Here is a 56,879-nt window from a genome sequence, read left to right as displayed (position 1 = left end):
AAGTTTGAGCGTATCGTTTATTATATGAGTGTCGTCAGTGTGTCCATGCCGGAGGAACTGCTCGAACGTCTCGACCAGTTCGCCGACGACCACGGGTACACGGGTCGAAGCGAGGTCGTCCGCGAGGCGAGTCGGAACCTCCTGGGCGAGTTCGAAGACAAGAAACTCGAAGGCCGGGACCTGATGGGCGTCGTCACTGTCGTCTTCGATTACGAGACGACGAACGTCGAAGAGAAGATGATGCACCTTCGCCACGAACACGAGGACATCGTCGCCTCGAACTTCCACAGCCACGTCGGTGGTCACCACTGCATGGAACTGTTCGTCCTCGAGGGGTCGCTCGAGAATATCTCGACGTTCGTCGGGAAGATCCGTGCCACCAAGGATACGCTCACCGTCGACTATTCCGTGCTACCCGTCGACGACTTCGGTCCGTTGGCCGACATGAAGTAACTCGCTTCTGCGACCGATTCGTGCCGTAGCCGACCAACGTGTGAGCGACCGCTTACACGGCGAACTGCTCGATATCTGGGCACGGACCGCCCAAACCGTCGTGTTCGTCACGCACGACATCGACGAGGCGGTGACGCTCGCCGACCGGGTCATCGTAATGGACGCAGACCCCGGCACCGTCCAGGCCACGCTCTCCGTCGATGATAGATCGCCCGCGCGAACGGACAGCTCACGAATTCGTCGAGTATGTCGCACAGATCAGAGACGAACTCGGAGAGCCTGGCGATATTAGCTTCTGATAGCTCGTTCCTCTGTTCTTAATAACAGTAGAACCGTTACACCAGTATATCTATTATCTTTGAGTCGGAAGTTATTATATGCCCATCGTGAGCTCCTCGATGACGAAGCAGCTCCGAGACGATCTCGATCGGTTCGCCGAGGACCACGGCTACAGCGGTCGGAGCGAGGTGATTCGTGAGGCTTGCCAGTCGTTGCTTGATGAGTACCAGGAGACCGAATACGAGGGTCGGCTGGTGTTGGGAACGATCACTGCCGTCTTTGGATACGACGCACCGGAGATCGAACGGCGGATGATGGACCTTCGCCACGAGTTTGAAGCCGCGATCCGGTCGAACTCGCACAACTGTCTCGCTGACAACGCAGGCTGTGTCGAGACGTTCGTAATCGAAGCCGAGTACGATGTCGTCCTGGATTTCATCGCAACCGTGCGAGGCGTGGACGAGTCCGTGTCCGTCGAGTACACTGTTGTTCCGGTCGACGTGATGAATATCGAAGCCGGGGAGTCACTCGAAGAAAGCACGGGCTAGCCGCTGGAGGACAGGTCGCAGAGACGAGTTGTTATCAACGATGACCGTCTTATCCCCAAAGAGTTGTTATCCGCGCACTCTGGAGAAGGCAAGTTTATTATATCTGAGTTCAAAATTGGCAAGATAGCTATGGCACATATTCACCTCGGCGAAGGCTCGTTCCCGCTGTGGGCACTGGTCCTGTGGACGACACTCGGCGTCGCGCTCGTCGGCGCCGTCGTCTACCGGATCCGGAAGGGTGGAATCAAGACCCACCAGATCGCACTCGCCGGAATAGGTGCGGCGGCGAGTTTCGCGATCTTCCAGCTAAACATCCCCGTCTGGGGTGGGATTCACATGAATCTCACCGGCCTCGTCGGTATCCTGGCCGGGCCACTGCTGGGCGCGCTCATCGCGCTCGTCGTGAACATCTTTTCGGCGGCACTCGGCCACGGTGCGGTCGGCCTCCTGGGTGCGAACACGCTCGTTAACGCGAGCGAAGCCATCGTGGCCTACTACGCGTTCAGGACGCTGCTCCGGATGGACTGGGACATCTTCCCCGCGGGCGCGAGCGCCGCGACCCTCGGCCTCTCTGCCGGGGCGATTCTGATGGGCGCGATCATCGTCATCAGCGGTGTCAACGGCAGTGCCCTGCCCCGCGGTGATCTGACGATTGCCGTCGCCGGGCTCGTGGGGCTCAACCTCGGTGTCGCCGTCATCGAGGGCATCCTGACCGGCTTCGTCGTCCAGTTCCTCGCGTCGGTCCGGCCCGACCTCGTCGGTCTCGTTGACCGCACCACCAGTGAGGAGTCCGCCGGGGTGACGGCCTGATGGATCGCTGGAAGCAGTACGGCGGTCTCGCCGGGCTGTTCGCGGTCTGTCTCGCCGCCGGCCTCTGGGGGTTCACCTCGACCGGCGGCGCGCTTCCGTGGGCCAAACGGTCCGCACAGGCGCTCCAGCGCGGCGCACGCGAGGGCGGCGGCGCGCTCGTCGACCTCGGTCGCGGGATCGTGGTCGCCGGCCCGATCCGCCAGGGCGGACTGGTGCTGGAGTTCCTCGGCGTCGTCGTCCTGCTTGCCGTCGTCGGGATCGGCCTGTACGTGTACACCACCCGCTCCAGCGATCTCGACGACTCCGAACGCGCGGCCCCGTAACCGTGACGACGCTCTCGAATCACGTCCCCGACCCGCGGCTGATCACGGCCTACTCCGAGCACCGCGAGGGGCCGCTCCACCGGGTCAACCCATGGACGAAGGTCGGCGTCGTCGGCGCGCTTGTGCTGGCGGTGACGGTCGTCGAGAGTCTCCCCGTCCTCGCGGGGCTGTACGCCGCGACACTCGTGGTCTACGGCATCGCTGGACTCCCGTACCGACGACTGGGCTACTGGTACACGCTCCCTCTGCTGTTCGTCGTCTCGGTGGCGGGGCCGCTGGCCTTCCTCGAACCCGGGGTACCAATCGGCGGGGCGCTCACCACCCCGATCGGCGAGCTCTCGGTCACGTGGGCGGGCGCCTCGCTGTTCGGCGAACTCACCTGTCGGTCACTGACCGTCGTGACGTTCGCGCTAACGGCGACGATGACCACCCGGTACGCCGACATCGCCTACCTGCTCGGGCGTCTACTCCCCCGACCGATCGACCAGGTCGCCCTGCTCACCTACCGGTTCACGTTCGTCATGATCGAGACGCTCGAAGACCTAGTGAAAGGCGTGCTCGCTCGCGGCGCGTCGCTCTCCGAGTTCTGGGCGAACCGTCGGATCTACGCCCGCATCCTCGGGATGACGCTGTTGACGGCCATCGAGCGCTCCGAGCGGCTGGTCAAGTCGATGGAGGCCCGCGGCTACGACGGCGACATCACGCTGTACGGTGACGTCCCGCGACCGCCCGCTCGTGAGGTCGTCGCCGTCGTCGCCTGCTACGCCGGCATCGTCGCGTACACGTTGGTCGTTGCCTACCAGGTGATCCCGGTATGAGTACCGATCGCTCGGAGGAACGGACGCCGCTGGTCGACCTCCAATGTAAGGCGCACACCTACCCTGACGGCACCGTCGGGATGCACGAGGTCGACTTCTCGGTCTATCCCGACGAGGTGGTCGCGCTCGTCGGCGGCAACGGGGCGGGCAAGTCGACGCTGCTCGAACACCTGAACGCCACCCTCGTCCCCGACAAGGGCGAACTGGTCGTCGACGGCACCGCGATCACCGAGGACAACAAGGCCCACGCGCGGAAGGCAGTCGGCTTCGTCTTCCAGGACGCCGATACACAACTGGTGGCGCCCACGGTGCTGGACGACGTGCTGTTCGGCCTCCAGAACTACGGGATGGCTGGCGAGGAGGCAGAGCGTCGTGCCCGCGAGGCGCTCGCGACGGTCGATGCCGCTCACCTCGAAGACCGGGTGCCCCACTACCTCAGCGGCGGCGAGAAGCGCCTCGTCGGTCTCGCCGGCGTGCTCGTGTTAGAACCCAGTGTGGTCGTCCTCGACGAGCCGCTGGCGGGCCTCGACCCCGAACGGTCGCGGCTGGTCGCCGACCGGATTCGACAGATCCACGAGGAGGGGATCAGCGTCGTACTGTCGACCCACGACCTCGAGTTCGCGGCCGAGGTCGCCGACCGTGTCTGCGTGATGGCCGACGGCAACGTCGTCGGGAACGGCACGCCCCGCGAGGTGTTCTACGACGACGAGCTGCTGGAGCGGGCGAACCTCCACCCGCCGGCGGCGATCCGCGTCGCCCGTGACGCGGGACTCGATACCGGCGCCCGGCCCGTCACAGAAGCCGACCTCGTCGCGCTCCTCTCCGACCGCGGGGCTCCGTCCGAAACGATCCGCGCAGAGTCGCTCGATGGTAGCAGCGGAGACTGAGCGTCTCCCCCAGTACCTCGCGCCACTTCCCACCCGAGTCGAATCTGTGGCTCTCCGGTACGCGTGGGGAATCGTCGCGATCAATCTCGCGGGCACCGCGTTCGGCTTCTGGTATTACCTCCCGCAGTTCCGACTCGAACCGGTCGTCATGTGGCCAGTCGTCCCAGACAGCCCGACAGCGACGCTGTTCATCGCCTGCTCGCTGGCGCTATACAAACTCGGCCGGTCGAACGAGTACCTGAACATGCTGGCGTTTTTCGGCTGTATCAAACTCGGCCTCTGGACGCCGTACGTCCTGACAGTGTTCGCAGACGCGTTTCTCGCGACGGTCACGCCACCACCACAGGTAGTTCCACTACTGGGACGAGAGCTCGCGTCGAACGCGATGTACGCCTTCCTGTTCGCCTCGCACCTCGGGATGATCCTGCAAGCGTTCCTCATCCATCGTTACAGTGACTTTCCCGTTCGAGCGATTCTCGCTGCCGTGCTCTGGTACGGGTTCAACGACCTCGTCGACTACTTCGTCCCGATTGTCGGGACACCGCATCACACCCTCTTGCCAGTCGAACCGATTGTGAACGGCACTGTCCAGCACGTCTCCCCAGCACACGAGATCGCAGCTGCGGGCGCTATTGCGCTCACGATACTGGCGACAGTGCTCGCCGTCGCGACTCGACGAGTGAAAACAAAACGAGTTCACAGATCTGTCTCCCCCTGATAGCGACCATTGGCTGCCGTATCGTAACAGCACGGGTATCTCGAACATCGGGAAACTGGTTCGCCCACCGCAGCCCACTATGATAATATGGTGTCTAAATTTGCTAATGATTCATAAGTGTGGAGTATAGATTAGCATACGATGCGCACTAGCTTCAACATCCCCGACGACCTTCTTTCCGAGTTCGATGAAACGTGGCAGGCAGAGGGGTTAGAGTCCCGCTCGCGTGGCGTCCGCGAGGCGATGCAGGAGTACATAGAGGGACACACCAAACTGGAGGATATCGAAGGTGACGTCGTCGTCATCATCGCGTTCGATTACGAACACGAATCGGTCATCGAAGACATCCACGACGTACAACACCAATTTCAGGACGTCATCACGACCACGAATCATATTCACGAAGGAGAGTGGTGTCTCGAGACGCTCTTCTGCGGTGGACCCGCCTCACGTGTCCGAGAACTCACGTACCGCTTACGCGATTTCGAGGCGGTGAGCCGGGTCAAACTGATGCTCCTCGCTGAGCACTAGACTACATTTACGACTTGATGTGTTGTTCAATGGAATCGGTACCCAGTGAGGTGATCGAGTAATCCACTGCCCGGACATCCGGCACTGCCCGGACGGTGTTGACGAATCCGGATAGTGCCTCCGTGGGTCCCTCCAGGACGTACAATTCCATACAGTACTGGTCCTGAACGTGAGCATGGGTAGTCGCGGAGACGATTGTATCGTACTCGTGACGGACTCCTGTGAGCCGTTGTTGGACTGCGGGTTGACAGTACTCGAAGACCACCGTTACTGTACACATATGCTTCTGCCCGTCGATATTTCGCCCCTGAAACTCTTCGAGCAGTGTGCGTGTGCCTTCGCGTACGACCTCGCTCCGGCCACTGTAGCCGTGTTCGTCGGCGAACCCGTCGATGCGTTCGAGTAATGCTTCGGGCATCGAGATGCTAACGACACTCATATGCTAAAATACTATTCTATTTTATTAGTTTCTATTATGACTTCTACCATTAAGACGTAATAATTAGTATTTTAGTAGAGTAGATTCATAACTCGCGTATGCCGTTCAACAACGACCCGATCCCGGTGACGATCCTCAGCGGAAGCCTCGGTGCTGGCAAGACGACGACTCTTAACCACATTCTCAGTAGCGAGCGAGAACTGAACGCCGCCGTCGTCGTCAACGACATGGGCGAAGTGAACGTCGACGCCGACCTCGTCGAACGCGAGTCGGAACTCACCCAGAGCGACGAGGAGATCATCGAAATGTCGAACGGCTGTATCTGCTGCCGTCTTCGTGGCGACATGCTCGACGAAGTGGGGCGATTGGCCGAGGAGCGAGACTTCGAATACCTCCTCGTGGAATCGTCTGGAATCAGCGAACCGATTCCAGTCGCCCAGACGTTCGCACGCGGGTTCGAGGACGCGGACTTCGACCCCACAGGGGTGTACGAACTCGACACGATGGTCAGCGTCGTCGACGCACACAGCTTCTGGCAGGGGTTCGACTCCGGGCAGGCACTCACCGACGACTCGGTCGACCCCCAGGACAATCGCGTCCCGGAAGAAGCGCTCATGGACCAGATCGAGTTCTGCGATGTCCTCCTGTTGAACAAGTGTGACCTCGTCCCGGACGGCGAACTGGACGAGATGGAGGCCGTCCTGAAGACACTCCAACCGCGCGCGGAGATCATCCGAACGGAACACGGCGCAGTCGACCCCCGTGAAATCCTGAACACTGGGCGGTTCGACTTCGACGCGGCAAGTCAGTCCGCCGGGTGGATGCGCGAACTACAGGACGGACACCATCACGAGGCAGCCGCCGAGGAACACGGCGTCACCTCGTTCGTCTTCGACGCCGACCGGCCGTTCCACCCCGAGCGCATCGCTCGTCTCTTTGCCGACCTCCCTGACGGAATTATCCGCGCGAAGGGCTTTTTCTGGTCCGCCGGTCGCGAGGACGTCGCGATGGGACTCGACAAAGCAGGCCAGTCGGTCCGAGCAGGTCCGAAAGGGACGTGGATCGCCACGCTCCCGAAGGCCGAACAGGAGCGCTACTTCGCTGCGCGGCCCGGAATCAAAGAGGACTGGGACGACCAGTGGGGCGACCGTGGATCGGAGCTCGTGTTCATCGGCCGCGAATTCGACCAGGAGACACTGGTCGAGCGACTGGAAGACTGTGTCCTCTCGGACGCAGAGATGGAGGAGGACTGGAGTGTGTACCCGGACCCGTTCGGTTTCGAGGATCAGCGCGAACTGGCACTGGCCGACGACTAATGAGCTTCGACGACCAACCCCCGGTCACGATCCTGAGCGGGGGACTCGGGGCGGGCAAGACGACCCTGCTCAATCACCTCCTCACCGTCGGCGGCGAACAGTACGACGTCGCCGTTCTCGTCAACGACGTAGGCGAGGTGAACGTCGACGCCGACCTCATCGAGAACGGCTCCGAACTTTCGATGGAGGACGGCGGTGTCACGGAGCTGTCGAACGGCTGTATCTGCTGTGGGCTGCAGAACGAACTCGATCAGGAACTGAGACGCCTCGCCTTCGACGAGGAGTTCGACCATCTGGTCATCGAGGCCTCGGGTATCAGTGACCCGGTCCCCATCGCCCAGCGGTTCGTCTCACCAGCGCGTGCGTCGGCACTGTACGATCTCGATACGACCGTCACAGTAGTTGACGCTGCACAGTTCCATCAGGCGTTCGTCGATGGCCGCCCACTCAAGTCGACAGACGACGACGCCCGACCGCTGTCGGATCTCCTCGCCGAGCAGGTCGAGTTCTGTGACGTGCTCGTCCTGAACAAATGCGATCTCGTCTCAGAGGCGGAGCGTGAGGCCGTCGAACGCGTCGTCCGAACACTTCATCCGGGGGTCGAGATTATCCGAACGACCGAAAGCGCCGTCGACCCGGAACGTGTTCTCGGAACGGGTCGGTTCGATCAAGACGAGGCGAGTAACTCTGCACAGTGGAAACAGGCACTCTCGCCTAGTCACGGAGACGGCACAGACGTCGACCCAGACGGTCACCACGAGGGCCAGACGGAGACGGACGACCACAGTCACGAACAGGGGCGTGACGACGATCACGACCATAGTCACGACGAAGAACACGACCATCTCCACCCGCCCGAGGAATTCGGTGTCGACTCGTTCGTCTACGAGCGCCACCGACCGTTCCATCCCGAACGGTTCAGCGAGTGGCTCCGTTCGTTCCCTGGGTCCGTCGTCCGAGCGAAAGGACACCTGTGGATCGCTGGCCGAGAGCGCTACGCGCTCGACCTGAGTCAGGCGGGAACACAGACCCACGTCGAGGTAAACGGTCGGTGGGCGGTCACACTTCCCGAGTTCCAGCGCGAGTCCTACCGCGAATCATGGTCGGATCTCCACTGTGACGAACAGTGGGGAGACCGTGAAGTGAGACTCGTCTTCATCGGCGCTGGAATGGACGAATCCAGTATCGCCGACGCCCTCGACGATTGTCTCGTTTCAGAGGCGGAAATGGACGAGAACTGGGACGGGTTCGAGAATCCGTTCCCAGGAACGATGGAGTGGTCGCAGCCCCCGATGGAACAACGCCTCGTGGTAGGTGGCCTATCGTGATCCAGAATGACCGCGAACTTCCTCCAGCAGAGGACCGACGGACGACGGATGCCGACGGCCACGACTGTATCGACCCGCTGGGCGTGGCCATCGTAACGGTGTCCTCGTCTCGCGGAGATAGCGTCGAAAAAACCCCGCCAGACCCGGGTGGCGACGCCATTGCGAGCATCCTCGTCGAAGCGGGACACGTCGTCACGTCACGCCGGATGGTCCCAGACGACTACGTCCGGATCAAGACCACGGTGAGCGAGTGCCTGAATCGCCCGGACGTCGACCTCGTCGTGACCACAGGCGGGACTGGGGTTACCGTCGACGACGTCACTCCGGACGCGGTGACCGAGCTCTTCGACCGCGAACTGCCGGGCTTCGGCGAGGCGTTCCGATGGCTCTCGTGGGAGGAGGTGCGAACGCGTATCGTCTCGACCCGTGCAACAGCGGGCATCGCCCGCGGCGTGCCAGTGTTCGTGCTCCCGGGAAGTGTGAACGCCGTCGAGCTCGCCACGGCAGAGATTATCAGCGAGGAAGCCCCGCATCTCGCTGGACTCGCAACCCGACACAAGGTGGAGTAGATGCAGGGTTCTAAAATGTATCAGGAGGTAATCCTGGATCACTACCGTAACCCTCGAAGGTGGGGCCGCCTCTCGCCGGTTACTTTCTCGCACACTGGCGAGAACGCCTCCTGTGGCGACGAACTCACGTTCGACCTCAGGCTCGCCGGGGACGGTGAGACGATCGAAGAGGTCGCGTTTACTGGAGAAGGCTGTGCGATCAGCATTGCGAGTGCGAGCCTGCTCGCCGAAGAACTCCCGGGAATGACGCTCTCGGAGGTTCGTGACCTCGACCGCGAGGACGCCCTCGAGCTCCTGGGAATCGAGCTGACGCCGATGCGCGTCCCGTGTGCTGTGCTCGCGGAGAAAGTGGTTCAGGACGGCGTCGAAAGCTACGACGATGGCTAACAACCCTGTGCGTGTCCAATTCGGATGATACGACGCCTCTTAACCGGTAATACCAAATTGACGCTGTCAAGCCAGCCACGGCAGAGATTATCGTTGAGGAAGCCCCGCATCTCGCCGGGCTCGCAACCCGACACACGAACGAGAAGTCCGGCGGTGAGGTGGACTGATGACCACCGAGGGACAAGAATTTACTTTCCGATGAAATTGGTGAGACACAATTAATGACCACGATAGAAGCAGACGAACTACTTCCGGGCGAAAAGATCAGACAAGCTGTCATTGCCGGAGATGTCACACAGCTGCATCGCGGCGACAAACACGCCTCCGAGGGTGACCGCTTCGAAATCGACGACGTCATCTTTGAGGTGACGACGGTACGAGAAGAGCGACTGGGTGATATGACGGACGAGGACGCCCGAGCCGAGGGCTCGCCGAACCTCGAAGCCTACAAGAAGCGAATCGAACGCACCCACGATACAACCTGGGACGACGACGATACCGCCGTCCTCCATCGGTTCGAAAAAGTAGGATAACAACCCATTCGCTCTCGTGTAGACTGGCGGAATAGTGTGTTAACAGACCACTTATCCCCTTAATCTCGGCTGCAGTGCCTGAATACGTCGAAAATTCGATCAGAACGTCGGCCGTGAGAGCCAGTTTCGCTACACTATAAGAGAGTGACCCCATTTTGACTCCGTTGAAACCCTCGGAAGTTGATACAAACGGCTCGTTGCATACGGAGGGCCCGTCACAGCACGCCTGAATATTTAGGATAACCAAAAATAGAGTTCGAGCTTGAGAAAGTTTCTTTTGTTTAGAGAGGCGAATACTTGGTATAGTGATTCTGAGCCACATCGTGCTGGTGTTCGTCGCCGGTTTGGTAACTGCGTTAGCCACCGGACTGGGGGCGATCCCGTTCTTTTTTATCGAGGAGTTCAGCGATCGTTGGAATGTCGCCCTCTGGGGAATTGCCTCCGGCATTATGGTAGCCGCGTCACTGTTCGGTCTCATCAACGAGGGGTGGCAGTACGCCACTGGCGGGTTTCCAACCCTGATGGCCGGTGGCCTCCTGACGGGTGCCATCCTGGTCGAGGCTTCCGACCGGTTGCTCGATCGAATTGATATCGGTACGGACGATCACGCCGAGACCAATCACAGACACGGTAACGACAGCGTCGGTGGGGAACATACTGGCACCACGACAGAGATTAATACCGACGGTGGATCAAGACCCGCCACAGATATTGGGACGCAGGGACCGGACGACCACCGACTGGAAGCGAAGGCGTTTGCCGACGGTGATGTGAAAACGCTGGTGTTGATCCTCGGTATACTCACTGTGCACAGTTTCCCCGAGGGGGTTGCTGTGGGCGTCTCCTTTGCAGAACTTGGATTCGAGGGGGGCATGAACGTCTTCGGCGTCGCGATCCCTGTTCTGGCCGTCTTCATGACGGTCGCGATTTCGATCCACAACGTCCCCGAAGGAACCGCGATCGCAATCCCGATGCGTGCGATGGGGCTTTCGAAGTGGCGGATGGTCGGTGCAGCGGTGTTTTCCAGCCTCCCACAACCCATCGGGGCCGTTATTGCGTTTGCCTTCGTGACGTGGGCCGAGTCTTTCCTTCCGTTCGGGTTTGGCTTTGCCGCCGGTGCAATGATCTATCTGGTCGTCACAGAGTTCATTCCTGAAGCCCTTGAGACCGGTAGTGACCTTCCGTACGGCGGTTACCGTGCACTTGCCGGTGGGATCTTTGCCGGGGTTGCGGTGATGGTGCCGCTGTTGTACGTCTGAACCGGCCGTCCACTTCGAATCTTGACCGGCTATGGCGCTATGTGAGATACACGCTCCGACTCGCACGGTATCGGAGAATCATGCTTCTGCTGTCCGTTCTTGTGTGTCGGGGTGAGAGCGTAGGACGAACCCTGTCAAAGGAAACGCCTATCGGCTCGCTTTGATTCAATCGTCGACTCCGAGGCGGTGAGCCAGCCTGTATCCGGATCGGATGGAACGTCGAAGTCGGGAACGAACGGCTTGATATCCAGCAACGGTGTCCGATCGACGACATCGATACCGTTGACGATCACCGTGTCATCCGTGACGGATTCGATCTCGACGACGGAGAGACCGATCCGATTCGGCCGCTGCGGAGCTCGCGTCGCAAAGACTCCCCGCCGTCCGTCATCGAGAAACGGTTCGACCTCCAGCGGAGTAGCGTCACCCGATTCATGAAAGTGATACAGCAGGATACAATGCGTAAATCCGTTGAGGTCCTTTAGTCCATCCACGTACGCCTCCCTGAGACCGATGGTTCCCTCTGCAGCGGCGTCCCCTACCGGTTGGATCGGCATTCCATCTGGTGATTCGAACGGTGTCCGGATTACTCCGATGGGCTCGTACACGAACTGATTTTCAGACACAGCTATCGTTGAGCGTTCGACTGACAAATCAGTTCGTGACCGGTACGCGTTTTGTAGTCAGCACCGTCTCAACGGGCTATCAGGCGGTGACGCCGAGGGTTTCTAGTTCTTCGGTGGAGTACTCCGCACGGAGTTCCCCCGTCGAATGTTCTTCGAGAACCGCCGCTCGCTCTTCGTCACTCATCTCGGTCAGGTCGCTGAAACAGTGGCACATTACAGTCGCACCTGAGCGCCACAGCTATAAAATGCCTGTTAGCATGCTTCTCTGGCTTGTGTAATACGGGATCTGAGGTAGCAACGATTAGCAATTCTAGGGGCCACATTAGTTATCTCAGCGCAAGTTAGTAAGAAGAGCCTCTATTTAGTGAATTCTTGCTAACTTAGTATCTCTAAATCATAGCATTTATTATCTAGTCTACTATTGTTAACAACAGATGCCTCGATACACCCGACGACGACTCCTCGCAGCTGGACTCGGTACGGTAACTATCGGCTCACTCGCGGGCTGTACGTCGAGCAACGACGACTCCGGTGCGGCGGAAAGTGACGGCTCGACGGCAACAGAGAGTGCCGGGCCGATCGCACAGTCCTCGTTCTTCGTATTCGGGGACTGGGCCAGTCAGGTTGCGGGCGACACCGCGACCGCAGAAACGCTCGTCCCGGTCGGTCAGCACGGCCACGGCTGGGAACCGGGGCCACAGATTCAGGGGACGATTCGCGAATCCGACCTGTTCATTTACGGGATGGACGGGTTCCAGCCGTGGGCGGACGACATCGTGACGACCCTCCGGGACGACGACGCTGACGTTTCCCTCCTCGCGGCAGGCTCCAGCATCGACCGCCTCGAAGGCGGCCACGACCACGGGACCGAGCACGAAGAGAGCCACGACGGGGAACACGAATCCGAAGGCGAACACGGTGGTGAGGCGCCCTGGGAATGGGCCGGCCTCTATCACCTGGACGCGGGCTCGTACACGTACACGTTCCAACCGGGGCCGGACCCCGAAATGCAACTGGCCGTCCTCGAAACCGACGAAAGCGGAGACCACGGCATCCAGCACGTCGAAGAGACGGCTCACACGCTCTACGAGTCGGACCACGACGCCCACTCGGAGGTCCAGACCGGCGGCACGCTCACCCCCTCCTCGGAGAGTCTCTACCATCTCCAGTTCGCCGACTCGGGCGAGTCGACGTACACGCTCGATATCCCGTCGTCGGGCCACTACGTCCTGTTCAGCCAGCACGTTCCCTCGGAGTTCGACGCGGCGCTCACCGACGAGAGTGGATCGATGGTCGACCCCGAACTGACCGAGAGCGCTGGCAGCCACGACCACGAGGAAGAACACGAGAGTGAACACGAAAGCGAACACGAGGGTGAGCACGACCACGAGGAAGAACACGAAACGGGAACTCAGGAGAGCGAAGGCGGCGACGGCCACGACCACAGCGGTGAGGACCCGCACTTCTGGCTGGACCCGATGCGGGCGAAGCAGGCCGTGAGTAACATCCGGAGCGGGTTCGTGGACATCGACGGCGACAACGCCGGTGCCTACGCCGACAACGCCGAGTCGTATCGATCCCGCCTTGACGAGCTCGATAGCTCCTTCCAGTCGACTCTCGAGAGCGCATCGAAGGACGTCATCTTCGTCGCCGGCCACAACGCATACCAGTATCTCAGCCAGCGCTACGGTTTCGAGGTGGAGACGCTGACGGGACTCTCCCCGGACGACCAACCCACACCACGGGACATCGAGCGCGCACAGGAGATCATCGCCGAACACGACCTCCAGAACGTCTGTTCCGACCCGCTGGAGTCCCAGGAGGCGGCGAACCAGCTCGTCGCCGAGACCGACGCCACCGAGGTCCTCCCGCTGACCGCTATCCCTGGCCAGACACAGGAGTGGGCCGACCAGGACTGGGGCTACGTCGAGGTCATGGAGAACATCAATCTGGAGACGCTGAAGCAGGCGCTCGACGCAGAATGAGCGACACCACGTCTGGCGACACGGATCCGGAGTGGGACGGGAATGCCGAACCCGGTCCTTCCGAAGACCCCCGCTCGGGATTGATGGCACTGGTCACCGACGCGACGGAACGGCCCGTCTGTACGATCTATCCGCCGGACGTGGCCGTTCCGTATCGGACGACGACCTGGATCACGGCGTACGGGGATTCGTTCGTCGACCTCGCCGACTACCGATGACGACAGCAACGACGGAGACGGATCGGTCGGCGGAGCCACTCATCAGCGTCGACGACGTCACGTTCGGCTACGGAGATATCCCGGTTCTCGAGTCGGTGTCGATCGACGTCGAACCCGGGTCCTTCCTCGGGTTGGTCGGGCCGAACGGGAGCGGCAAGAGCACGCTGCTCGATCTGATGCTCGGACTTCGTCGACCGGACGAGGGCACGGTTTCGCTGTTCGGCGAGCCCGCCCACGAGTTTGACGCCGGCGAGCGAATCGGATACGTCGCACAGAACGCGACGAAGGCGGCGCGCAACATGCCGATCACGGTTCAAGAAGTGGTCGAGATGGGGCGGTACCCGCGGCGGCTCTTCGGTCGGTTCTCGGCGGCGGACCGGCGAGCGGTCGAGGGGGCGCTGGAAGAGGTCGGCATCACTGATCTCGCTTCTCGGCGGGTCGGCCGACTGTCCGGTGGCCAACGACAACGAGTGTTCATCGCCCGTGCGCTCGCCTCGGAGGCCGACCTGCTTGCGCTCGACGAACCGACGGTCGGCGTCGATGCCGAATCCAGAGAGGAGTTCTACAGCCTCCTGCACGACCTGAATGCGACCGGGTTGACCGTCATCCTCATCGAGCACGACATCGGCGTCGTCACCACCTACGCGACGGACATCGCCTGTATCAACCGCCAGCTGTACTTCGACGGCAATCCCGACGAATTCGTCGAGACGGATGCCCTCGCGCAAGCGTACGGGACCGACCAGCACGTCCTCCAACACGACCACTAATCATGTTTCTCACATACCAACGCCTCGCCGGAACGCTACTCGCCGAATTGCCTGCCCTATGGTTCGGCCTCACGGGCCCTATCGAGTGGTTCCTCGACACCGTGGTTGGCCCCACCATGGACCTCCTGGCGGAGGTTCTCGAGGCGCCGATGCTTACCTATCCGTTCATGCAGCGGGCGTACCTCGCCGCGGTCTGTATCGCCGTCATCGGCCCACTGGTCGGAACCTTCCTCGTCCATCGGGAGATGTCGATGCTCAGTGATACGCTCGCCCACACCGCCTTCGCCGGCGTCGCCGTCGGTCTGTTCCTCAATTCGGCCCTCTCCCTTTCGTTGTCGCCACTGCTGACTGCGTTCGTCGTTGCGATCGTTACCGCGCTGCTCGTCGAGTTACTCGTCGAACACGCCGGCGCGTACACCGACACGTCGCTAGCGATGGTGCTTACGGGCGGGTTCGCCGTCGGGAGTATCCTCATCACCGCGACTGACGGCGGCATCGCGGTCGGTATCGACGCCTACCTCTTCGGGAGTCTCGCGACCGTCTCGACGGCGAACGTCGGTATCCTCGTCCTGATGAGTCTCATCGTCGGCGGCCTCGTCACGCTGACGTACCGGCCGCTGCTGTACGTCACGTTCGACGCCACCGCCGCGCAGGCGGCCCGACTGAACGTCCGCCTCTACAAACGCCTCATGGTCGTGCTCACGGCACTGGTCGTCGTCAGCGCGATGCAGATCATGGGCGTCATCCTGGTCGCCGCGATGCTCGTCGTTCCGGTCGCCGCCGCGGCGAAAGTCGCCGGGAGTTTCAAGCAATCCATCTCCCTAGCGATCCTCGCTGCTGAGTTCGCGGCGATAGCCGGGGTCACACTATCGTACGTCTATGGGATCGCGGCCGGTGGCTCGATCGTCGTTGCGGCGATTGCCGTGTACGCCGCCGTCCTCGGTGTCCAGAAACTGGCGCACCGTCTCCCGACCCTGCAACGGCTCAGCAGCCTATGGACCAGACAGCCCCGAGACGGACTTGAAGCCGACGGAGGCGAGCGAGAATGACCCCTGATGGACCGGACGCCGCCCACACGTCAAGCGGGCCACAGTCCTACGAGTACGTGATTATCGGTGGTGGTCTCCATGGGACTTGCCTGGCGAACTATCTCCTCACGGAGGGCGGACACGCTCACCAGGACCTCTGTCTCGTCGACCCTCGCGAGCAGTTACTCGCGTCGTTCGCGACGAAGGCTCGTCAATGCGGGATGCGAACGCTCCGGTCGACGTTCGTCCACCACATCGGCACAGAGCCGTTCTCGCTCGAATCGTTCGCGGAAGCCGCGGGTCGGGAGGCCGAACTCGTCTCGACGGAGGACTATCCGAATCGACCGACGCTCGAACTCTTCCTCGACCACGCTCGATACGTCATTGACCGACGTGGCATCGACGAGTGCCACCTCCAGTCGAAGGTGACTGGAGTTACCAGAAATGGAGCCGGTTACCGACTCGACGTGCAGACGGAGGCGGGGATGCTCGAAGCTCGCCGTGTCGTGCTGGCCATCGGGCTCGGTGGCCCGCGGACGGTCCCGACGTGGGGGGCGTCACTCCCGGACGACGCCCCGCTCGTTCACGTCTGGGACGACGAGTTCGACCCGACGACAGCAGCGAATTTTGCGGGGCCGACGTTCGTCGTTGGGGGCGGCATCACCGCTGCGCAACTTGCCTGTAGCCTCTCGGAACACACGGACGTGACACTCCTTTCGCGTCACGACCTCGAGATCGAACTGAGCGAAGCCGACCCGTACTGGATCAACTGGCGCCACATCGAACAAGAGGTTCACACGCTCCCGCCGGGGTCAGAAGCGCGTCTCGACCGGATTCGAGCTGCCCGCAACGACGCGACGATCCCGCCGTACGTCGAGCGTCGACTGGATGAGGCTCGCGACTGTGACGAGCTCGAAGTCCGCCGCGGCGAGATCACGTGTGCATACGCCACAGACGACGGCTTGCTCGTGCGGTTCGACGACGGCACGACGGCAGCGAATGCGCAGGTCGTCCTCGCGACCGGACTCGATCCGGTCCCGGAGCACCCATTGGTCGACTCGGTCGCTGACTCCTTGTCACTCGAACGTGGTGCAGAGGGATTTCCCCTCCTCGACGATGAGACGCTCGCGTGGCGAGGGACCGATGGTACCCGTTCGTCGGTGTACGTTTCTGGAGCGCTCGCAGAACCCAGCGTCGGCCCCTTCGCCCGGAACATCGTCGGCGCTCGTCGAGTCGCAGAACGGCTGCTCACGTCACGACATAGAGCCGGTTCAGACCGAGCACCGTCGGCCAATAAAGGAGAATCCTGAGATACCCGGAGCTGTGAGGCAATAGAAATATTAGAATAGAACCAATCCAACTGTTCCACGCTGGTCAATTAATGATATCAATTTTATATTAAATTATGACTGTTTATATTTCTGAATCATAAATCAAGAAGCAAAGTTGTTGAGTGAGAGCAGACGTATTGAATTACCGTCGGTGGCAGGGTTCACCTCCGCTGCTTGCATAGCACATCTCCGTCGGGCAGGCGACACACAGTACTGACGGACGCACCACCGACCGACACGACAGCTCTCAGAGCCTCGTCTACCGAACCCAGATTTGTATCAGTTTCGGGCGGCGTGCGACGAACGCCCCGCCGCCGACGCCCCCATCACTCCCGAGGGCTGTCTACTGCACAACACGGAATAGCAGTGGTGCCTGTGGAGTCATCAAATCGTTCCGTAGCGGCTGACCGCCTCAGAGGAACCGCTTGTCGGCCAGTTCTGATCGGATCGTCGATTCCGACGCATTGAGCCAGCCCGTCTGCACCTCGGACGGGACATCGAACTCGAGAACGAAAGGTTTGATATCCAGCACTGGCGTCCCGTCGACGACGTCGATACCGCTCACGGTCAGTTCCTGTTCTGTGACGGACTCGATTGCCACAACGGAGAGGCCGATCGAATTCGGACGTTGTGGCGCCCGTGTCGAGAAGACTCCTCGTCGTTCGTCATCGAGAAACGGTTCGACCCGTAGGGGAGCGTTATCGCCAGATGCGTGAAAATGGTACAACAGGATACAGTGCGAAAACTCGGCAAGATCCGCTAATCCATCCGCATACGACGCCTCGATCTCGACAGTTCCCGTGACTGAATCAGCCCCGATCGGTTGAATCGGCATCCCCTCTGGTGATTCGAACGGCGTCCGTATCACCCCAATCGATTCGTAGCTGAACGTGTCTTTGGGCACGTTCGTGGCTTCGTCTTGCAGAGAAAAATAGCCTTGTTGAAACCCTTTGCTGACAATAATTTCCAATAATATGTCATATATACAGCGCGTGTTCAGCGCGTCACTCACGGGGAGCAGGAGATCTCTAATTCAGTCAGTACACCGGGTCTGTCCGTCGAGATTCGGGCGAATTCCACGGACTAAAATGTTTTGGCGAAAATAGGTTTTCAAGAAAGAAGATGTATTTATTCTTTCTATAACTCTCATTTGCTAATGCAATGGTAGTAGAAACAGCAGACCTACAATCAGAGCTCGAAGCGAAGGGTGAATTGATGCTCGCAGTCTCAGAATTCGACGAACCACTGGAGATGCACCTCCATGATACGGAGATTGAGGACGGTGTCATAACTGTCCAATTGACTGATGGTGTCCTCACGTTCGATGTCGATGAAGTAGTGGCTGTCTGGCATCATACGCATTCGCTCGCAGATTTCGGACTGGAAGACTAACATCAACGGGCGGTGGGTCGTAGTCCGCCAGATAACGGCATGGAGTCAAACCAATTGGCATACTACGAATCCATATTTACCTGGCCGTTTGATGACGAATAGCCGAAAAAACCGAACTGAGTGTGCTGACCGCGTCCTCTGTCTCTCGCACGCCAATCACACTAGTTGCTGACGGTTTCAACGGGTCTCGAAAAATTGATACCGTGACTAAGACGGGTGTTTCCCTCGTGTCACCGTGGCCAGTCAGTGATTCTCGTGGATGTGGTTGCGCAGCGCGTCGGTCTCCTCGAACTGCTCGTCGCACTCGGCACACGTGTTGTGGTGAAGCGCAACGTGCTGGCTCACGCCGGCAGCGCTCTGGAACAGTGCATCGCAACTGGAGCAGGTGTACGACATTACATTAACAACTCAGGCGGCGAGACTCTAAAAGGGTTATTAAAAACGAAGTCAGGGAGATTGATACGGACTAATAAATCGAGGCACCAGCTAACTAAGACCGGCCGGCTTGGGCGGAGTGAAATCCGCCCCGACCGGGGCTAAGTCAGCTCTTCCGCCCGTTCACGGAGCGGCTGTGCGAGGCTTCTGTCGTCGACTAGCGTCTCAAGTTCGTTCATCGCACGGCACTGACCGAGTGCGTTCAGTGCCGTGCGGCGATACCGCCCGTCGAGACCACTCGTAACGGCAACGACGCGGAGTTGCGTGGTTGCTCCTGCCGCCGCGAGTGCGTCGATGGCGTCTTCTCGAGCGTGACGCGGCGCGCTCTTGTCGACAACCGTCTGGAAGAGTGAGCGTGGCGAAGACATACTCAGTCGGCGAGACCGACCTCTTCGGCACTGTCCTCACTCGCTTCGGCGCCGTCTCTCTCCGCCGCCTCCGCGGGTTCGAACGTCGGGAAGCGGTCCTCGAAGGCGCTCCAGTCGGCAGCCATCTCCTCGTCGGTCAGCGTGGCTGCATCGAGGTCCGAGCGGAGCGCGTCGTGGTCCATGTCAGTGCCGATAAGGACAAGTCGGGGTCCTCGATCACCCCACTCCTCGGCCCACACCTCCTCCAACTCGGGGTTCGCCTCGAAGTAGGCCTCGCGCTCTTCTGCGGAGAGCGTCGCAATCCACCCGCCCGCGGGGGCGATTCGAATCGACTGGCCGGCGGCGTCGATTCCGAGTGCCACCTCCTTGCCTCCCGCGAGCCAGAAGTGGCCCTTTGAGCGCACGACGTTCGACGGGAATTCGTCCAGCAGCTCGGCGAATCGTTCGGGGTGGAACGGCCGCCTCGCTTCGAAGACAAACGAGGTGACGCCGTGTTCCTCCTCGGCCGACTGGTGGGGTTCCTGCAGTTCCTGCATCCAGCCCGCGGACTGGCTCGCTGCCTTGAAGTCGAAGCGGCTGGTGTCCAGAAGCTCTTCGGGGTCGACCGTACCGTGTTCCGTCCGGATGATTTCCGCGCGCGGTTGCAGCACCTCGACCATCTCTTCGATCTCGTCGAGCGTCTCCTTGTCCACGAGGTCGCACTTGTTCAACAGGAGGACATCACAGAACTCGATCTGTTCGATCAAGAGGCTTCCAAGGTCTTTCTCGGTGTCCCCGTCCATCAGCGATTCCTTCGAATCGAACGTCGTCCAGAACTGATGGGCGTCGACGACAGTGACCGTGGTGTCGAGCTCGTAGTAATCCATCACCTCGATACCGGTCTCCTCGTAGAACTCCGTGGGATCGAGGTCACCCTGATCGAATCCCATGGTGAGCGTCTGGGCGACGGGCAACGGTTCGGCGACGCCCCTCGACTCGATGATCAGATAGTCGAACTCGCGGGCTTGTGCGAGCTTCGCCAGTGCATCCAACAGGTCACCGCGTAGCTCACAGCAGATGCAGCCGTTCGAGAGTTCGATCAGATCCTCGTCGTCTTCCGAGATGTCCGAGTGTTCGGCGACGCGCTCGGCGTCGACGTTCACTTCGCCCATGTCGTTGACGAGGACCGCGACGTCGAGGTCCATTCGCGTGTTCAGGAGGTTGTTCAGCACGGTCGTCTTGCCCGCGCCGAGGTTGCCGCTCAGCACGGTGACAGGAATCGTCTCTCGACTCATCTATTATTAAGACTAGAGTATATATTATTTATAATTGGCTATCTACTATTCTATATTGTTAACAGTGGCACCCGAAGAAGCCCGAAAACACGAGTCGCTCGACGTCGCAATTGTCGGCGCAGGTGCCGCTGGCGTCGGTGTTGGGGCCGTCCTCACGGATCTTGGTCTCGACTCCTACGCCATCCTCGAGCGAGACGAAGTCGGGGCGTCGTTGCAACAGTGGCCAGAAGAGATGCGTCTCATCACGCCATCGTTTCCCAGCAACAGCTTCGGCTGCCGGGACCTGAATGCCGTCACCACCGACACTTCACCCGCACTCGCGCTCGACCGTGAACACCCGACAGCAGTAGTTGAGACTACTCTTCTCGATCCATACGCCACTCTGGCGCAGTTCATAAATAGTATGAAAACGTAGGCTCGGATAGACAAATGGCTCGAATCACTGGCTCCTATCCGGATGACCTCGATCTACTCATCGAGGGTGCTGTCGAGGCTGGCGTGTTCGGAGGCAAGAGCGATGCGTTACGTGAATTCGTCCGCGAATACTTCGAAGACCACGAGAATGAGCGCATTGCGGCTGCGGTTGCGCTCTACGAACGCGAACGAATCACACTCGGTGATGCTGCGCGGCTTGCCGATGTCGATCGCTGGACGATGCGTGATCTCCTCCGTGAGCACGGCGTCGAACCCCGCCTCGGACTCGTTGACGAAGACGACGCAGCCTACGAAGTAGAGGCAGCGAGCGGACTCGAATTTGAGGATGAGGACTCGGAGACTGAGGAATCGCCTGCGAAATGACAGGCGATGATATTCCGGCGAATCCGAGTGTCCTGAACACGACTGTCCTCTCGAATTTTGCGTACATCGACCAGTTGTGGGTGGTTGCAGGACTCTCTGGGATCTGTACAGTGCCGGTCGTTCGCGAGGAACTCGAACACGGCGTTGCTGATCATTCGTATCTCCAGACAGCACTCGATACACTCGACGACGGGATTCCAGTCGCGACCATTTCGGGCACAGTCGCAAACAGAGAGGCGGTCGTCGGTGACCATCTCGATCCGGGTGAAGCACAGGCGTTCGCCCTCGCAGACGCACACGACGGCCGATTGCTGACCGACGATGGCGATGCCCGATCATTTGCGAAAGAACAGGGCGTGACAGTTGTCGGGTCGGTCGGCGTGCTCCTCGCCGCGATCAATGCTGGGAAGATTACTGAACAGACTGCTGACGGATGGCTCTCGACGTGGATCGATGAGATTGGCTACTACGTGCCCTATCGAGATATCGCAGCGTATCGATGATTGATCCACTGTGTGGACCCATCCATCACAGGTATTGAGAACCGATGATTTCAGGCTTTTTGGCATGGGAATGGAGAGGCAAGGATGACCGCGTATCGCTTCCGGGTCAAATTCGCTCCCGATCCGACATCGCTGTGGCGGGACATCGTCGTCGGTGCTGACAGAAGGATTGCTGAATTCCAGTCAGCGATCAATCCTGCAGTCGGTCTCGACCAGACCCATCTCTGGTTCATGGGGAACGACGAGGAGTACTGGGATAGTGAAGTCAAGTATCAGTGCCCACAGGAATACGAGCAATCGAGTGGCGGTGATCCGGTTTTTCGCACCGAACGCCTTGAGAATGCGGGTGAGGTGACGATTGGTGAGATGGCGAGACAGTTGGACCTCGAACAGTACGACCGCATCTGTTACCTCTACGACTACGGTGACGAGTGGCGCTTCTACGCTATCCTGAAGGAAGTCCTCGACGACGAACCAAGCGATACGGAACCAGCAGTTGTGAATACCGAGGGAGAATCGATCGATCAGTATGGCTCATCAAGAGAGCGGCGTTTTTGAGCGAGTCGTGTTCAGCGTCTCGTAGTGGCACCAACTCGTGAGTCTCGCCGGAGTGTCTTTCGACGGATTGCCCACCGACCACACGCTGATTGGCCAGTGTACGATGCGACGCCGCTGTACGGGCAAAGCTCGCTCGACGGGCTGGAGTCAGATGTTCGGATCGTCTCGCAGACTTGGTTCAGGCACGACCGCCACGAGTCGGTCGAAAAGTTCGTCCACTCACTCCCGTTGACGTATTTCGACTTCGACGCGCACGACCGCTACGCGGGCCCAACTCGATACGGGATGGAAATCCTCTTTCGCGTGTTCGTCCTGAAAGAGTGCCACGGCTGGGCCCATGAGACAGCACTCGTCGAGTATCTCGATCGGCGTCCAGAACTCTGCGAGCAATTGGGTCTGGAGACAGTGCCGAATCAATCGACGCTGTGGCGCAGTTGGCACAAGCGGTTCACTGCCGAGTTTCGCAGTACAATCGAGACAGCTGCGCGAACCATCCTCATCAAAGCCCAGAATGCGGGTGTCAACGTTCCGCGCAAACCAAAGCGACACCGTCCGTCTCACGGTGACGAAGAGTTCGAATCGGACCCAGACGATCAAGCTGTCCTCGACGAAGCAGCAACGATTACGGAGCATGTCAGCCGCGTTGTCTTCCCGGCATTCTCGCTGGACCGAGGGAAGGGCTGTGAGATCCACGAGAACGCCTACTGGGACTTACAGACGTATCTCGGACTTCGCGAAAATCTGGCTGCCAACGAAGGCGCTCGCAGCTTCACCTACGAGTCAACTCGAGAGCGGACACCTTTGGGCCACGCTCACCGCGAGCATATTCGTGATCTCTCGGTATTAGAGATTCGTGAGATGTACCGGCAGGCCGTTAATAGGCTTCTGAACCAGGTCGCGGAGACGGAGCAGTTCTTTCGGGCTGGGATTGTTGCAATCGACATCACTGAAGCCGATCCTTTCACCGGCGACAGGACCGGCCACGAGAACGAGATCATCGGGACGAAGGAGAAGACCGACGAGTACGCTTATCAGTGGGCCACCGTCCAATTAGTAGGGAATGCCGTGCCGATTGTGCTGGACGCACGGCCAGTTCGGAAGGGTGAGTCCCGCTTAGAAATCGTCAAGAACCTCTTGGATTCAGCCGAGGGGATCGTTCACGTCGATAACGTACTGATGGACCGGGAGTTCGACAGCCAGCACGTCCTGGAGATGCTCAGCCAGCGCGGGCTCTCCTATGTCGTTCCCAAGCGGATGCAGACCAGCGAGAAAGCCCAGGCCAAGCGGCTGCTCCAACGAGACCGGGATCGATATGAGACCGACCGGAAGCTCCACCTCGGGAAGAACGAATGGCACGAGACGACGCTGATCTACCGCCGGAAAGAGAACACTGAGCACGAGGATCACCGGCAGTACTCGGTGTTTATGACGAATCGCAGTAGTGGGTTCCTTACCGAGTACGGCTATCGCTGGGAGATCGAAAGTGGCTACAAATCGATCAAGCGGTTCATGGCTGCAACGACGTCGAAAGACTTCGGTCTCCGATTCTTTTACTTCGCGTTCGCGTGTCTGCTGTACTCGATCTGGCGAGCGGTGGACCTGCTTGTGCAGGTCGAATTGACTGGTGAGTATGAACACTCGCCAATCGTGACAGCGGACAATACGCTAACGCTGTTGAACAAGGAAACTGGAATCGGTTAGTAACGGGACTCACCCCGTGATAGCCCGGCGTTTGAGTGGCAACGCTGCCGGAAGTCGTCGAAATTCGTGTGTATGGTCGGTGGTTCAACAAGATGGGCCATTTGGAGAGCAATCTGAATCAGTTTCCGCTCACTTGACCGGCCGAAACCACGCATTACAGCCCCGCTATACCCGCTGTAGTCTCAACTTCCAAGGTCGCATTTTTGGTATAGCGTTATATGATTTATGGCACTAACCAAGTCTCCATTTCCGTGGATAGAACCTCTGTATCATGGTAAAACTAGACATGAGGCTCCTGTCAACGTTGGTTATGATTACTCCGATAATCACGACCACTTTGAAGTACCCCGACGCCGTCGGTAAAGTACGAATGCTGCAACCGGTTCAGAAAGACGCTTCCCCAAGTAGCGCCGCCAATAACGGAGTCTGAGATCTCTCTGGGTCTCTTCAGCCGAGCCGACGTCGCCGGCGTGGCGGCCCTCGTGATCGACCAGAGCCTTTGACGGAACGTAGTGAGGCCCGGAGCTGACGAATCTCTTTCTCTGCACGTCCGTTGCTGTCAGGGTAGATATTTAGGACAACTCCAGATCACGTATAATATTTTTATAGTAGTGGTCCGTGATACGGCATATGAACCGTGAGGCGGATACCAAGGATTCGTCTGGAGTCGGCATTTCTCTTTCAATACCACCTTCAGATCCAGATTTATTCAAACACAAAGCGACGAGCGATGTTCTTCTCTTTTTAACGAACCACCGATTCAGTGATTTCTCACTGCGAGAGCTCGCGACACAGATCGGCCACTCACACCAGTCTGTCCGACGGGCAGTGAACGTTCTCAGCGCGAACGACTTGGTGGTGGAATCTTCCGAAAGCAACCAGCGACTCGTCCAGATCAACAGACAGCGCCTGTCCATCCCGGACGATCCAATCCTCCGCATACCCCAATCAGAGTATCACCAACCGGTCAAAGCTGCGGTCACAGAACTTCGTGAGAATATCGACGACATCGTCGGTATCATCCTCTATGGGAGTGTGGCTCGGGGCGAGGCTGACCGACGGAGCGATATCGATCTCTGGGTACTAACTCGGTCTGGGCGGGCTGAAAGCCAACGCGAAGCGAATGCAGTTGCTCGTGACCTCGAAGACACGGAGTTCGACGGCGACCGATACGCCTACGATATCGACATCGAGGCCGTCCGGGCGATCCCGTCGTACACCGAGGATATCCGGGGAATCGTCGTTTCCGGGATCCCGGTGTACAAGACGAATGACTTTGACACCGTCGAAAACCTCCTTTTGGAGGAAGGGGCCACCAATGAGTAACGGCTCGGATCCGACCGTTGTGCTCGAAGCACTCGACCGCGCACAGGATGCCTTCGAGATGGTGGGACGCGGTCGGACAGCGTTCGAGGACGGGATCAGTGCTGATGAAGACTGGAAGACACAGTTGACGAAAGCGTGTCGCCTCCTCGAAGTCGTTGACACTCTCCAAGCACAGGACGGGTACTACACGGCCGTCATCGAGGTCTGTTTCGGCGCTATCGAACGGTCGATTGAGGCGTACGCGCTCGCGATGACGAACGATACGCTTCAGGACTTTCAGGACCACCAGTTCAGCTACGACCGAGCCCACCAGATTGGGCTATTTGAGCGAGAGACCACAGAGGCGATAAAGGACCTCTACAGCGAGAACCGGACAGAGAGTTATTACGGCGGTGGGCGTCCAACTGAAGAACAAGCAGAAGCAATGACTGACCTCGCCAACGCCGTCCATCAGTTCGCAGTGAGCCAGATCCGGGAAGGCGGCGTCTGTCTGTGTGACTGACACGTTCTCCCACTTCACAAGACTATGGACCGGAATTCATCGACGGAACGGACGCTGACCTCACTCTCGGAGTCCTTCGAGCGCTACCTTCAGGACAAGGGGAAAGGCCGCGCTGGTGACGGCGGGAATTATCGACGCAACGCCGCCCGCGAACTCGAACGATTCGCCGGGTGGACCGCCGGCGACCGCGGCGCCGACGACTGGACCGGAATCGTCCCCGACGACGCCGACCGCGCCCCCACCTTCGAGGACCTCGACGAGCGTATCTTCCGCGAATATGCCCGGCACCTCGCTGGTGACCGGGGACTCAAGCAGAACACGGTACAAACCTATTATCGCTATATCTCCGCGTGGTGTGGCTGGTGTGTCAACGAGGGCTATCTCGAAGCTCACTACGCCCAGCGGGCGAGTGCGATGGCGCCGCTGCCGGAGGACAGCGGCCGCAAGCCCGGCGACCAGCAGGCTTGGACGTCCGAACAGCGCCACGCCCTCACCCAGCACGTCGACGCGCGGGCCCGCGCCGCCGTCGAGACGTACACGACACTTGCAGAGGACACTAACCTCGTTGACAAGCAGCGAGCGCGCTACGAGGCGCTGAAGGCGGCTCGTGACCGGGCGCTCGTAGTTGTCCTCGCCTACACCGCCGTTCGCGTCGGGGAACTCCTCCGAGACCCGAACGACCCGCGACGCCGTGGCGTCCGCTGGGAGGACCTTTCCCTCGAGGACGGGAGTATGGACGTCTACCGGAAGAAACAGCAGTGGGACGCTGCGAGTCTCCCCGACCCGGTGATCTCGCCGCTACGGAGCTACCGTCGGCTGATGGACCCACCGACAGAGCGCTGGCCGGTGTTTCCGACGTTCGACCAACGGACGCTGGCGACGCTCGTACAAGACGAGCTGGCCGACCGAGGGGAACAGCCGGCTGCCATCGACGAGCGACGTAACGAGTACGCTCGGGACCTGCTGTTGACGCTTGACGAGGATATTCGGCCACCGTCGATCACGACGGACGGCGCCCGGTCAATTCTCCAGCGGCTCTCGGACACTGCAGATATCGACATCGACCATCCGAAACACGACTATCTCGCGCCTCACGGCGGTCGGCGAGGGATGGGTGAGGTGCTCGTCCGGGCGTTCGGATATACGGTCGCGGCCCGGTATCTCGACAATTCGGAGGAGATGGTCCGTCAGCGGTACTCGCATATCGAGGCTGGCGAACTGGGTGATGTCGCAACGGATGCCCTCGAGGCGGTCGACGACGTCGATCGGTCCTGAGACGACGAGTCATCGTCCGAACTCTCTGGAATCGTCGATGCGACGCAAGCCATCGAGGTCCGCCACCAGCATCGCCACGACGTTCAATACCGGGTACGTCCACGACTGGTCGCGATAGAGATGCTCGTACAACCCGTCCGGCGCCGAACGAAACTGGGTTCGGAGGACATCCTGACGCTCGCGGCCGACATCGTCACATCGTCGCCATAACTCATCGACTGTCTGGGAGGGCGTACTGCCGTTCCGTGGGATGGTGTCGACGATATCGCCGAGCGTCTCTCTGGCATCGGTCAGCGACGCCGTCTCCGTCCGTAGACGTTCCAGGAACCACTTGCGTTCCGCCCGAGCATCCATGACCGTCTCGTGGAGTTTCGACTTAAACGCGGGTGAGAAGGGGACACCGCCACGGAGCGCCGTCGCGAGGTCGGCACCGAGTTCGGTCGCGGCGTTTTCGAACAGGGACTCGCCGTAGACGGCGTCGTAGTGGTCGACGCTCATGACCGTCTCCCGGTAGGCCCGTCGCAGGCGCTCGGACGGATCGCCGTCGGAGGCGGAGCCAACGGACGAGACACCGACGCCAGTCACGGTGGCGCCAGTATCGTGACGGGGTGCCGTCGGCGGCGATTGGGCTGGACACGCCGCGATCCGATCGGCCAGCGCCGCGAACGCGTCGCGTTCGGCGGTGACTTCCGATCGCTCGTCGTGGACGACATCCATCGCCGTATCGAGAGGCGCGAGCGTGTGGGCGTGCATCCCTGGGTCGGTGAGATTACAGGACGATACTTTTGCTGGTGACGAACTCCTCGGCGGTGTGACCGAGGCCTTCACGGCCGACCCCGGAGTCACCGACACCGCCGAATGGGATGTCGCCGAGGCCGTGGCTCGGTGCCCCGTTGATGCGGACTGCCCCGGCCTCGACAGTCTCGGCGACTCGCATGGCCCTATCGTGGTCGCCGGTGAACACCGCGGCGTCGAGACCGAGGTCGTCCGCGTTCGCGAGGGCAAGCGCCTCGGCCTCCGACGCTACCTCGGCGATGGCGGCGACGGGTCCGAACTGCTCTTCGTGCAGGATGCGGGCGTCGTTCGGGACGTTCGACAGGACGGTCGGATCGAACCACCGGCCGTCGCGATCACCGCCGGCGACGAGGGTTGCGCCCCGGTCGACCGCGTCGTCGACGAGTTCCGCGACCCACTCGGCTTGCGACTCCGAGATGAGCGGACCGACGGCGGTGGACTCGTCGAACAGCGGGCCAGGTTGCCACTCCTCGAGGCGACCGACGAGACGGTCGACCAAGTCGTCGTGGACCGCCTCGTGAGCGAGTATCCGCCCGACGGCGGAGCAACGCTGGCCAGCAAAGCTGAACGCCCCCTTCGCACAGGCGTCCGCGGTGGCACCCAGGTCGGCGTCCGGGAAGACGATGGCCGGGGCGTTCCCCCCGAGTTCCATGTGGAGTCTCGCGAGGCCGCTCTCGCGCGCGATGTGCTTTCCGGCGTCCGACGACCCTGTCATGGCGATGGCGTCGACCCTGTCGTCGCCCGCGATGTAGTCCCCGATGGTCGACGACCGGCCGAGGACGACGTTGAAGCCGCCGTCCGGCACGTCCGTCACCTCGTCGACGAGGCGAGCCAGTATCGCCGCGCAGACCGGCGTCTTCGAGGAGGGCTTGAGGACGACGCTGTTGCCCGCGGCAATCGCCGGCGCAACCTGGAGCGCCGTCGTCGCTAGAGGGTAGTTGTAGGGAGCAATACACGCGACGGTGCCGACGGGACGTGGCTGGATGACGGCGTTCCATCCCTCGTGGCCGGCTGTCGTCCCCTCCAGATACTCGCCTTGGAGGGACCGGGCCTCGCCGACGGCCCGTCGGAACCGCTCGGCGGCGGCCGCCACCTCGCTCCGGGCGCTGGCAACGGGTTTGCCGGCCTCGCGGACGATCGTTCGTGTCAACGTCTCCGACTCCGCTTCGATGGCCTCCGCGATTGCATCGAGCCAACGGGTCCGTTCGACGACGGTGGCGTCGGCCATCGGCTCTTGGGCCCGGTCAGCGGCGGTCAAGGCCCGTTCCGCGTCCCGTTCGGTGGCGGCGGCCACCCGAGCGAGCGTCCCGCCGTCGGCCAAGTCGTCGACCGAGAGGGTGGCTCCCCCGTCGACCCAGTCGCCGTCGATGTAGAGTGCGTGGTCATAGCTCGTCGTCGTGGCTGTCATGCTACCGCCTACCAGACCCGAGAAAATAAAATTTACTCTAATGTGAAAACCAATTTCTTGTCGTCTGAACGCGGACGGCCGGCGTGCGGGACATCGTCCCTCGAGGGAATCGAACCGGGTGGGTGTGCTATCGGACGAACGCCGGTCGTCGCTGTCCGGGAGTCGGTCGGCGCGCCGACGGAGGCAGACTTTTGCGCTCGCGCTCGTACGGCCGCCATGACCGATCCCGGACTCCTCGTCGCTGGAGAAACGCTCGTCGATTTCCTGCCTCGTGCAGGTGGGTCGCTGGCGGACGCCGCAACGCTCGACAGACGGGCTGGCGGGGCCCCGGCCAACGTCGCCGTCGGGCTAGCACAGCTCGATCACGCGCCGTGGTTCTGGACCCGCGTCGGTACCGACCCGTTCGGCGACTTCCTCGTCGAGACGCTCGACGACCACGGTGTCCCGCTCCGATTCGTCGAGCGGGATCCGACGGCGAAGACGACGCTCGCGTTCGTCGACGACGGGGCGGGAGAGACGGACTTTTCGTTCTATCGAGACGGAACCGCAGACACCCGCCTCGATCCCGACAGCGTCCCCGAGGAGACCGTACGGGCTGTCGACGCCGTCTACGTCGGGAGCGTCACGCTGGCGAGCGAGCCCGCTCGGACCGCGACGGTGGACTTGGTCGAACGGGCGCACGCGGCCGGGCGGACCGTCATTCTCGACCTCAACTTCCGGCCGGAACTGTGGACTGACGGTGCGTTCGAGCGGGTCGTGACCAATCTCCTCGCGGACGTCGACGTGGTGACGGCGGCGCGGGAGGATCTACGGACGCTCTCGTTCGTCGACGCGACGGCTGCTCCCGAGACACTGGCCGCCGCACTCTGTGAGCGAGGGCCGTCGACCGCCTTCCTCACCCTGGGTGAGGCGGGGGCGGCCGCGCTGGCACGGTCGGGCGGCCCCTTCGCGGCGGGGACCGCGACCCACAACGGATACGCCGTCGACGCCGTGGACACGACCGGGGCGGGCGACGCCTTCACCGCCGGGATGCTCGCGTCGCTGGCGGAGGGGACACGCGACCTGTCCGCGACGCTGTCCTTTGCCAACGCCGTCGCGGCAGCGTCGACGACGGCGACGGGGGCGATGACTGCCCTTCCGACGCGGACCGACGCTCAAGCAATTGTGGACGCTGAGACGTGACCGATCAGTTGTCGCTCGTCTGCCCGTAGTTCCGGAACCGGCGGGTGAGGGTGTCGATTTCTTCGTCGGGGAGCAGCGTCGGTTCGCCGATGTTCCGTGCTTGGTAGTGGATTCGCGCACAGTACTCCACCATCAGCGACGTCTCGAAGGCCGCCTCCGGCGACTCGCCGACGGCGATGGTCCCGTGGTTTCGCAACAGGCAGGCGTCGTACTCGTCGCCGAGTGTCTCAACCGCGAGGCGGCCGAGTTCCGCGGTTCCCGGACGGTCATAGCCCGCGACGGGGATCTCGTCACCCGCGAAGGCGATGAGATAATGCGACGCGGGGATGGGTTCGTCGAGACTGGCGAAGGTCGTCGCGTACGGCGAGTGGGTGTGGACGATTCCGCCGACATCGTCGCGCTCGCGGTAGATCATCGTATGCATCGGCGTCTCGCTCGATGCCGCGAGTTCGCCCGCGACCTGTTCGCCCTCCAAGTCGACCAGCGGGACCGTCTCGGGGGTGACCTCGCCGTAGGGGACTCCCGAGGGGTTGATCGCGACTCTGTCGCCGTCGCGCGCGCTGACGTTGCCGCCGGTCCCCTTCGTAAGCCCCTGTTCGAGCATCTCGACACCGAGGGTGGCGACCGCGTCCCGCCCGTCGGCCAACTCGTCGGCGTCGGGAGCGGGGGCGACCGGGTCGACCTCGTCTTGGCTGCTCTGGCCGTAGCTCTCGAACATCTCACGGAGGCGACCGATCTCCTCGTCGGGGAGCAGCGTCGGTTCGCCGATGTTCCGTGCCTGGTAGTGGATTCGCGCACAGTACTCCACCATCAGTGCGCGCTCGAACGCCGCCTCGACGGTGTCGCCGACGGCGATAGTCCCGTGGTTTCGCAACAGGCAGGCGTCGTACTCGTCGCCGAGGGCATCGATGGCCAACTCGGCGAGGTCGGCGGTCCCGTAGGTGGCGTACCCCGAGACGGGAATCTCGTCGCCGACGAAGGCGATGAGGTAATGTGACGGGCGAACGGACTCGTCGAGACTGGCGAAGGTCGTCGCGTACGGCGAGTGGGTGTGAACGACGGCCCCCACGTCCTCGCGTTCGCGGAGGATCGTCGCGTGCATCCGGCGTTCGCTGGAGGGGACGCGATCACCCGAGACGTGATCGCCCTGTAGATCGATTGTCGGAACGTCTTCGGGATCGATCTCGTCGTACGGCATCCCGGAGGGGCTGATGGCGATCGTATCTCCCTCGCGGGCGCTGATGTTCCCGCCGGTACCTTTCGTGAGACCCTGTTCGAGCATCCGTCGCCCGAACACACTTATCGCGTGTCGCTTTGCGTCGAGACTGGACTGATGTGACATCGTTAGCTCCGTATGTTTCCGCACGTCGTCGGTGTAACGTCACGACGCCGGCCGAGAGACCGGCGTGTGACGAGTTCCCGAGAAGGCCGTGACGCCCCCCGCTAATAACTGCTGGGGTTACCGATCGCCCCGGGCCGGCGAGTCGACGATGTCCGGGAACGGGCCGGACTTGGCGGCGGCGAGACGCTCGAACTGGTCGTCCGAGAGGGAGACGTCGACGGCACCGAGGTTCTCCTCCAGTTGGTCGACGGTTCGGGCGCCGACGATGGGTCCCACGACCTGATCGTGGTGCAGGAGCCACGCGAGCGCGACCTGTGCGGGGGTGGCGTCGACCTCGGAGGCTACCTCTTGGAGGGTGTCGAGGACGGCGAAGTTCTCGTCGGTGAGATACTTCGATTCGAAGCTGTCGTCCTCGGCCGCTCGGGAATCGGCGTTCGAGACGTCGTCCCGGTCGTACTTGCCGGTCAGGAACCCCTCCCCGAGTGGGCTCCACGGCACGACGCCGAGGTCCTCGCTCTCGCACATCTCCAGGAACGGTCCCTCGATTTCCCGGTTGACGAGGTTGTACCGGGGCTGGACGACGGTGAACGGTTCGTAGCCCCGTCTGTCCGCGACGGCGTTCGCGCGGACGACCTTCCAGGCGTTGGGCCAGAGCGTCGAGGCGCCGAGATGGTGGACTCGGCCGGAGTCGACGAAGCCGTCGAGCGTCCGCATGAACTCCTCGACGGGCGTTTCGTCGTCCCAGCGGTGGACGTACAGCAGGTCCACGTAGTCCGTCCCCAGGCGGTCGAGAATCGCGTCGACCTGCCGCCGGAGGTGTTTTCGGCCCAACCCTCGACCGTTCGGATCGTCACGGGTCGGCCAGTATATCTTCGAGGCGACGACGAAGTCCTCCCGGTCGCGGTCGGCGAGCCAGTTGCCGATCCACCTCTCGCTCTTTCCCCCGCCGTACATGTCCGCGGTGTCAATAAACCGACCGCCGTGGGCCTCGTAGGCATCGAGAAGTTCGTACGCCCGCGTTTCGTCGATTTCGACGGAGCCTTCGTCTGTCTCGCGGCCGAATCGCCACGTGCCGAAGGGCAGTTCCGTGACCATCGTCCCCGTCCGTCCGAGGGGTACCCAGTCCATGAATCACGTTGTGGCGGCTTCGGAGGTAAAACTACCCCACTCGGTCGGCGAGCGTCGCCATCCGGTCGACGGTTTCGGCCCACGCGTCGCGGTCGGCGGGTTCGTACGCCGTGAGATCGGCCGTCTCGCGGAGCAGCCGCCGCCCCTCCGCGAGGTCGGTGATCGTGTCGGTGGCGTTCATCTGTACGAGGAGGTTCCCGAGCGACGTCGCCTCGACCGGGCCGGCAACGACCGGAAGGCCGGTCGCTCCCGCCAGCATCCGGAGGAACGGCTCGTTTCTGACCCCGCCGCCGACGGCGTTCAACTGGTCACTCTCGACGTCGGCGGCCCCTTGGAGCTGCGAGAGGGCGTACGCCGTCTTCGCCGCGAGACTTTCGAGCAGACACCGGGTTATCTCTCCGACCCCTTCCGGGACGGCCTGTCCGGTCTCCCGGCAGTACTGGCCGATCTTCTCGACGATGTCGCCCTCCAGTGTCCCGGCCATGAACAGGTCGGCGTCCGGGTCGATGAGCGGGCCGAAGGGGTCGGTGTCGGCCATCTCCGAGAAGATGACGTCGTACTCGTGGGGGTTCCCCTCTTCGCGCCACTTCTCGCGGGCGTATTCGAGGAGGTTGAACCCGGTGACGTTCTTCAGAAACCGGGTCGTCCCCTCGGCACCGTACTCGTTGGACGCTTCGACGGCGAAGGCTTCGTCGGTCACGCGGGGAGCGTCGAGTTCGATGCCAACGATGAACCACGACCCGGTGCTCAGAAAGGTCCGATCGCCGGCACCGAACGGCGTCGCCGCGACGGCACACGCCGTGTCGTGGGTGGCCGTCAGGAGGATATCCGGCCGACTGTCGAGGCCAGGTGCGAACGACTCGTCGAGTGTGCCCACCTTCGTGCCGGGTTCCTCGAGGTTCGGTAGGAGGTCAGTTCGGAGGTCGAGTGTCTCGAGGAGATCCGTTGCCCACGTCTCGGACTCGATATCGAACATCTGTGCCGTCGAAGCGATCGATTTGTCGGGGTTGACGCTCCCTCCCATCGCGTGCGTGAGCACCTGTGGGAGCATCACCAGTGTCTCCGCCGATTGGACAATCTCCGGCGAGGCGTGGGTCTGGTAGTGATACTGCCACAGCGAGTTGGGAACGTTCCAGTGGTTGATACCCGTCTGGTCGAATATCTCGCGTTTCCCGACGCGTTCGAGGAGGTCGTCGAGCGTCGACGTGACCGACGGATCGCGGTAGAAGTACGGATCACGCATCGGCTCCCCATCGCGGAAGAATGTGAAATCGAGGCCAGTCGTCTCGACGGCGAGGGTAGAGAGGGGGCCGTACTCCCGTTCGGCCGCGAGAAGTCCCGTCTCGATTTCGTCGAGGAGTTGGTCGATGGCCCAGACGTACCGCCCGTCTCGCTCGACGGGACCGTTGTCGAACCGATACACCTCCCCGACGTCGAGGCTGTCGCCGTCGCGTCGCCCAACCCAGATGGTGCCGCCGTTGGACCCCACGTCGATTGCGACGTGATTTGTCATGCTACGAGATAGGACAGAGGGTGCAGATAAGCCTCACGCCGACAGCCGACGCCGACGCCCGTTCAGCTAGGAAAATAATTATGTATGATGATGGTAAATTGTGCAAAGACATGTCACGGAAGACTATTGACAGGCGTAGATTTCTTCGGGCGACAGGTGCCGCAGCCACCGTCACGGCTCTCGCGGGCTGTTCGGGTGGTGGCGGCGGCGGCGGTAGCGACGGCACGCCTCCCGGTGACGACGTCGAAGCGGCAGATAGCATCCAGTTCATCACGGAATCGACGGCACCGAGCGAGGCGCTGCAGTCCATCGTGGGAGAGTTCACGGAGGAGACCGGTATCGAAGTTGAGTTCACCCTTTCGCCTCTGCTGAACTACACCGAACAGCTTGCGAACGACCTGACGAGCCAGTCGGCCAACTACGACGTCGCGTACGTCGATCCGTACAACATCGGGGCGCCGTACTACACCGACCTCGAACCGCTGAACGGCTATATCGAGCAAAACGACTACGACTACGAGGATCACATCGAAATCCACCGCGTCGCGTGCTCGGAGTTCGAGGACGACGGAACGATCCGGGGCCTCCCCTACGACTGTCCGACGATTCTCCTGGCATACCGTCAGGACGTGTTCGACGAGTACGGTGACCAGGCGACCAGCGACCTGGGATTCGAGGCCGAACCGAACCCCGACATGACGTGGTCGCAGTATATGGAAGTCGCCCGGTGGATCACCGAGAATGTCCCGGACGACATGGTTCCGTACGGAACCGGCCACATGGCTGCCCAACACCAATCGCTGGCCAACGAGTTCGAGATGATCCAGTGGTCCTTCGGCGGCACACAACTGGAAGGGTTCGACGGCAAGGACCCGATCCTCCCTGACGACATCTCCGCCGGGTTCACCGACGACGCCTCCATGCAGGCAGCCGAGTTCTATCAAGAACTGGTCAACGACGTCGCTCATCCTGCCAGCACGACGTGGGACTGGGGTGGCGTCGCACAGGCGTTTGCCAACGGTGAGATGGCGATGTCGCCACAGTGGCACGAGAACAGCGGTCTCTTCGCTGACCCCGAGTCGAGCGAAATCGCGGACACGGTTCGGTGGACGCTGGCCCCGTCGGGACCGGCGGAGAACCGGAACGTCCAGGCCCACTACGGTGGGAGCAGCATCGGGATCAACGCGCACACGACGCCGGAGAAAAAGAAAGCCGCCTGGCAGTTCATCGAGTGGACGACCTCCGAAGAGATTCAGTACCGACTGCTCTCCGAGGTTGGCGGCACGCCGACCCGTCAGTCGGTGTACGACCGCGACGACGTGCAGGCTGCCAGCGATCAAACGGCAGGCGAAAGCGAGTATCCGAACGTCTCCCCACCGATCGTCGAGGGGTGGGACTTGGACAACATCGGACAGCGCCCCCACCACCCGGACTGGCTCCAGCTAGAACAGGTCATCTACACCGAAGGTTCAGCGATGGTCTCCGGTGACCAGCCGGCGGCAGACACGATGCAGGCGTGCGCCGACGGCTTCTCGAACATCCTGTAACGGGATGGCCGGCTAACCAAAACTATCAATACTGTTCTTTTTAATGTGTCTCGCCATGGGAGACTGACACTCGATGACCGGACAACAAACGAATACGATGCCAACAGACGCGTACGTCGGTGGCGAGCCCGAGGAGACGGACCAGTCGGTACTCGATTCGGTGCCGATTTCGTTCGAGATGTTACTGCTCCTCCCGAGCATCGCAACCCTCGCGGTACTCAGTATCATCCCGTTGGTGGTGATGATCTACCTGTCGTTCCACGAGGTGAACTTCACGCCGGTCAACGAGGTGATCTTCCTCGGCTTCGGGAACTACACGCAGATGGCCGCGGACGGGAACTTCTGGAACTCGTGGCGGGTAACCCTATTTTACGTGGCGGGATCGCTGGGTCTGCAACTCGGCCTCGGGATTCTCATCGCCGTAATGCTCCACCGCGTGTCGCGGGGCGAGAATCTCCTGACGAGCATCATCATCATGCCGATGATGATCGCGCCGGTGGTCGTGGGTCTGCTCTGGCAGTTCCTCCTCGATCCCTCCTTCGGCCTCTATACGTACATGTTGAACCAGGTGGGGCTGTTTGTAGACCAGCCAATACTCGCCAATTCGACGAGCGCGCTCGTGTCCATCATCATCATGGACACGTGGCAGTGGACACCGCTTGTCGTCCTGATCATCCTGGCTCGGGTCAAGAGCATCCCACAGCATCTCTACGAGGCCGCGAGCGTCGATGGCGCGACGGGGATTACCCAGTTCCGCCACGTGACTCTTCCACTGTTGAAGCCGGCCATCGCCATCGCCCTCCTGTTGCGGTCGATGGACCTGATGCGCTACTTCGCAAAGGTGTTCATCACGACGGGTGGGGGGCCTTCCAGCTCGACGAAGGTAATTGGCCTCTACGTCTACGAGCGGGCGCTCCGATTCTTCAACCTGGGCTACGGCTCCGCAACGGGGTTGGTGTTGCTCATCGTCACCATCCTGATGGGTCTCATGTTCGTCGAGACGATTATGGGGGGCGCCGGCGATGAGTAAGTCGACGGCATCGTCAGGACTCCCGGGGCCGGTCAGACGGTACGGCCCGTACGCCTTCCTCGGAGTGGTGGCCATCTGGACGCTCCTGCCCTTGTTCTGGATGGCCATCTCCTCGCTGAAGATCCGGCGCTCGATGTTCGAATTCCCGCCGACGATATTCTTCGACCCCACGCTCCAGTACTACGTGGACATGTTTATGGGTTCGAACCCGGTGACGCCGTTCCTCATCAACAGCATCATCGTCGCGCTCGGCACGGCGGTGCTCTCGGTCAGTCTCGGCACCGTCGGCGGCTATGGTCTCTCGCGGCTCGACCTCCGGGGCAAAAAACACCTGGCGTTCTGGATCATCAGCACCCGGATGGCCCCCATCGTCGTCGTCGTCATCCCGCTGTTTTACCTCTACAGCTACCTGAACCTGCTAAACACACACCTCGGCCTCATCATCGCCCACACGACGTTCAACCTTCCCTTTGCCATCTGGTTGATGCGCTCGTTCTTCGACGAGGTGCCCGAGGCCTTGGAGGAGGCTGCCCGTATCGACGGCGCGACCAAGTGGGAAGCGTTCCGAAAGGTGTCCCTCCCGCTCGTGTGGCCAGGGATGGGCGCCACTGCCATCATCGCCATCGTCTTTTCGTGGAACGACTTCATCTTCGCGCTGATCTTCACCAGCAACGCCACACAGACGATGCCCATCGCGGCGTCGCAACTGGTCACCCAGACCGGGACGCTGTGGGGTCGCGTGATGGCGACCGGCGTCGTCATCCTCCTGCCGATGGTCACCTTCGGCGTTATCGTCAAGCGACACCTCGTTAGCGGCCTGACGATGGGGGCGGTCAAGGAATGACCCGTTCGCCTCGAGGCTCCCCCGCTTCTCGTATCGATCACCGACAACCGTATTCTCGACAGTAACCATGGCACAAATCGCACTCAATCACGTGAGCAAGGCGTTCAACAACGGTAGCATCGTCGCGGTCAACGATCTGTCTCTCGAAATCGAGGACGAGGAGTTCCTCGTCCTCGTCGGCCCGTCAGGATGTGGGAAGTCGACGACGCTCCGTATGATCGCGGGCCTCGAAGACCCGACGGGCGGCGATATCTCGATCGGGACGACTCGCGTGAACAACCTCGAACCGCGCGAGCGGGATATCGCGATGGTGTTTCAGAACTACGCGCTCTACCCCCACATGAACGTGCGGGAGAACATCGGCTTCGGACTCCGACTCTCCACCGATCTCTCGGACGCCGACATCGAGGAACGGGTCGAGGACGTGGCCAGCCTGCTGGAGATTGGCGAACTCCTGGACAAAAAACCCAAGTCGCTGTCCGGCGGCCAACAGCAGCGCGTCGCCCTCGGGCGGGCAATCGTCCGCGACCCGGAGGCGTTCCTGTTCGACGAACCGCTCTCGAACCTCGACGCGAAGCTTCGCAAGCAGATGCGGACGGAGATTTCCCGCATCCAAGAGCAGTTGGGTGTCACCTCCATCTACGTCACGCACGATCAGGAGGAGGCGATGACGATGGGCGACCGCATCGCAGTGATGAACGACGGCACCCTCCAGCAGATCGGCGAACCGAACGAGGTGTACAACCATCCCGCCAACCAGTTCGTCGCCGGCTTCATCGGGAGTCCATCGATGAACACCGTCGAGGCAGAGGCCGTCCGTCGCGACGGGCAGACGGTCCTGGAATCCGTCACGAGTGACGCCTTTACGTACGACCTCGACGCGACGGGGGACACGAACGCCGACCTCCCGATCGAGGTGGGCGACCGGGTAACCGTCGGTGTTCGCCCGGAAGACGTCGTGCTGCGCGCCGAGGCAGCGGCGTTCGAGGGCCAACACCACACGACAACCGTCGACGTGGTCGAACCACTCGGAAGCGATAATCTCCTGTATTTCGACGTCGGGTCCCGGACGTGGACGGCGCGCGTCTCGCCCGGGTTCGAGCCCGAATCCGGGACCAGCGTTCACTTCTCGTTCCCGCGCAAGGCGCTGTACATCTTCGACGAGGAGGGGACGACAGTCGAGTCGCGCAACCTCGCCGACCCCGCCGAGGCGCGACAGGTGACCCACGGCGACGGCGGCGACGGCGTCGTCAACACGTAGCGTCGCGACCGCTGGATCCCCACGATAGCAAAGTTGATTTGAGTGTGGGTGGAATCGGCACTCGATGCAAGCGACCCGACCAATCGTAGGTGTAACTATGGGGGATCCGGCAGGCATCGGGAGTGAGATCATCGTCACGGCCTACTCGCAGGTGTGTGACGACGTTCGGATGGTCGTCCTCGGAGACGTGGACGTGATGCAAAGCGCCGTCGCGGCCTGTGACAGCGACCTCTCGATTCGGGGGGTCGACGCCGTCGGCGACGCCGACTACGAGGACGGAACCCTCGACGTCGTCGACTTCGACAACGTCGACGAGGTGGCCCGCGGTGAACACCGGGGCGACTACGGCCAGGCGAGCCTCGAGTACGTCGAGCGCGGTATCGAACTCGCGCTTGCGGGCGACATCGACGCCATGTGTAACGCGCCGATAAACAAGAAGGCACTCGAACTGGGGGGGAGCGAATACGCGGGGCATACGAACCTACTCGCCGACCGGACCGACACCGACGAGTACTCGATGCTTCTGATCCAGGACGGACTACACGTCACCCACGTCACCGTCCACATGTCGCTGCAGGAGGCTATCGACACCATCTCGACGGAGCGTGTCCTCGAAACCATCGAGGTGACCGACGAGGGCCTCCGTGATTTGGGCATCGAGGACCCCTCGATTGCCGTCTGTGGGCTGAACCCCCACGCCGGTGAGGACGGCGTCCTCGGCACCGAAGACAAAGAAGAGATCACACCGGCGGTCGAGCAGGCCCAGGAGACAGGGATCGATGCATCGGGACCCTGGGCGCCGGACAACATCTTCAACCAAGCTGCCGTCGGCCGGTTCGACGGCGTCGTCGCGATGTACCACGACCAGGGGCACATCCCCGTCTACATCCACGGTGTGTTGCCAAGCGGCGGGGTTGCAGGCGTCAACATGACCATCGGCCTCCCCATCATCCGGACGAGCACCATGCACGGCACCGCGTTCGACATCGCGGGCGAGGGCATCGCGGACGCGGACAGCATGATCGACGCGCTCCAAGCGGCGGGGCGGGCAGCGGAGGCGGGCATGGCGGCGACCCCTCCTTCGACGGAGTAACCGACGCACACGACTCCCGGCGATACGTATAAGTCTCTATTGTCGAAGGATAGGAGTATGCACGTGACCGGCTACGAACTGTTCTCCGTCCCGCCGCGGTGGTTGTTTCTGAAGCTGACGACCAGCGACGGGACGGTGGGATGGGGAGAGCCAGCCCTCGAGGGCCGTACCCGGACGGTTCGGGCGGCGGTCAGCGAACTGGTCGAGGACTTCCTCCTCGGCAACGACCCGATGGAAATCGAGCGCCACTGGCAGCGCTGTTATCGTGGCGGTCACTACCGTGGTGGCCCCATTCTTTCGAGCGCCATCGCGGGCATCGACCAAGCACTCTGGGACATCAAGGGCCAGCAACTGGGGGTTCCGGTCTACCAGTTACTCGGCGGACGGGCACGGGACCGAATCCCGCTCTACCAGTGGGTCGGCGGTGATCAGCCGGGAGAGGTGGCCGCAGACGCCGAACGCGCCGTCGACGACGGCTACTCGGTGGTCAAGCTGACGATGACCGCGCGCTCACACACACGGAACAGCGAGGAAGTCGTCGAAATCGCCAGGGATCGCGTCGCGGCAGTCGACGATGCCGTCGGCGACGAGGCCGACATCGCCGTCGACTGCCGGGGGCGCATCAGCAAGGGACGTCTCCCTCGCCTCGCAAGCGTGCTCGAACCGTACGGCGTCCGATTTCTCGAGGAACCCGTCTTGCCCGACCAGAACGAATCGCTCGAACGACTGTCGCCGACGGTCGGCGCTCCCATGGCGACGGGCCAGCGGATGTACACGCGCTGGGACTTCAAGCGCGTCCTCGGCAACGACGCCGTCGCCATCGTCCAGCCCGACATCACCCACGCAGGCGGTATCTCCGAGGTGAAGAAGATTGCCGCCATGGCTGAGGCGTACGACGTCGACGTGATGCCGAAATGCCCCGTCGGCCCGATATCACTCGCCGCGTGTCTTCAGATCGACTTCAGCACCCCGAACGCGGTTCTCCAAGAGCAGAGTATCGGCGTCCACGAACTGGAGGGCAACGAACACCTCCGGTATCTCGAAGATCCAACCGTCTTCGAGTACGACGACGGCAACCTCGAACCGCCCACCGAGCCGGGACTCGGAATCGACGTCGACGAGTCCTACGTCCGGGAGCAGTCGGAAAAAGAGATCCGGTGGCAGACACCGCTCTGGCACCACGAGGACGGCAGCGTCGCCGAGTGGTAGCGGGTTTACTGATGCTAAACGATTAGTGAGAGAAGCACGGAGAAGGGGACATGGACGTCAACGCCCGCAACCCGGTCAAGACGACACGGACGACCCTCCGCATCGTCGAGATGCTCGTGGCTCACGACGGGGCATCGGTGACGGAACTGGCGGCGGCCACGCCGTTCACGAAAGGCACCGTCCACAACCACCTCGCCACCCTCCGTGAGAGCGGGTACGTGACCAAGGACGGGGATAGCTACCACGTCGGCCTCCGATTTCTGTACCCGGGGCGGCGGGCGACGGAGCGGACGCGACTCGCGACGGTTCCGAGGGACGCCCTCGTGGAACTCGCCGAGGCCACGGGGCAGCGAATCAACCTGGTGGCACGGGAGGAACACCAGGCGGTACTCGTCCACAGCGAACAGGGTGAGAAGTACGCAGGCCCGGACGGTGTCGCCGGCGACACCCTCCCGCTTCACTGTTCGGCGGCCGGGAAGGCGGTGCTCGCCAACCACGACAGTCTCGATGCGTCCGACGCCATCGATATCGCCGATCCGGTCGAGCGGACGGACCACACCATCACCGACACCGAACCCCTCAGTCGGGAACTCGAACACGTGCGCGACGAGGGACTCGCCTACGACCGGGGCGAACTGTACGCCGGAGTCCAGGGTATCGCCGTCCCCATCGTCCTATCGGGGACCGTCCGGGGCGCCGTCGGCGTCCTAGGCATCGACGAACACATGCGCGGGAAGACGTTCCAACAGGACATCCCGGGCCTCGCCATCAGCGCCGCGGAGCGACTGACACAGCACCTCCGTGACGCCGAGGTTTAGTATTTCTAAACGCTGTTCGCAGTCGCGGATCTAGCGTGAACGTTAATGATGATTTCGGAGGTGCGACGGGGTATCCGCGTGCGATACTGGACGGCGTTGTTTAGCAGGGCAAAACAGAGCGGCCACCGACGCCACGGAGACACGGACCGAGTGACGTTCGAACGGTCGTGCCCCCGGCGACACCGTGGAAGTGGCTCACCTGTCGTCACGCTCGCTATCCGCCGTCCGCGGCGTCCTGCCAGGCGTCCGCCGGAGCGGCGTTCTCGTGGACGACGGCACCGAGTGCGGTGACGACCCGCTCCGGGTCGGGCGTCTGCCAGATGGATCGTCCGATGATAGGCCCACGGGCGCCCGCCGCGACGGCCGCGGACACCGTGTCCAGCATCGACTCGGGACTTCCTGAGGAGGGACCACCGAGGATGGTGACCGGCACTGGTGCGGCGTCGACGATGGCTTCGAACGTCTCCCGGTCGCCGGTGTACGGAATCTTGAGCACGTCGGCGCCGTACTCCCAGGCGAGGCGGCTCGCGTTCCCCACCAGTTCCGGGTCGGTACTCCTGTCGTCCGGGACGTGGCGGCCCCACATCACCGGCTCGACGACGAGGGGAATATCCGTGTCGTGGAGTTGCTCCGCCAGTTCACAGACGTAGGCGACGTTGCGTTCGAACACCCGCGGGTCGTCGCGGCCGAACACGAGCGCTACCTTGATACCCTTCGGGTCGAACTCTCGGAGGAACGACGTCGAGAAGGCCGGCGTCCAGATGTCCTCGCCCGTCCGGGCGCCAGGGCGTGCCGAGAACAGCGCCGCATCGGCGGTGAGCAGGACATCGACACCCGACGAGTCGAGCGTGTCGGCGAACCGTCGGGCGAAGTGTGGGCCGACGAGGACGCCGTCCGGGTCGCCCGCCAAGACGGCCCGAAGCGTCGATTCGGGCCGTTTGAACCCATCGACCGAGCCCATGTTGAGACCGTGGTCCAGGGCGACGACGACGGCGTTTCCCGACCGCGTGTCGAGGAGGTCGTATGTATCAGTCATGCGACTTCGTCCCTACCTCGGAGACTGGGGTGTAAAATTCACCGGTCGGAGAAGGCGTCGAGATAGCCGTCGAGGAACGCTCGGAGGTCCGCCTCGGCCGGCGGCGCACCGTGCCGGACGAAGTGTCCGGCGACGACGTTGCCCAGACAGACGGCCGCCGGATCCGAGAGGCCGGCCGCAAGGCCGAGCAGCAGGCCGACGTTGAAGTGGTCGCCCGCACTGGTCGTCAGTTCCGGGTCGTCGACGGTGGGGACGGCCACCGACGTGAGGCCGTCGGGGCCGGCAGCGACGGAGACGTCGTCAGCGTGGGCAACGGCACGGTGCAGGCCGAGGCCGTCCCGGACCGCCGTGGCGGCCGCCGACAGCGACGGCGGCGCCTCGAAGCGCGCTGCGAGCCGCTGCATCTCCGCGCGGTTCGCACTCAGTGTCACGGGCGCGACGTCCGCGAACGCCCGTATCGGGTCGATTCCCTCGGCGAGGACGTCGTCGGAGAGTTGGCGAACGTCGCCGGGGTCCAAAAGCACCGTTTCCGGCGGGTCCGCGAGCGTCGGCCACACCGCCTCCCTGAGTCCGGTCAGTATCGACGGGAGTTCGGGAATGACCACCCAGTAACCGATGCCGAACGCGTCGGCGCCGTCGAGCGCGTCAGCGAGCGTCTCGACCCCGACCGCGTCGGTGAGCGTCTCCCAGTCCAGCGTCCGCGTCGCCCCCGTCTCCGTGACGAGGAGTTTGCCGTCGTCGAACTCCACGGCCTCGGTGTAGTTTGGAGCCCCGAACGAGTGGCGGGTCGCCGCCGCGAACTCGTCGGCGAACACGTCAAGTTCCGGCGCCCCGTACGCCCCGATCATCACGGGGCTGGCGTCGAGGCCGATGAAGGCACGCGCCAAGTGACAGGTGAGGCCGCCGGTTCGGGTACCCTCGCGTGTCCACTCCACGGTGATGGAACTCCGGTCGTCGGCCGACGCCGCGATACGCTCGCCGAACGCCCCGAGTTCCGTCATCGGTTCGAACGATTCGGCGGTGGTGCGCTCGTCGACCACCCGCCGGACGTTGTCGACGAAGCCGTCGAACCCGAGGACCGTTCGGGGCGCCCGTACCGACGCCGGCAGTTCGCGCCGACAGGCCGCCACGGCGTCGCGAGTCGCCTTGTCGAGGGTCGATTCCTGACTCATCGGTGCTCCCCTCTGTGCGGGCCTCGGTAATAGGGATTGTCCTCGGGTAACGCTTTAGTGGGTCATTCGCGTGAGTCCGGGTATGCAAAGCGCCGTGCTGACCGAGCCGGAGACGTTCGAGTTCGAGGAACGCTCTCGTCCGGACCCCGGACCCACCGACGTACTCGTTGCCGTGGGACGGGTCGGGATCTGCGGGTCCGACGTCCACTACTATCGTCACGGCCGTATCGGTGACTTCGTCGTCGAGAACCCCCTCGTCCTCGGCCACGAGAGCGCGGGCGAGATTGTCGCCGTCGGGGCTGACGTTGAGGACGTGGCCGTCGGGGATCGGGTCGCGCTCGAACCCGGGGTCCCCTGTTTTGAGTGCGACGCCTGCCGGCGAGGGGAGTACAACCTCTGTCCCGACGTTCGATTCATGGCGACACCACCGGTCGACGGGGCGTTCACCGAGTACGTCGCTTGGCCGGCCGAGTTCGCCTATCCACTCCCCGAGAACGTGTCGACGCAGGCGGGCGCACTCTGTGAACCCCTGAGCGTCGGCCTCCACGCTGCCCGCCGCGGAAACGTCGGCGTCGGCGACACCGTCCTCATCACGGGCGGCGGACCGATTGGGATGCTCGCTATGGAGGCCGCCCGCGTCGCCGGCGCCTCCCAGATCATCCTCAGCGACGTCGTCCCGGAGAAACTCGACCGGGCGAGGGAACGGGGCGCCGACGCCACCGTCGATCCGTCCCAAGAAGACCTGGCCGAGCGGGTGGCCGACCTCACCCGCGACGACGGTGTTGACGTGGCCATCGAAGCGTCGGGTGCCGCTGCCGCCATCCGGTCGACCACCGAAGTCGTTCGCCAGGGTGGCTCGGTCGCCCTCGTCGGCCTCGCCGGCGAGGGAGAGATTCCGCTCGACACCCACGACATCATCAACGGCGAACTCGACGTCCACGGCTCCTTTCGCTTCCGGAACACCTACCCCGCAGCCATAGACCTCCTAGCGAGCGGCGACGTCGACGTCGAGGGAATCATCGACTTCGAGATGCCCCTCTCGGAAGTGACTGCGGCCTTCGAGCGGACGGACGACCCCTCGCTCGTCAAGGGGATGATCACCGTCGGCGACTGATCACCGAACGGTGAACCCGCCGTCCACGAAGACGACTTCCCCGGTCATATAGGAGGAGGCGTCCGATGCGAGGAACACCGCGACGGGTTTGAGCTCCGCCGGCCGACCGAGCCGACCCATCGGCGTGTCTGCCAGCCACGTCTCTTCCATCTCCGGATCCTCGGCGAGCGTGTTATCGACCATGTCCGTTCGCATGTATCCGGGCGCGATGGCGTTGACCCGGATGTCCGCCGTCGCCCACTCCGAGGCCAACGATCGGGTGAGGCCGGCGACACCGGACTTCGAGGCGTTGTACCCAGCCTGTGGCTGGGGGTGATTGGCGATATGTCCCGACATCGAGGCGATATTGATGATCGACCCCTCCGCACCCCGGTCGAGCAGTCGTGCGCCGACGTGTTTAGCACAGCAAAACACGCCGGTCAAGTTCACGTCGACCACCCGTTCCCACTGGTCGAGGGTCATCTCCTCCGCCGGCGCGTTCTCGACGATGCCGGCGTTGTTGACGAGGACGTCGACCGGTCCAAGGTCCGACTCGACCTGATCGATCATCGCCTCGACGTCGTCCTCGCTGGTGACGTCCGCCCGGACGAACGTCGTCTCCGCGCCGGTGTCCTCGGCGATGGTCGCCGCCGTCTCGGTCCCGGTATCAGCATCGACATCGGCGATGGCGACGTCGGCACCGGCCTCCGCGAGACCCGTCGCCATCCGCTGACCGAGGCCACGTCCGGCACCGGTTACGAGCGCCGTCTCACCGTCGAGCCGAAACGAATCTAAGACTGACATGCGCGATGGCTCACGTCGGACGCTCATAAATCCTCGGCCACCCATCCTGGGCGGCCGTCGTTCGACTCTCGCTCTCGGGAGATACCGGCATCAGGTGTGACAACAGCGGAGCCACGGAACATCGAGCGACCGACCCCACTCCGACTTGGCGTCGCGCCGGGTCACGACAGGCGGCCGACTCCGTCTGGGAGGCATCTGTGGGGCGTGGCTCACCCACCAGTAAGCGCTGTGTACCGGGCAGTTTAGTTCTCGGCGCAGCCACCAAATCGCCCCTCAGTCTACCGGCGAATGGTACCGCGATGCGGGTTCGTGCCGACGTTTCTATATCGGAAACCGGCCTCCGACGCCGACGGCCGAACGGGAAACCGGCCTCCGACGCCGACGGCCGAACGGGAAACCGGCCGCCGCTAGTCGACTCGGATACGTCTGCAGAAATAACAGACATATAGTTGTTATTCTTTGGAGTCGTCGTCCACATTCGCCATCCGGCCAATTTCGCGTTCGACGTCCGCAACCGCCTTCCGGAGGGTATCGACGGATCGGCCACCGGATGCGTCATCGAGTTCGAAGCGGTACGCCGGGCCACCGATAGACAAGCCGCCCAACACCGTTCCGTCGTCTAGGGTGACGGGCGCGGCGATGGACCGGAATCCGACCTCCAGTTCCTCGTCGTTCGTGGCGTACCCCTGTTCGCGGACGGTTTCGAGTTCTTCGAGCAGTGTCTCCCGGTCAGTGATGGTGTTCTCTGTCGTCGCCGGAAGTCCGCGCCGGTCGAGAATCGACTCGACGCGATGGGTCGGCAGTGCCGAGAGAACGGCCTTGCCAGGGGCGGAGTTGTGCATCCGGAACTTGCTCCCGACGCTCAGAAACGTACTCCCGACAGCCGGGTTGTTCGGGTTCGCGTCACCCATGACGTACTCGAGGGAGTACATGTATCCGTTCTCCGCGACGGCGAAGTTTGCCTCCTCGTTCGTCGACTCTGCCAGTCGGTACACCTGGAGTTTCGCCGGGGTGTAGTGCTCCCGTCGGTTTCGGGCGTGTTCGCCGAACTCCAGAAATCGGAGCCCAATGTAGTACTGGCCCCCTTCCTCGACCAGTAATCCCTCTTCGACGAGCGTCGCCAGATGGTTGTGGACGGTACTTTTCGCCAAGTCTAGAGCCTCCGACAGTTCGGTTAGCGTCGCCCCGTCCCGACGCTGAATCGCTCGTCCGATCCGAATCGACGTTTGCGTCGTCTTGACCGGGCGCGCTTGGGTGTCGTTCATCGTGAACGCTGATTGGAACGTACACACATAGTTGTTCGGTATGTGTGAACTACAGTCGGGGCTGTTCCGCGTTTATTTCATCATTTTTAGAGAGATATATTACTTGCAGGAATGATTTTGGGTCATCTGTAGGCTTCCGGCACCGCGCTCGACTCATACCGTGTGCACAGTGGCTCGACGATACAGTTCGAGCCGTCTATTGTTCACACATCGTGAAGGGCGCCACTCACGTGACGAGCGCTGTCGGATAAATCGGTGGCCTGGGCCGTGGTCGTCGGACGAACAAGCGAAGGGTGCCAGGCGGACGGAGCGAGAGGCGTTCGGGTCGTGTGAACGACGCTCGTAGGAGCGTCCCGGCGACAGCGGACCGACCGCATTCCGTTCGGCGGATCGGCCGTGACCGGGATGGAGTCGTCGACCGACGCCTTCGATAAAAAAGAGCACCGTACTGACACGCAACCCGTCAGACTACGTGACGCCACTCAGCCTGCTGTCCCGGTTCACTGCCGATTCGGCGACCAGTCGGGCCGCTCCCGGTGGACGTACTCACCGTACCCGGGTTCGCCGACGACATCGCCGTCGTCCGCGATCAGTTCGCCGCGCAGGAACGTCTTCTTCACGCGGCCGGTGACCTCCCGCCCCTCGTACACGGAGTAGTCGGCGACCGAGGCGTTGTCGGCCGCGGTGATCGTGTACTCCTCGTCTGGGTCGAAGACCACGATGTCAGCGTCGGTGCCGGGTTCGAGCGTACCCTTCCCGGGGAGACCGAACGTCCGCGCAGGATTCGCACACATCACCCGCACGAGGAACGGGTACGAGAACCCGCGCTCGTTGACCGCCTCGTCGTGAAACACTGGGAGGCTCGTCTGTAGTCCGTTGACCCCGAAGGAGCTGTCCCACCAGTGTTCGACCTCCTTGTCGGCGCGGCGGAAGGCGACGTGGTCGGTCGAGACGACGCTCAGTGCACCATCATGGAGGTGCGCGAACATCGCGTCCCGATCCGCAGGCGTTCGGAGCGGCGGTGCCTGAATCGCCAGCGTACCCTGCGTCTCGTAGGCGGACTCGTCTAGGGCCGTGTAGTGCGTGCACGTCTCCCCGCGAACTTCGCTCCCGTCGGTCTGGAAGTCAGCAAGCACGTCGGCGGCTTTCGCACAGGTAGTGTGGATGCCGTAATACTTGGCACCGGCTTCCTGTGCCATTCGGACGGCGTCCTCGGCGGCCATCGCCTCCGCGTAGTCCGGGCGGGCACGAGGATACTCGCGCGGATGGCTCTCGCCCGCAGCCTTGAGCCGTTCGGTCAGCTGGTTGCAGACGGACGCATCCTCCGTGTGGAGTACCGCGACGGCGTTGCGGGCGGCAACCTCCTCGAAGACGTGGTTCATGAACCCGTTTGAGAGGCCGATTTCGTAGGCCGTGAACATCTTGATCGAGGTGACACCTTCGTCGACCACTGCATCCAGTTCGTCGAAGACGGTCGGATCCTCACGCGTGATGACGCCGTGGAGTCCGAAGTCGATCAGCGAATCCTCGCCCTTGCGCTTCTGTCGCTCCACGGCCTCCAGCAACGTGCCTTCCTCGTCCCAGATGCTGAGGTCACCGATCCACGCCTCCCACGCGAAGTTGACACACGAGGTCACCCCACCCAGCGCGGCCGCACTCGTCCCTGTCTCGTACGAGTCGTTCGAGAGGTAGCCGTCGATGTGGACGTGGGGGTCGACGACACCGGGCATCACCAACTGCCCTGAGGCGTCTACCACCTCGTCGGCGTCGGCCATACTCTCCCGATCCCCGACGGCGGCAATCTTCCCGTCGTCGACCGCGAGGCTCGCCTCGAGCGTTCGGTCTGCTGTTACCACTGTGCCATTGGCTATGACCAAGTCTACGGTCATACGCTTCCTCGTGTTGCCGCCATCTTAACTGTGACTATTGTCCACACACCTGATGTAAAATATACAATAGACCCATACATTTAACATTCGTCATAATCGTGTGGGAACTGGAGACATGCCAGCATCACTCCAGGAGCAGAGACATGGGTGAAGAATCGGCTGCAGAAGACCTGACTCCGACATCGATCGACGACCGATCGATGAAGCTATCCCAGTACGTTCCACTCTGGTGGGCGGCCGTCATCGTCGTCCAGTCAATGGCGGTGGCGTTTTTCGCCATCCACCCACAGGGCGAACTCAACCTCATACAGGTGATCGTCGCCTCCCTGATCGGGACAATCATTCTGGGGTTGCTCTTTTTCCTCAATGGGTTCCCCGGGTTCGAGGAGGGCGTCCCGTTCGCCGTACAGACGCGTTCTGCGTTCGGGGTCCGTGGGTCGACCATCCCCAACTACCTCCGGGCAGTGCCCGCGATTATCTACCTCGGGATCGGAAACTGGATCGGAGCGCTCGCGATCAACACGATTACCACAACGCTGTGGGGCTTCGGGAATCTACAGGTGTACTTCGTGCTGTTCGGGATACTGAACCTGGCGCTCGCGTGGTACGGGATCGACTCGATCAAATGGTTCGACGCCATTTCGGCCGGCGTGATCGTCGTTCTGCTGGCGTACACGGGGTACGTCGTGTTGTCTACGCAGACCATCCCGTCGGAACCCATCAACCACCCCGGATCGTGGGGGCTTCCGTTCATCGGGTTCATTGCCGCGGTCGGCGGGCAGCTCATCACCGCTGCACTGAATATCTCAGACATCACACGCCACCTCGATACGGAACGGGGCGCGGTGAACCTAGCAGTTGGTAACCTGCTGGGTCTCGTCCCAGCGTATCTCTTCATGCTACTGATCGGGCTGCTGTTCAGCGTCACGACCGGGATCACGAATCCGGTCGAGGCGATCATGGCGGTCGCCCCCAGTCCGGCCCTCGGCGCGGCAATGCTGCTGTTCGCGATCCTGGCACAGATTTCGACCAACCTCGTGAACAACCTCCTGCCGCCGACCCACGTGTTCCAAGATTCGCTCGGCGTCAGTTGGAAGCAGGGTCTCGTGATAACGACGGTGCTGTCGTTCCTCTCGTTCCCCTGGATGCTGTTCACGAGCGCGCTGTTCTCGACGTTCATCCAGATCTACGCGGCGTTCCTTGGGCCCATCGTCGGAGTCCTGCTCGCGGACTACTGGATCATCAGGGAGCGCGACACCGATATCGAAGCGCTGTATGACCGAACTGACGAGTCGAAGTTCTGGTTCTTCCGGGGATTCTCTGCGACGGGGATGGTCAGTACGCTGCTCGGCGTGGTGGTTAGCCTCCCGATTCTGGATCTCTCGTGGGTTATCGGACTGCCAGCCGCGTTCGTCGCTTACACCGTACTCTCGAAGGCGAAGTTCAACGAATACGTGATTCGCTCGCTAACGACACAAAGTGCACCGACCGTCGAAGGTGATTGAGGCGAAGGAGTCGGTGAAACGTCGCAGTCCCTTCCACGTCGGGATCGGTCGGCGACGCCAAGCGACGTCATCGTCCGGTCACTGGGGCCGTGGTCGCCGGCGCGTACCGCCACTGTCCGGGGAGTGAACGCGGCGAGGCCAACGGACGGGTCCGCTACTTCAGCGCGTCGGGACGACGTCCGACTCACGCGTAACATTGGAGCGGCCTCAAGTGATGAGAGGGCGTGAGTGCTATAGATCCCGTACATCCGCCGCGTTAGCGAAACGCGTCTTCGCGAGAACCACGACGGACGCGGAGTTCGGCGCCAGTCCGACTGACGAGGAACACGGTACTGAATCGGCCCGGACACGAACCGACGGATACCGACGCCGGTCGTGTTCGGCACCGACTAGAGACGGAAGAAGGCACCCGGGCGCCCGACGCCACGATCCGACCGGCCATCGTGCCGGTGCTGTCATCTGAAGCGGTCGGGACGGGGTCAGACGCCCGTCCGGATGGACGTAGCGGTGGATCACGACAGACGACCGATCCCCGAAGGGGAGACGGAGTCGCGGAAACGAACGGTTTCGACGCTCGTTCTGAAGACGCTACGCACCGGACAGTCTGATGCATGGCGCGTGCGATAAACAACTTTGCGATCGGAGTCCGACAGATCGTCCTTGTAGAATCGAACCCCAACGTTCGACCAGCTAGGATGATGATTCGTGGACGCGGGGGACCGCGAAAGCGGTCGGAGCCTGTTTGCATATATTAAACGCATACGGATGCGCCATCGCCCTCGTGTCCCCTGATGTCGACGATCAGTTCGATCGGATAGCGAGCCGACTGGTGCCAAAATACTAACAAAGATATGCTTGTTATTTTGATCGGCTGTGGGGGTGGTTGAGAGCCGAGAGCGCAACCTGTAGGGGACACCCCCATCGTTCCGATCGCCGCACTCCAAGCGTTTGCGAAATGAAACCGTAATGATACGGCGAATACATCTTCGACGCCGCACGCAACGGTGACGTGTCGGGGTCGAACGACCGTTTTCGGTAGGTTGCCACCGTTCGAACGCGACGAATGAGGGGTGTTGGACGGCTACCGGTGCGGGGCACTCGGAGTCACGACGGCTGACGGGAACGCCACGCCGATCGGCGTGGCGCCGAAGGGCAATATCTAAATCGTTGTCGGCTGACGTGGAGCGTATGCTCGACACAGGTGACGATGCACCCGAGGTAACGGCGGCCGACCACAGTGGCGATACGGTGACGCTCACCTTCGCCGAGCCGACAATCCTCTATTTCTACCCGCGCGACGACACGCCGGGGTGTACGGTCGAGGCCGAGGAGTTCGACACGGAACTGGCGACGTATCGCGACGCCGGCGTCGCCGTCTACGGCGTCTCGACCGACGACACCGAGAGTCACGCCGCCTTCCGAGAGAAATACGACCTCGGCGTCGACCTCCTCGCCGACCCCGACGGCGAGGTTGCGGCCGCGTTCGGCGTCCCGGTCGAAGGCGGGGCCGCTGACCGCGTCACGTACGCACTTGCCGACGGTGAGGTGAAGCGTGTCTACCGCGGCGTCGACCCTGATGGGCACGCGCGAGACGTACTACAGGACCTCGTCGACATGGGTATCGCCGCCGAGTGAGGAGGCGGCAGGAGGATGGCCCACGAGCGGAGTTCCCGTCCCCGCTCACTCGATCTTTGCCCGTTGGACGATATCGGCAGCCGTGCGTTCGGCCGCCGAGAGGAGATCCGGAAGGGGTTCGTCCAGCGTGCACAGTTCACGGTCGTCCATCAGTACCTCGCCCGCACAGAGGACCGTTTCGACTTCGTTGCCCTGGAGGCCGTAGACGAGGGCGTGGACTGGATCAGGGGCGGGCGTGAGGTGTGGTCGGTCGAGGTCGATAACCGCGAGGTCGGCCTGCGTGCCCGGTTCCAGCGACCCGAGGTCGTCGTCGCGTCCGATAGCCGCGGCGGCGTCCCGCGTCACCATATCGAAGGCCGTCTGTGGAGGGATGACGCCGGAGTCGCGGTGGTAGCCCTTGTGTGCCGTCGCGACGGCGCGGGCGTCCGAGAGGGGATTGACCGTGTCGTTCAGGATCGTGTTGTCCGTTCCGATGCTCACGGTGACGCCGCGACCGAGCATCTCGACGACGGGCGCGAAACCGGTCGCGAGTCGCATATTCGCCCGAAAGTTGTGGACGACCGGCGTGTTCGTCTGCGCGAGTAGCCGCACGTCACGGGCGTTCGTCTGGACGCAGTGACCGAGCAGCGCGCGCTCACCCAGATAGCCAACGTTACGGAGATACTCGATGCTAGAGACGGCGCCGCGTTCCTCGGCCTCGGCTTCCGCCTCGGCAACGTGGGCCGTCGTCATCACGTCGTACTCCTCGGCGAGACGGTACGCCCCGCGGAGCATATCGGGTGTGGTCGTCGCGAGCGTCGCCGGGGCCGGCCAGACCGACTGCCGACCGTCCGACTCGTGATACGTCTCGATGAGTGACTCGACGTCCGCTAATCCGTCCTCGGTGTCGACGACGAGTGCGCCCGGTCCCGGGTGAACGGACCCGCCACCGGCGTCGGTGAGCTCCTCGAACAGGCGCCTGAACGCCGCGTCGGGCGAACGATCCCTGAGTCCGGCGCCGTAGACGTTCCGGACGCCAAGATTGTCGTAGACCGCGAGTTTCCGGCGTGTCGGATCGAGGTCGGTCCAGTCGAGGGCCGTCGCGTTCTCGACGAACGTGGTCGTTCCCGATCGAATCGCCTCGGCGCAGTACAGTCGGGCCGCGAGCGCGTGTTCGTCGGCGTCCATCACGGAGAGAGCGGGCTGTTTCACGTTGAACAGCCAGTCGTACAGCCCCCGGTCGCCCTCGAACGCACCGCGGAGGAAGATGTCGGAGACGTGGGTGTGTGCGTTTATCAGACCGGGAATCACCACTCCACCGTCGGCGTCGACGATCCGGTTCGGGTCCGTCTCCGTCTTCAGACGCGCGGCCGACCCGACTGCCGAGATTCGGTCGCCCTCGACGGCGACTGCGCCGTCTTCGATGACCTCTCGCTCCCGGTTCTGTGTGAGGACTATTCCGCCGGTAATCAGTACGTCCGTCATGTGCCTGGATCGGTCCGACGTTTCCCGACTCCGACGGGCGCCCGGCCGCCGGCCGAGTCGCGCCATCGGCTCGATTGCACGAGTGCCATGCGCAGTCGGTTTGTCACGTCACCTCATAAATCTCCGCGTCCACCTGTCACCGACCGGCACGTAAGGGCGCCGTCGACGTCGCTCGGACGGGCGACGGACTTCGACGCGTCTCCCACATCGACGGATCAGTCATGGAAAATTTTAACTGCTCCTCTACTACACATTCTATGCGAGGCCGTGACATACCAGACATCGGGAGATCGGGGCGGCTGCCAACCCCGCGGGCAGCGGCGACGCGACCTCTCTCCCGACACGTGTGGACCGACTTCACGATCGACAGTCGATGGAGATACGTATGGAAATTGATCTCACGCTGAACGACGACGACGTAACGTTTGAAGCCGCGCGCTCGGACACCCTACTTGACGTCCTCCGGGACAACGGGTATGCCGGCGCGAAACGCGGCTGTGACACCGGTAACTGTGGGTTCTGCACCGTCATCGTCGACGGCGAACCGGTCAAGTCTTGCATTCGGCCAGCAAGCCAACTCGAGGGCGCGGACGTCGAGACTATCGAGAGCCTGGGTACGCAGGACGACCTAGGTCCGGTGCAGTCGGCGTTCGTCGACAACGCCGCGCTTCAATGTGGGTTCTGTATCCCGGGTATGATCATGCGTTCGAAGGTGTTGCTAGAAGAGACGCCGAACCCCGACGAGGCCGAGATTCGTGACGCCCTCTCGGAGAACCTCTGTCGGTGCACCGGCTACGAAAAGATTATCGACGCCGTACAGGACGCCTCGACTCGGATGTCCGGCGAGGCGGACGTGGCGGCCGACGGCGGCTATCCCGATGGCGACGACGCCGGGTGTGGCTGTGGCTATCCCGACGGAGGGTGTGGCAAATGAGCAAGACAAACGAGCCGAACACCGACGAGACGGAGGAAGAGCGGACCGCGGACTCCTCGAAGGTCGAGGAGGCCAACCCGGTCGAGTGGGACGAGGCGCCGAACAACCGGAAGGAGCCGACCGAGCGCCGAGTGGTCTCACATCGTGAGGAGAAAGACGACGCGAAAAAGATCGTCACCGGCGAGGCGAAGTACGCGGCCGACTACGCCCGTGAGTTCCCGAACCTCGCCGAGGCGAAAATCGTCCGCTCGGACATCGCACACGGTGTCGTGACCGATATCGACACGAGCGCCGCGGCAGCGATGGACGACGTCTACGCCGTCGTCACGCCGGACTCCCCCGAAGTCCCGAACAAGCCCTACACCTCCGCCGGCCAGTCCTACCCCGAGCCCTCGCCGTGGGACCTCCGGGTGCTTCGCCGGACGGTGCGCTTCGTCGGCGACCCCATCGCCGCCGTCGTCGCCGAGGACAAGGACACCGCGAGCAAGGCCGCGCGAAAACTCGACGTGAGCTACGAGGAGTACGACGCCGTCTTCGACACCGCCGAGGCGACGAACCCCGAGGCGCCCCAGATCCACGACCCCGACGAGGTGGAAAATCACCAGCCCGGCGCAGACTACGAGCGAAACGTCGAGGCCAACGTGTCTGGCGAAATCGGTGACGTCGACGCCGCCTTCGCCGAGGCCGAGGAGCGTGACGACCTGACCGTGATCGAGACGGAGTGGGAGACGCCCTATCAGTCCCACTGCGTGCCCGAACCGCACACGACCATCGCCCACCGCGACGAGGACAACCGGCATCACCTCATCTCCAGCACGCAAGTTCCCTACCATACGCGTCGACAGCTGTCGCATCTCTTTGACGTGCCGGTCAAGGACATTCAGGTGTCGAAACCGCGGATCGGCGCCGGATTCGGCTCGAAACAGGGGATGCACACCGAGCCGATTGCGATGGCGCTCGCGGAGGCCGCCGACCGGCCGGTGATGGTCGAGACGACGCGTCGCGAGCAGTTCCACGCGGTCCGTAACCGTCGACCCGCCCGCGTCACGCTCCGCAGCGTCGTGACCGACGACGGCAACCTCCGGGCGCTGGATATGGACGCCGTCACGAACTCGGGGGCGTACGGACCCCACGGGATGACCGTCTCGAGCGCCGTCGGCAAGAAGCCGCTGCCGCTGTACACGCACACGCCGAACATCCGCTTCGAGGCGACCGCCGTCCACACCAACCTGCCGGTCGCGGGTGCCTTCCGTGGCTACGGCGCCCCGCAAGGCCATCTCGCCGTCGAGGGACACATGGACGAAATCGCCCACGAACTCGATCTCGATCCCATCGAGCTTCGCTCGCGGAACGTGATCTCGGAGGGCGACCTCGACGTGGCGTCCGGCATCCTCAAAGACAAGGAGTACGGGCGGCGCATCCGCTCGTGTGGTCTCGGCGAGTGCATCGCCGAGGGGCGCGCGGCAATCGGCTGGGACGACATCGAACAGCCCGACGCGGACCACCTCCATCGGGCCTGTGGCATGGCGCTCACCATCCAGAGCAGCGGCGTTCCCGGCGACGAACTCGGTGCGGCCCACATCAAGATGAACGAGGATGGCTCGTTCATCCTCCAGACCGGCGC

At 62.3% G+C, this 56,879-nt stretch carries 56 protein-coding genes and 3 pseudogenes (1 of these 59 only partly in view); 42 read left to right on the top strand and 17 right to left on the bottom strand.

Annotation, left to right across the window (positions count from 1 at the left end; genetic code table 11):
- Positions 1–24: 24 nt before the first annotated feature.
- From nikR to NO878_RS14580, 9 genes and pseudogenes are all read left to right on the top strand, one after another.
- Positions 25–453 (top strand): nickel-responsive transcriptional regulator NikR, encoded by a 429-nt coding sequence (nikR, locus tag NO878_RS14620; protein WP_256406703.1) that lies wholly within the window; start codon positions 25–27, stop codon positions 451–453.
- A 31-nt stretch (positions 454–484) separates the two neighbouring features.
- Positions 485–752: pseudogene (locus NO878_RS14615) on the top strand (nitrate ABC transporter ATP-binding protein); the annotation flags it as partial.
- 99 nt (positions 753–851) lie between these two features.
- Complete coding sequence (locus NO878_RS14610; RefSeq protein ID WP_379823301.1) at positions 852–1,280, top strand: CopG family ribbon-helix-helix protein; 429 nt, start codon at positions 852–854, stop codon at positions 1,278–1,280.
- Positions 1,281–1,409: 129 nt separating this feature from the next.
- A complete protein-coding gene (locus NO878_RS14605) occupies positions 1,410–2,090 on the top strand; it encodes an energy-coupling factor ABC transporter permease (RefSeq protein ID WP_256406701.1) in 681 nt (226 codons plus the stop codon).
- On the top strand, positions 2,090–2,413 hold the full coding sequence (locus NO878_RS14600) for a cobalamin transport operon protein (RefSeq protein WP_256406700.1): 324 nt from the start codon (positions 2,090–2,092) through the stop codon (positions 2,411–2,413). The genes NO878_RS14605 and NO878_RS14600 overlap by 1 nt, the downstream gene beginning before the upstream one ends.
- A 2-nt stretch (positions 2,414–2,415) precedes the next feature.
- Positions 2,416–3,231, top strand: coding sequence for an energy-coupling factor transporter transmembrane component T family protein (locus tag NO878_RS14595; RefSeq protein ID WP_256406699.1), 816 nt, complete (start codon positions 2,416–2,418; stop codon positions 3,229–3,231).
- Positions 3,228–4,118 carry an energy-coupling factor ABC transporter ATP-binding protein gene (locus NO878_RS14590; protein ID WP_256406698.1) on the top strand — a complete coding sequence of 297 codons (891 nt, stop codon included), beginning with the start codon at positions 3,228–3,230 and terminating at the stop codon, positions 4,116–4,118. Before NO878_RS14595 ends, NO878_RS14590 begins: the two co-directional genes overlap by 4 nt.
- Positions 4,099–4,836, top strand: a complete 738-nt coding sequence (locus NO878_RS14585; protein WP_256406697.1) for a DUF1405 domain-containing protein — start codon at positions 4,099–4,101, stop codon at positions 4,834–4,836. Before NO878_RS14590 ends, NO878_RS14585 begins: the two co-directional genes overlap by 20 nt.
- A 141-nt stretch (positions 4,837–4,977) precedes the next feature.
- Positions 4,978–5,367 (top strand): CopG family ribbon-helix-helix protein, encoded by a 390-nt coding sequence (locus NO878_RS14580; RefSeq protein ID WP_256406696.1) that lies wholly within the window; start codon positions 4,978–4,980, stop codon positions 5,365–5,367.
- Positions 5,368–5,374: 7 nt separating this feature from the next.
- On the opposite strand, the gene NO878_RS14575 is transcribed toward NO878_RS14580, so the two are convergent.
- Positions 5,375–5,806, bottom strand: coding sequence for a CopG family ribbon-helix-helix protein (locus tag NO878_RS14575; RefSeq protein WP_379823235.1), 432 nt, complete (start codon positions 5,804–5,806; stop codon positions 5,375–5,377).
- 98 nt (positions 5,807–5,904) lie between these two features.
- On the opposite strand from NO878_RS14575, the gene NO878_RS14570 reads away from it, so the two are divergent.
- The 6 genes from NO878_RS14570 to NO878_RS14545 all read left to right on the top strand — a co-directional run bounded on the left by NO878_RS14570 (position 5,905) and on the right by NO878_RS14545 (position 11,198).
- Positions 5,905–7,122 (top strand): GTP-binding protein, encoded by a 1,218-nt coding sequence (locus NO878_RS14570; protein WP_256406694.1) that lies wholly within the window; start codon positions 5,905–5,907, stop codon positions 7,120–7,122.
- Positions 7,122–8,450: a GTP-binding protein gene (locus NO878_RS14565; protein ID WP_256406693.1), complete on the top strand. Its 1,329-nt coding sequence runs from the start codon at positions 7,122–7,124 to the stop codon at positions 8,448–8,450. The genes NO878_RS14570 and NO878_RS14565 overlap by 1 nt, the downstream gene beginning before the upstream one ends.
- Positions 8,447–9,019, top strand: a complete 573-nt coding sequence (locus NO878_RS14560) for a MogA/MoaB family molybdenum cofactor biosynthesis protein (RefSeq protein WP_256406692.1) — start codon at positions 8,447–8,449, stop codon at positions 9,017–9,019. The genes NO878_RS14565 and NO878_RS14560 overlap by 4 nt, the downstream gene beginning before the upstream one ends.
- Positions 9,020–9,406, top strand: coding sequence for an iron-sulfur cluster assembly scaffold protein (locus NO878_RS14555; protein WP_256406691.1), 387 nt, complete (start codon positions 9,020–9,022; stop codon positions 9,404–9,406).
- A 221-nt stretch (positions 9,407–9,627) separates the two neighbouring features.
- On the top strand, positions 9,628–9,939 hold the full coding sequence (locus NO878_RS14550) for an ASCH domain-containing protein (RefSeq protein ID WP_256406690.1): 312 nt from the start codon (positions 9,628–9,630) through the stop codon (positions 9,937–9,939).
- A 302-nt stretch (positions 9,940–10,241) separates the two neighbouring features.
- Positions 10,242–11,198, top strand: a complete 957-nt coding sequence (locus NO878_RS14545; RefSeq protein ID WP_256406727.1) for a ZIP family metal transporter — start codon at positions 10,242–10,244, stop codon at positions 11,196–11,198.
- Positions 11,199–11,332: 134 nt separating this feature from the next.
- Here NO878_RS14545 and tsaA (NO878_RS14540) read toward each other — a convergent pair whose 3' ends face one another.
- Entirely contained in the window at positions 11,333–11,824 is a 492-nt protein-coding gene (gene tsaA, locus NO878_RS14540; protein ID WP_256406689.1) for a tRNA (N6-threonylcarbamoyladenosine(37)-N6)-methyltransferase TrmO, read from the bottom strand.
- 434 nt (positions 11,825–12,258) lie between these two features.
- On the opposite strand from tsaA (NO878_RS14540), the gene NO878_RS14535 reads away from it, so the two are divergent.
- The 5 genes from NO878_RS14535 (at position 12,259) to NO878_RS14515 (ending at position 17,135) form a co-directional block, all read left to right on the top strand.
- Positions 12,259–13,809 carry a metal ABC transporter solute-binding protein, Zn/Mn family gene (locus NO878_RS14535; protein ID WP_256406688.1) on the top strand — a complete coding sequence of 517 codons (1,551 nt, stop codon included), beginning with the start codon at positions 12,259–12,261 and terminating at the stop codon, positions 13,807–13,809.
- The gene (locus NO878_RS14530; protein ID WP_256406687.1) at positions 13,806–14,027 is read left to right on the top strand and encodes a DUF7511 domain-containing protein; all 222 of its coding nucleotides are present in this window, start codon (positions 13,806–13,808) and stop codon (positions 14,025–14,027) included. Before NO878_RS14535 ends, NO878_RS14530 begins: the two co-directional genes overlap by 4 nt.
- Positions 14,024–14,797: a metal ABC transporter ATP-binding protein gene (locus NO878_RS14525; protein ID WP_256406686.1), complete on the top strand. Its 774-nt coding sequence runs from the start codon at positions 14,024–14,026 to the stop codon at positions 14,795–14,797. Before NO878_RS14530 ends, NO878_RS14525 begins: the two co-directional genes overlap by 4 nt.
- 116 nt (positions 14,798–14,913) lie before the next feature.
- Positions 14,914–15,846: a metal ABC transporter permease gene (locus NO878_RS14520; protein ID WP_256406726.1), complete on the top strand. Its 933-nt coding sequence runs from the start codon at positions 14,914–14,916 to the stop codon at positions 15,844–15,846.
- A complete protein-coding gene (locus NO878_RS14515; RefSeq protein ID WP_256406685.1) occupies positions 15,843–17,135 on the top strand; it encodes an FAD/NAD(P)-binding protein in 1,293 nt (430 codons plus the stop codon). The genes NO878_RS14520 and NO878_RS14515 overlap by 4 nt, the downstream gene beginning before the upstream one ends.
- Positions 17,136–17,568: 433 nt before the next feature.
- Here the strand turns inward: NO878_RS14515 and tsaA (NO878_RS14510) are convergent, their stop codons facing one another.
- Positions 17,569–18,060, bottom strand: coding sequence for a tRNA (N6-threonylcarbamoyladenosine(37)-N6)-methyltransferase TrmO (tsaA, locus tag NO878_RS14510; protein WP_256406684.1), 492 nt, complete (start codon positions 18,058–18,060; stop codon positions 17,569–17,571).
- A 257-nt stretch (positions 18,061–18,317) separates the two neighbouring features.
- On the opposite strand from tsaA (NO878_RS14510), the gene NO878_RS14505 reads away from it, so the two are divergent.
- The gene (locus NO878_RS14505; protein WP_256406683.1) at positions 18,318–18,548 is read left to right on the top strand and encodes a hypothetical protein; all 231 of its coding nucleotides are present in this window, start codon (positions 18,318–18,320) and stop codon (positions 18,546–18,548) included.
- Between the two features lie 243 nt (positions 18,549–18,791).
- Here the strand turns inward: NO878_RS14505 and NO878_RS14500 are convergent, their stop codons facing one another.
- The 3 genes from NO878_RS14500 to NO878_RS14490 form a co-directional block, all read right to left on the bottom strand.
- Entirely contained in the window at positions 18,792–18,944 is a 153-nt protein-coding gene (locus NO878_RS14500) for a C2H2-type zinc finger protein (RefSeq protein WP_256406682.1), read from the bottom strand.
- 140 nt (positions 18,945–19,084) lie between these two features.
- Positions 19,085–19,351 carry a hypothetical protein gene (locus NO878_RS14495; protein WP_256406681.1) on the bottom strand — a complete coding sequence of 89 codons (267 nt, stop codon included), beginning with the start codon at positions 19,349–19,351 and terminating at the stop codon, positions 19,085–19,087.
- A 2-nt stretch (positions 19,352–19,353) separates the two neighbouring features.
- The gene (locus tag NO878_RS14490) at positions 19,354–20,625 is read right to left on the bottom strand and encodes a GTP-binding protein (RefSeq protein ID WP_256406680.1); all 1,272 of its coding nucleotides are present in this window, start codon (positions 20,623–20,625) and stop codon (positions 19,354–19,356) included.
- Positions 20,626–20,689: 64 nt separating this feature from the next.
- Here NO878_RS14490 and NO878_RS14485 point away from each other — a divergent pair.
- From NO878_RS14485 to NO878_RS14450, 8 genes and pseudogenes are all read left to right on the top strand, one after another.
- A pseudogene (locus NO878_RS14485) lies at positions 20,690–20,968 on the top strand (NAD(P)-binding domain-containing protein); the annotation flags it as partial.
- 86 nt (positions 20,969–21,054) lie between these two features.
- A complete protein-coding gene (locus NO878_RS14480; RefSeq protein WP_021055282.1) occupies positions 21,055–21,423 on the top strand; it encodes a UPF0175 family protein in 369 nt (122 codons plus the stop codon).
- Complete coding sequence (locus tag NO878_RS14475) at positions 21,420–21,926, top strand: PIN domain-containing protein (protein WP_256406678.1); 507 nt, start codon at positions 21,420–21,422, stop codon at positions 21,924–21,926. Before NO878_RS14480 ends, NO878_RS14475 begins: the two co-directional genes overlap by 4 nt.
- Positions 21,927–22,010: 84 nt before the next feature.
- Positions 22,011–22,457 (top strand): annotated as a pseudogene (locus NO878_RS14470) (IS1096 element passenger TnpR family protein); the annotation flags it as partial.
- 51 nt (positions 22,458–22,508) lie between these two features.
- On the top strand, positions 22,509–24,185 hold the full coding sequence (locus tag NO878_RS14465) for a transposase (RefSeq protein WP_379823245.1): 1,677 nt from the start codon (positions 22,509–22,511) through the stop codon (positions 24,183–24,185).
- Between the two features lie 630 nt (positions 24,186–24,815).
- Positions 24,816–25,511: a nucleotidyltransferase domain-containing protein gene (locus NO878_RS14460; protein WP_256406676.1), complete on the top strand. Its 696-nt coding sequence runs from the start codon at positions 24,816–24,818 to the stop codon at positions 25,509–25,511.
- A complete protein-coding gene (locus NO878_RS14455) occupies positions 25,504–26,013 on the top strand; it encodes a DUF8154 family protein (RefSeq protein WP_256406675.1) in 510 nt (169 codons plus the stop codon). Before NO878_RS14460 ends, NO878_RS14455 begins: the two co-directional genes overlap by 8 nt.
- Positions 26,014–26,037: 24 nt before the next feature.
- Entirely contained in the window at positions 26,038–27,288 is a 1,251-nt protein-coding gene (locus NO878_RS14450) for a tyrosine-type recombinase/integrase (protein WP_256406674.1), read from the top strand.
- A 9-nt stretch (positions 27,289–27,297) separates the two neighbouring features.
- Here the strand turns inward: NO878_RS14450 and NO878_RS14445 are convergent, their stop codons facing one another.
- Positions 27,298–28,041, bottom strand: coding sequence for a DUF7260 family protein (locus tag NO878_RS14445; RefSeq protein WP_256406673.1), 744 nt, complete (start codon positions 28,039–28,041; stop codon positions 27,298–27,300).
- Between the two features lie 16 nt (positions 28,042–28,057).
- Positions 28,058–29,491: an aldehyde dehydrogenase family protein gene (locus NO878_RS14440; RefSeq protein WP_256406672.1), complete on the bottom strand. Its 1,434-nt coding sequence runs from the start codon at positions 29,489–29,491 to the stop codon at positions 28,058–28,060.
- A gap of 216 nt (positions 29,492–29,707) precedes the next feature.
- On the opposite strand from NO878_RS14440, the gene NO878_RS14435 reads away from it, so the two are divergent.
- Positions 29,708–30,673 carry a carbohydrate kinase family protein gene (locus NO878_RS14435; protein WP_256406671.1) on the top strand — a complete coding sequence of 322 codons (966 nt, stop codon included), beginning with the start codon at positions 29,708–29,710 and terminating at the stop codon, positions 30,671–30,673.
- A gap of 4 nt (positions 30,674–30,677) precedes the next feature.
- On the opposite strand, the gene NO878_RS14430 is transcribed toward NO878_RS14435, so the two are convergent.
- From NO878_RS14430 to NO878_RS14420, 3 genes are all read right to left on the bottom strand, one after another.
- Positions 30,678–31,955 carry a class II aldolase/adducin family protein gene (locus tag NO878_RS14430; RefSeq protein ID WP_256406670.1) on the bottom strand — a complete coding sequence of 426 codons (1,278 nt, stop codon included), beginning with the start codon at positions 31,953–31,955 and terminating at the stop codon, positions 30,678–30,680.
- Between the two features lie 177 nt (positions 31,956–32,132).
- Positions 32,133–33,143 carry an aldo/keto reductase gene (locus NO878_RS14425; protein ID WP_256406669.1) on the bottom strand — a complete coding sequence of 337 codons (1,011 nt, stop codon included), beginning with the start codon at positions 33,141–33,143 and terminating at the stop codon, positions 32,133–32,135.
- A gap of 31 nt (positions 33,144–33,174) precedes the next feature.
- Complete coding sequence (locus tag NO878_RS14420) at positions 33,175–34,656, bottom strand: rhamnulokinase (protein ID WP_256406668.1); 1,482 nt, start codon at positions 34,654–34,656, stop codon at positions 33,175–33,177.
- A gap of 110 nt (positions 34,657–34,766) precedes the next feature.
- On the opposite strand from NO878_RS14420, the gene NO878_RS14415 reads away from it, so the two are divergent.
- The 7 genes from NO878_RS14415 to NO878_RS14385 all read left to right on the top strand — a co-directional run bounded on the left by NO878_RS14415 (position 34,767) and on the right by NO878_RS14385 (position 42,458).
- A complete protein-coding gene (locus NO878_RS14415) occupies positions 34,767–36,203 on the top strand; it encodes an extracellular solute-binding protein (protein WP_256406667.1) in 1,437 nt (478 codons plus the stop codon).
- Between the two features lie 73 nt (positions 36,204–36,276).
- The gene (locus NO878_RS14410) at positions 36,277–37,233 is read left to right on the top strand and encodes a carbohydrate ABC transporter permease (RefSeq protein ID WP_256406666.1); all 957 of its coding nucleotides are present in this window, start codon (positions 36,277–36,279) and stop codon (positions 37,231–37,233) included.
- Positions 37,226–38,077: a carbohydrate ABC transporter permease gene (locus tag NO878_RS14405; RefSeq protein ID WP_256406665.1), complete on the top strand. Its 852-nt coding sequence runs from the start codon at positions 37,226–37,228 to the stop codon at positions 38,075–38,077. The genes NO878_RS14410 and NO878_RS14405 overlap by 8 nt, the downstream gene beginning before the upstream one ends.
- Positions 38,078–38,144: 67 nt before the next feature.
- Entirely contained in the window at positions 38,145–39,338 is a 1,194-nt protein-coding gene (locus NO878_RS14400; protein WP_256406664.1) for an ABC transporter ATP-binding protein, read from the top strand.
- Between the two features lie 97 nt (positions 39,339–39,435).
- Positions 39,436–40,431: a 4-hydroxythreonine-4-phosphate dehydrogenase PdxA gene (gene pdxA, locus NO878_RS14395; RefSeq protein WP_256406663.1), complete on the top strand. Its 996-nt coding sequence runs from the start codon at positions 39,436–39,438 to the stop codon at positions 40,429–40,431.
- 57 nt (positions 40,432–40,488) lie between these two features.
- Positions 40,489–41,640, top strand: a complete 1,152-nt coding sequence (gene dgoD / locus NO878_RS14390) for a galactonate dehydratase (protein WP_256406662.1) — start codon at positions 40,489–40,491, stop codon at positions 41,638–41,640.
- Positions 41,641–41,690: 50 nt separating this feature from the next.
- The gene (locus tag NO878_RS14385; RefSeq protein ID WP_256406661.1) at positions 41,691–42,458 is read left to right on the top strand and encodes an IclR family transcriptional regulator; all 768 of its coding nucleotides are present in this window, start codon (positions 41,691–41,693) and stop codon (positions 42,456–42,458) included.
- Positions 42,459–42,672: 214 nt separating this feature from the next.
- On the opposite strand, the gene NO878_RS14380 is transcribed toward NO878_RS14385, so the two are convergent.
- Positions 42,673–43,494: a class I fructose-bisphosphate aldolase gene (locus NO878_RS14380; protein WP_256406660.1), complete on the bottom strand. Its 822-nt coding sequence runs from the start codon at positions 43,492–43,494 to the stop codon at positions 42,673–42,675.
- A 38-nt stretch (positions 43,495–43,532) separates the two neighbouring features.
- Positions 43,533–44,666: a hypothetical protein gene (locus NO878_RS14375; RefSeq protein ID WP_256406659.1), complete on the bottom strand. Its 1,134-nt coding sequence runs from the start codon at positions 44,664–44,666 to the stop codon at positions 43,533–43,535.
- Positions 44,667–44,748: 82 nt separating this feature from the next.
- Here NO878_RS14375 and NO878_RS14370 point away from each other — a divergent pair, with 82 nt between their 5' ends.
- Entirely contained in the window at positions 44,749–45,780 is a 1,032-nt protein-coding gene (locus NO878_RS14370; protein WP_256406658.1) for an NAD(P)-dependent alcohol dehydrogenase, read from the top strand.
- Here the strand turns inward: NO878_RS14370 and NO878_RS14365 are convergent, their stop codons facing one another.
- The 3 genes from NO878_RS14365 to NO878_RS14355 all read right to left on the bottom strand — a co-directional run bounded on the left by NO878_RS14365 (position 45,781) and on the right by NO878_RS14355 (position 49,717).
- Positions 45,781–46,563, bottom strand: a complete 783-nt coding sequence (locus NO878_RS14365; RefSeq protein WP_256406657.1) for an SDR family oxidoreductase — start codon at positions 46,561–46,563, stop codon at positions 45,781–45,783. It lies immediately after the preceding gene.
- A gap of 452 nt (positions 46,564–47,015) precedes the next feature.
- Entirely contained in the window at positions 47,016–47,828 is an 813-nt protein-coding gene (locus NO878_RS14360; RefSeq protein WP_256406656.1) for an IclR family transcriptional regulator, read from the bottom strand.
- Positions 47,829–48,328: 500 nt separating this feature from the next.
- Entirely contained in the window at positions 48,329–49,717 is a 1,389-nt protein-coding gene (locus NO878_RS14355; protein WP_256406655.1) for a dihydroorotase, read from the bottom strand.
- 200 nt (positions 49,718–49,917) lie between these two features.
- On the opposite strand from NO878_RS14355, the gene NO878_RS14350 reads away from it, so the two are divergent.
- Positions 49,918–51,222: an NCS1 family transporter gene (locus tag NO878_RS14350; RefSeq protein WP_256406654.1), complete on the top strand. Its 1,305-nt coding sequence runs from the start codon at positions 49,918–49,920 to the stop codon at positions 51,220–51,222.
- A 1,188-nt stretch (positions 51,223–52,410) separates the two neighbouring features.
- Complete coding sequence (locus tag NO878_RS14345) at positions 52,411–52,857, top strand: peroxiredoxin (protein WP_256406653.1); 447 nt, start codon at positions 52,411–52,413, stop codon at positions 52,855–52,857.
- Between the two features lie 45 nt (positions 52,858–52,902).
- Here NO878_RS14345 and NO878_RS14340 read toward each other — a convergent pair whose 3' ends face one another.
- Entirely contained in the window at positions 52,903–54,321 is a 1,419-nt protein-coding gene (locus tag NO878_RS14340) for an amidohydrolase family protein (RefSeq protein ID WP_256406652.1), read from the bottom strand.
- 385 nt (positions 54,322–54,706) lie between these two features.
- On the opposite strand from NO878_RS14340, the gene NO878_RS14335 reads away from it, so the two are divergent.
- A complete protein-coding gene (locus NO878_RS14335) occupies positions 54,707–55,255 on the top strand; it encodes a (2Fe-2S)-binding protein (protein ID WP_256406651.1) in 549 nt (182 codons plus the stop codon).
- Positions 55,252–56,879: the 5' portion of a xanthine dehydrogenase family protein molybdopterin-binding subunit gene (locus NO878_RS14330; RefSeq protein WP_256406650.1), read on the top strand. 826 nt of this gene lie beyond the right edge of the window; only the first 1,628 of its 2,454 coding nucleotides appear in the window; the start codon lies at positions 55,252–55,254; the stop codon falls past the right edge of the window. Before NO878_RS14335 ends, NO878_RS14330 begins: the two co-directional genes overlap by 4 nt.

Origin of the sequence: Haloplanus ruber, from assembly GCF_024494725.1 — an archaeon.
Classification (GTDB): domain Archaea; phylum Halobacteriota; class Halobacteria; order Halobacteriales; family Haloferacaceae; genus Haloplanus; species Haloplanus ruber.
Note: the sequence above shows the minus strand (reverse complement) of the source record. Positions and strands in the feature narration are given on the sequence as shown.

Coding starts and splice junctions, on each gene's coding strand:
- nikR (WP_256406703.1), top strand. CDS start 25: ATGAGTGTCGTCAGTGTGTCCATGCCGGAGGAACTGCTCGAACGTCTC.
- NO878_RS14610 (WP_379823301.1), top strand. CDS start 852: ATGACGAAGCAGCTCCGAGACGATCTCGATCGGTTCGCCGAGGACCAC.
- NO878_RS14605 (WP_256406701.1), top strand. CDS start 1,410: ATGGCACATATTCACCTCGGCGAAGGCTCGTTCCCGCTGTGGGCACTG.
- NO878_RS14600 (WP_256406700.1), top strand. CDS start 2,090: ATGGATCGCTGGAAGCAGTACGGCGGTCTCGCCGGGCTGTTCGCGGTC.
- NO878_RS14590 (WP_256406698.1), top strand. CDS start 3,228: ATGAGTACCGATCGCTCGGAGGAACGGACGCCGCTGGTCGACCTCCAA.
- NO878_RS14585 (WP_256406697.1), top strand. CDS start 4,099: ATGGTAGCAGCGGAGACTGAGCGTCTCCCCCAGTACCTCGCGCCACTT.
- NO878_RS14580 (WP_256406696.1), top strand. CDS start 4,978: ATGCGCACTAGCTTCAACATCCCCGACGACCTTCTTTCCGAGTTCGAT.
- NO878_RS14575 (WP_379823235.1), bottom strand. CDS start 5,806: ATGAGTGTCGTTAGCATCTCGATGCCCGAAGCATTACTCGAACGCATC.
- NO878_RS14570 (WP_256406694.1), top strand. CDS start 5,905: ATGCCGTTCAACAACGACCCGATCCCGGTGACGATCCTCAGCGGAAGC.
- NO878_RS14565 (WP_256406693.1), top strand. CDS start 7,122: ATGAGCTTCGACGACCAACCCCCGGTCACGATCCTGAGCGGGGGACTC.
- NO878_RS14555 (WP_256406691.1), top strand. CDS start 9,020: ATGCAGGGTTCTAAAATGTATCAGGAGGTAATCCTGGATCACTACCGT.
- NO878_RS14550 (WP_256406690.1), top strand. CDS start 9,628: ATGACCACGATAGAAGCAGACGAACTACTTCCGGGCGAAAAGATCAGA.
- NO878_RS14535 (WP_256406688.1), top strand. CDS start 12,259: ATGCCTCGATACACCCGACGACGACTCCTCGCAGCTGGACTCGGTACG.
- NO878_RS14530 (WP_256406687.1), top strand. CDS start 13,806: ATGAGCGACACCACGTCTGGCGACACGGATCCGGAGTGGGACGGGAAT.
- NO878_RS14525 (WP_256406686.1), top strand. CDS start 14,024: ATGACGACAGCAACGACGGAGACGGATCGGTCGGCGGAGCCACTCATC.
- NO878_RS14520 (WP_256406726.1), top strand. CDS start 14,914: ATGGACCTCCTGGCGGAGGTTCTCGAGGCGCCGATGCTTACCTATCCG.
- NO878_RS14515 (WP_256406685.1), top strand. CDS start 15,843: ATGACCCCTGATGGACCGGACGCCGCCCACACGTCAAGCGGGCCACAG.
- NO878_RS14505 (WP_256406683.1), top strand. CDS start 18,318: ATGGTAGTAGAAACAGCAGACCTACAATCAGAGCTCGAAGCGAAGGGT.
- NO878_RS14500 (WP_256406682.1), bottom strand. CDS start 18,944: ATGTCGTACACCTGCTCCAGTTGCGATGCACTGTTCCAGAGCGCTGCC.
- NO878_RS14495 (WP_256406681.1), bottom strand. CDS start 19,351: ATGTCTTCGCCACGCTCACTCTTCCAGACGGTTGTCGACAAGAGCGCG.
- NO878_RS14490 (WP_256406680.1), bottom strand. CDS start 20,625: ATGAGTCGAGAGACGATTCCTGTCACCGTGCTGAGCGGCAACCTCGGC.
- NO878_RS14480 (WP_021055282.1), top strand. CDS start 21,055: ATGGCTCGAATCACTGGCTCCTATCCGGATGACCTCGATCTACTCATC.
- NO878_RS14475 (WP_256406678.1), top strand. CDS start 21,420: ATGACAGGCGATGATATTCCGGCGAATCCGAGTGTCCTGAACACGACT.
- NO878_RS14460 (WP_256406676.1), top strand. CDS start 24,816: ATGAACCGTGAGGCGGATACCAAGGATTCGTCTGGAGTCGGCATTTCT.
- NO878_RS14455 (WP_256406675.1), top strand. CDS start 25,504: ATGAGTAACGGCTCGGATCCGACCGTTGTGCTCGAAGCACTCGACCGC.
- NO878_RS14450 (WP_256406674.1), top strand. CDS start 26,038: ATGGACCGGAATTCATCGACGGAACGGACGCTGACCTCACTCTCGGAG.
- NO878_RS14445 (WP_256406673.1), bottom strand. CDS start 28,041: ATGCACGCCCACACGCTCGCGCCTCTCGATACGGCGATGGATGTCGTC.
- NO878_RS14440 (WP_256406672.1), bottom strand. CDS start 29,491: ATGACAGCCACGACGACGAGCTATGACCACGCACTCTACATCGACGGC.
- NO878_RS14435 (WP_256406671.1), top strand. CDS start 29,708: ATGACCGATCCCGGACTCCTCGTCGCTGGAGAAACGCTCGTCGATTTC.
- NO878_RS14430 (WP_256406670.1), bottom strand. CDS start 31,955: ATGCTCGAACAGGGTCTCACGAAAGGTACCGGCGGGAACATCAGCGCC.
- NO878_RS14425 (WP_256406669.1), bottom strand. CDS start 33,143: ATGGACTGGGTACCCCTCGGACGGACGGGGACGATGGTCACGGAACTG.
- NO878_RS14420 (WP_256406668.1), bottom strand. CDS start 34,656: ATGACAAATCACGTCGCAATCGACGTGGGGTCCAACGGCGGCACCATC.
- NO878_RS14415 (WP_256406667.1), top strand. CDS start 34,767: ATGTCACGGAAGACTATTGACAGGCGTAGATTTCTTCGGGCGACAGGT.
- NO878_RS14410 (WP_256406666.1), top strand. CDS start 36,277: ATGACCGGACAACAAACGAATACGATGCCAACAGACGCGTACGTCGGT.
- NO878_RS14405 (WP_256406665.1), top strand. CDS start 37,226: ATGAGTAAGTCGACGGCATCGTCAGGACTCCCGGGGCCGGTCAGACGG.
- NO878_RS14400 (WP_256406664.1), top strand. CDS start 38,145: ATGGCACAAATCGCACTCAATCACGTGAGCAAGGCGTTCAACAACGGT.
- pdxA (WP_256406663.1), top strand. CDS start 39,436: ATGGGGGATCCGGCAGGCATCGGGAGTGAGATCATCGTCACGGCCTAC.
- dgoD (WP_256406662.1), top strand. CDS start 40,489: ATGCACGTGACCGGCTACGAACTGTTCTCCGTCCCGCCGCGGTGGTTG.
- NO878_RS14385 (WP_256406661.1), top strand. CDS start 41,691: ATGGACGTCAACGCCCGCAACCCGGTCAAGACGACACGGACGACCCTC.
- NO878_RS14380 (WP_256406660.1), bottom strand. CDS start 43,494: ATGACTGATACATACGACCTCCTCGACACGCGGTCGGGAAACGCCGTC.
- NO878_RS14375 (WP_256406659.1), bottom strand. CDS start 44,666: ATGAGTCAGGAATCGACCCTCGACAAGGCGACTCGCGACGCCGTGGCG.
- NO878_RS14370 (WP_256406658.1), top strand. CDS start 44,749: ATGCAAAGCGCCGTGCTGACCGAGCCGGAGACGTTCGAGTTCGAGGAA.
- NO878_RS14365 (WP_256406657.1), bottom strand. CDS start 46,563: ATGTCAGTCTTAGATTCGTTTCGGCTCGACGGTGAGACGGCGCTCGTA.
- NO878_RS14360 (WP_256406656.1), bottom strand. CDS start 47,828: ATGAACGACACCCAAGCGCGCCCGGTCAAGACGACGCAAACGTCGATT.
- NO878_RS14355 (WP_256406655.1), bottom strand. CDS start 49,717: ATGACCGTAGACTTGGTCATAGCCAATGGCACAGTGGTAACAGCAGAC.
- NO878_RS14350 (WP_256406654.1), top strand. CDS start 49,918: ATGAAGCTATCCCAGTACGTTCCACTCTGGTGGGCGGCCGTCATCGTC.
- NO878_RS14345 (WP_256406653.1), top strand. CDS start 52,411: ATGCTCGACACAGGTGACGATGCACCCGAGGTAACGGCGGCCGACCAC.
- NO878_RS14340 (WP_256406652.1), bottom strand. CDS start 54,321: ATGACGGACGTACTGATTACCGGCGGAATAGTCCTCACACAGAACCGG.
- NO878_RS14335 (WP_256406651.1), top strand. CDS start 54,707: ATGGAAATTGATCTCACGCTGAACGACGACGACGTAACGTTTGAAGCC.